Here is a 56,864-nt window from a genome sequence, read left to right as displayed (position 1 = left end):
ACCGCGTTGCCCATACCGGCAGGCTGATGAACGGCCGAGGCGTTGCGGATCGACTGCTGCAGCGACGCGGTGACGAGATTGGCGTTGCCCGTCGCAGCATCGCGATCGGCTGTCGCAGCCTGGGACAGCCAGCCGTTGATGAAGATGGCCGAAACGATCACCAGGAAGACCGCGGCCAGAAGCATGTAGATGATCAGCTCGATGAGCGTGACGCCGCGTTCGTCGTCGTGCGCTGACAGCTGAGTCCTCACTTCTTCACCAGCACTTTCGTCACGGCGGTGACGAGCGCATCCTCGGTCGTCGCGTCGGAGAAGACCTTCACCGTGACCGTGGCCGTGCCGTCTCCACCGCAGACCAGCTGGCGTGAGGCGTACAGAGCGTCAGACTTCTTCTCTCTGGAATGCTCGTACAACGGAAGGTCACCGCAGACCTTCGTGGTGGCCGGGTCGCTCGGGAAGGCCGCACGGACAGGTGCGAGCTCGGCAGTGGCCACGTTGTTGGCCGCGACGAGGTCGCGATTGACGACGCTCGCGGTGGTGGCCTGGATGATCAATGGGAGAACACCGAGCGCCAGCACTGCCAGAAGCAGCATGGCCACGACGATCTCGATCAGACCCACACCGTCGTCATCTCGGGTGACAGACGACATCTGTGGTCCTCAGAACGTGTTGGATCCTTGCGGAATATGTTGAGCGGAGGCCCGAGGGTACGGGCCTCCGCTCAGAGGAAGGTGTGAGCTACGGGGTGGTCTTGCAGTCACTTCCATCTGCCTTGGCACCGGGACCGGCATACCAAACGGGATCCGTGCTGGCAGTCTTGCCCTTCTCGTTTGCCTTGACGCAGATGTTCGTCACCGTTGCGTCAGTAGCATCGCCTTGAAGAGCAGTGACGATGTCCCCCGATCCCCCGGAAGCCGCGGCCTCTTCGACTGTCGGGCTGGTCGGAGCATCCGAGACTGCGGTCGCAGCCGCCGTCGCGCCGTTTGCAGCTGCTGCCTTCAGCGCATTGAGACGAGCAGTGTCCTGGATGTTCGCGAAGATCGGAATCGCGATCGCGACGAGGATACCCAGGATGACGACGACGATGATGAGCTCGATCAGGGAGAAGCCGGACTCGCCGTTCTCCTCGCGCTCGAGCTTCTTGGCCTCGATGAGGCGACGGATGGTACGCATGTCAGAGTCTGACTCTCCGGGATGACGCAGACGGGTAGCCCTGAGAGCAGGCGGGTGTCATCGGACTTGTGCCCGATGACGATCCCATCCCCAGAGTTCAGAGTCGCCGTCACCCCTCAGCTGGTGCGACTCCTGGCCATAATGATGTCGACCTTCGTCCATCCGGCGCAAGCCATATGCGTAACGATCAGATCACGGTCGGGGCGGCCCCCGCGAAGCGCAGGTCGCACCTGGTCGCTCATATCTTCAGTGCGGAATGAAACATGCACCTGCATGCACCATCACTCGCATGTGCACCGATGTGGCAGCCGCAGCCCACCCCACACGGAGGCACTCACCGCAGATCACAGAGCAACCCGCGTGTTGTCGCGCTGCTCTGCACTTTCCCCTCACTTGCCGCACTCCGAATAGTGGTCGCATCTCGTTGCGGCACGGATCCGTGGGGCGAAATTACGCTGGTACCTATCTTCGACAGTCACCGCAACCTTTTTCGTCGATACACGGTTCGCGCATCACGCCCCGGACGCGATTATTGACAGTCAGACAATAGTAACGATCCGATAACCACGACTTCCCAGCATCTAGAGTTCTCCGACACGACCCTGGCACCTACGGGATCGCACCATCCATCAGGGTGAGCAGCAACGCACCGAGCACAGTGGACACGATCTTCGCGATCTGCTGCCACTCGGCGGGAGCAGACTCATCGCCGTAGCGTTGATGCCGGCATGTTGCGTCGACTCATCAAGACAAGCGCTTCAACCATGATCAGTTGAGGCGCTTGTTGCGTCGGAAGGGCCTGCGCCGACGGGTGGTTCTTCGAGAATCCGTGTCGTCGAGGGCTCCCCCCGGCCGAAACACCCCGAGCGACAGCATCCGCCTCCGCCCTCTGTGCGGCGTCCCGGCGCTCCCTCCAGCGCACCACCTCGACATCGACATCACGCGTCCTCGTGACCACCGGCGGGCCGCCCAGAAGCTGCCGGCGCGCGCCGATCACGCGACGGTTGAAGTCCTCCACGACGCCGCGCACGTCCTCCTCGCGGCCGAGCTGGTCGAGGTCGTCGTCGAGCTTCTCGTCCTCCACCCGAAGCATGAGCACGGGCGGGCCGAGCCCCGTGAGGTTCTCGGTCTCGATCTTGCGGCGGATCCACCAGTCGGGATCGTGGTGCGTGCCGAGGCCCTCGATGGGCTTGCCTGCGCCGGGCAGGTTGTCGAACTCGACGCGGCGGATCGCCAGTTGGATGGCCGTCTCGGCGAACTGCGCCTTGTTCTGCGCGTTCAGACTCATGGGCGCTTCGGCGGGCGGCTCGGACTCGGTGCTCTCGCCGGCATCGCGCTTCGCACGGTAGCGGGCGGCATCGCCCATCGCATCGGACATCGGATCACCTCCGGTGGTTCCAGGGTAGACGACAGGCTGTCGGAGGCGGTGGGTAACGTTCGGGGCAGGGTGCGAGCGGTATCAATCCATGTGTATCTTTGTTCGAGTGTCAAACGCTTTTATTCTAGTCAATTTCGAATAAATGCTTGACAGAGTTACCGATCGACCATACGCTGGAGACATGTCAGCTTCCCTGTCGAAACTGCACGAGGCCGTGTCGGCCATCGATGCGGTGTGGGCGGATGCCGACGATGACGCGCGACTGGCACGTCAGGAGCTGATGACGCTGAACACGGCGATCGGGTCGGCAAGGCGCGCGCTGGACGCGCTGCAGGCGCGGGTCGCCGCCGGGATCGCGCACGAGTCGCGACCCGAGCTGGGTGCCGAGTCACTGGCGAAGCAGGCCGGGTTCCGGACTCCGGCTGCGCTGATAGCCGCGACGACCGGCGTCTCCACGGGAGACGCGGCACGGCCGGTGAAGGTCGGAGAGGCCGTCGCACCGCGAACGGATCTTGCCGGGGAGCGGATGCTGCCTCGCTACCCCTCCGTGGAACGCGCGCTTTCTGCCGGTGCTCTGGGGGCCGCCGGAGCCTCGCTGATCGTGGAGTTCCTCGACCGCGCCCGCGTCGGGCGGGACCATGGCGTCGTGGCGGATGTCGAGGCGCGACTGGTGGAACGGGCGATCGGCCTGTCACTGGATGATGTTCGCCGGCTGGTCAAGCGCGCCGAGGTCCTTCTGGAAGTGGATCGGCTGGAGGCGCGCGAAGAGGAGCGGCGGGTAGCGCGGTCACTGTCGATGTTCGAGCGCGACGGGATGCTTCACCTGAACCTTGTGACCGACGTGGAGTCCGGCGCCCCGATCCGCACGGCGATCGACGGGTACGTGACCGCGCAGTTCCAGGCTCGTGAGACCGCCGCAGCCAGAGACATCACGACTGAGCAGCCTGGAGCCGGGCTCGTCGAGACTGCACCCGCCGGAGCCGACGGCGATCCGGACGCGCTGGATGCCGACCGGCGGACAGTGGCGATGATGCGCGCCGACGCGCTCACACTGTTCTGCGGGCACGTGCTCGGCTGCGAGACCAGGGACGTCCCGGTCGCCGGCGCGACGGTCATCGTGCGGGTCGACCTCGCGGACCTCGAGGCCGGCGTGGGACACGGCACGATCGACGGGCTCGACCAGCCTGTGTCGGTCACCTCGATCCGCCGGATGGCCGCCTCCGGCGGCGTCATCCCCTGCGTGCTGGGCGGCGCGGGCGAGATCCTGGACTGGGGGCGGGAGCGTCGCCTGTTCACGACTGCGCAGAAGCTCGCCCTCGTGGAGCGCGACGGCGGGTGCGCGCGATGCGGGCTCCCACCGCACATGACCAAGGCGCATCACTTGAGGTGGTGGAAACGAGACTCTGGGCCGACCGACCTGTCCAACGGCATCCTGCTCTGCGAATCCTGCCACCATCGCATCCACGACAACGGCTGGGAGATCAGAATCGACACGCCGCCCGGCACCTCGACCCGGCCACGGCGGGGAGACCGACGAGCCGCCACGGGCGAGGGAACTGGCGTGAACGTGAGATCCAGAGTCTGGTTCATCCCGCCTGCGGTCGTCGACCCCGCCCGCACGCCCCAGCTCGGCGGACGCGCGAGATACGACATCGCCGCCTGAGTCGGCTCGGCGTGAGGCGGTCTGGTCCCGCGCAGGGAAAGCCGACCGCCCCGACGCCGGAGCTCAGGGCAGCCGATCCGTGAGCGTGACGATCAGGTCGGCGCGACCGGCCGTGGCGGCGATCACCTCGGCGTTGCGCTGGTCGCTGCCCAGTGAGCGCTCCACGGCCTCCTCATGCGACCTGCCGAACCTCTCGTGCCTGGCCACCAGCTGAGCGATCCGCTGCTGCTCGTCGGGTGCGAGGAACCACACCTCGTCGAGGGTCTCGCGGGCGTGCTGCCACGCTGCTCCGTCCACGAGCAGATAATTGCCCTCGGTCACCACCAGCGGCACATCCGGCCGCACGGGGATCGCCGAGCCGACGGGCTCCTCCAGATCGCGGCGGAACTGCGGCGCGTAGACGATGCCCTCCTCCCCCCGCTCGACCCGCTCGGGCTGGTCGCGCAGCCGCCGCAGCAGCGACGCGTACCCCCACCCTTCGACAGGCTCAGGGGACCCATTCCTCTGGGTTGCTGAGCCCGTCGAAGCACCGCCGCAAGGCCGCGTCGGTGCCACCGCATAGGCTCAGGGGGTGGCATCCCCGGCATCCGCTCCTCCGTCGCTGAACCGCGAGATCCTGCATCTCGCGGTGCCCGCGCTGGGTGCGCTGATCGCCGAGCCGCTGTTCCTGATCCTGGATGCCGCAATGGTCGGCCACCTGGGCACGACGCCGCTCGCGGGCCTGGGCATCGCGAGCGCCGTGCTGCAGACCATCGTCGGGCTGATGATCTTCCTCGCGTACTCCACGACCCCCGCCGTCGCGCGCCGCTTCGGTGCGGGACAGCCGGGCGATGCCGTCTCGGTCGGCATCGACGGGATGTGGCTGGCGCTCGTTCTCGGCACCGTGCTGGCCGTGCTGGGCTCGGTGGCCACCCCCTGGGTGGTGAGCATGTTCGGGGCGACCGACGCCGTGGCGGAGCAGGCCCGCACCTACCTCACGATCTCCATGTGGGGGCTGCCGGCCATGCTCATCGTCTACGCGGCCACGGGCCTGCTGCGCGGCATGCAGGACACCGTCACCCCGCTGTGGATCGCGGGGCTGGGCTTCGGCGCCAACGCTCTGCTGAACTGGATCTTCATCTACGGGTTCGGGTGGGGCATCGCCGGTTCCGCGTTCGGCACCGTCGCCGCGCAGTGGGGCATGGTCGCCGCCTACGTGATGGTCATCCGCCATCTGGCCGTGCGCCACGGGGCGTCGATGTGGGCGCAGCGCGAGGGCCTGCGCGGCACGGCGCGCTCCGGAGGTTGGCTGTTCCTGCGCACGGTCAGCCTGCGCATCGCCCTGCTCGCCACGGTCGGCGTGGCCACCGGCATCGGCACGCGGGAGCTGGCGGGCTGGCAGATCGCGTTCACCATCTTCTCCACCGCAGCCTTCGCGCTGGACGCCCTGGCCATCGCTGCGCAGGCGCTGATCGGCAAGAGCCTCGGCTCCGGCGACACCGCCGCCGTGCACCGCGTGCTGCGGCGCACCACCGCGTGGGGGATCTGGTTCGGCATCCTCGTCGGCGGGCTGATCGCCGCCGCCTCGGGCGTGCTCGGGATCGTCTTCACGGGAGATGCCGCAGTGTCGGCCCTCGTGCAGCCGGCGCTGCTGGTGCTGGCCGTCGCACAGCCCGTCGCCGGGGTCGTGTTCGTGCTGGACGGAGTGCTGATGGGCGCGAACGACGCCCGCTACCTCGCCATCGCCGGCGGCCTGAACCTGGTGCCGTTCCTGCCCGCGCTGTGGATCATCTCCGCGACCGGCATCGACGGCGCGCTGGGCCTGCTGTGGCTGGCCGTCGCCTTCTTCGGCGTGTACCTGCTGGCGCGGCTGGGCACCCTCGGCTGGCGGGTGCGGACCGACGCGTGGACGAAGGCCGTCGCATGAGCTGGTGGAGCCACCCGCGGACCTGCCTCGGCCACCGCTAGGCTGACGCTGAGGGGAGGGGACCGAGTGTCAGCCAGGGGGACACGACACAGGGGCCGCAGTTCCCGCGGCGGCCTCATTGTCGGGTTGCTGATCGCCGCGGCGGTCTGTTTCGGCGTTTGGATGTACAACGGTCAGCCCGACCTGGTCGCGTGGTTCACCTCCCGACCGGCCGAACCTGCAACGACGCCGACGAGTCAGGCATCCGCCACTACAAGCGGCGTCGCGGGAGCGTGGTCCTGCGTCTGGGATCCCACCCGTGACAACGATTGGCACAACGACGTCGAGTGCTTCGACGGGACGACCCGATTCCGGCCGAACCTGCTGTCCGACATCGCACAGGTGGACGAGTCGCAGATGCGCGCCGCGGGCGACGAGTACGAGGCCTACCTCAACGCCGGCGGGACGCCGGACATCCCCGCGTCCTGACCCTCAGGCCACCTCGCCGGCGGCCACCGTCTCCGCGAGCATGTGCACGCGCGGCAGGTGGTGGGCGCCGTAGAAGTCGGCGGAGACCAGGCGGGCCTGATCCTCGGCATCCGCTGTCTCGTGCTTCAGCACCGCGACCACGGCCAGGCCGTGCATCCAGCCGCCGGCCAGCGTGCCCAGCAGCATGAGGTAGGGCACGCTCACGCCGTACGCGTCGCGGGTCTGGCCGAAGCCGAGGACGGATGCCGTGGCCGCGCGCGCCGAGGCGACGGCGCGCTCCAGGCGGTCGGCCGTGCGGGTGGCGACCTCGTTCTCGAGGCCGCGGAGTTCGGCGACGGTCGCAGAGATCGACTCGAAAAGCTTCTCGGCGGTGGCGCCGCCGTCGCGGATCACCTTGCGGCCGATGAGGTCGTTGGACTGGATGGCTGTGGTTCCCTCGTAGATGGGCATGATGCGCGCATCGCGGTAGTGCTGTGCGATGCCGGTCTCCTCGATGAAGCCCATGCCGCCGTGCACCTGGATGGCGTCGCTGGTCAGTGCCACGGCATCCTCCGTCGCCCAGCCCTTCAGGATCGGCACGAAGAACTCGGCCATCGTCTGCGTGCCATCCGTCGACGCACGGTCGAACAGGTCGCCCAGGTACACGCCCAGGGCGCGCATCGCGAACAGGCGGCTCTGCATCGACAGCAGCAGGCGGCGCACGTCGGGGTGCTCGGCGATCGGGGTGCCGGCGGGGCGGTCCATCACCGCGCCCTGCAGGCGCTGGTCAGCGTAGGCGACGGCCTGCTGGTAAGCGCGGTCCGAGATGCCGGTGGCCTGGAAGCCCATGCCGGCGCGCGCGGAGTTCATCATCACGAACATGCCCGCGAGTCCGCCGCCGATCTCGCCGACGAGGAACCCGGTGGCGTCCTCGTAGCTCATCACGCAGGTGGGGCTGCCGTGGATGCCGAGCTTGTGCTCGAGAGCCATCGGGCCGACCGCGTTGCGCTCGCCCGGGTTGCCGTCGGCGTCGGGCAGGAACTTCGGCACGACGAACAGCGACAGGCCCTTGGCACCGGCGGGTGCGTCGGGCGTGCGTGCCAGCACCAGGTGCACGATGTTCGGCGCGACGTCGTGGTCGCCCCAGGTGATGAAGATCTTCTGGCCGCTGACGCCCCAGCTGCCGTCGGCGCGGGGCGTGGCCAGGGTGCGGATCGCGCCCAGGTCGGTGCCGGCATCCGGCTCGGTGAGGTTCATCGTGCCGGTCCACTCCCCCGAGACCAGCTTGGTCAGGTAGGTGGCGCGCAGTTCGTCGGACGCCGTGGCGTCCAGCGCGTGGATCTGCCCGGCCGTCAGCAGCCAGCACAGCGCGAAGGCCGCGTTGGAGGCGTTCCAGATCTCGCCCAGACCCGCGCGGATGCTGCCGGGCAGCCCGTCGCCGCCGGCGGACTCGGGGGCCTCGGCGGTGACCCAGCCGGCCTCGACGAACGCCTGGTAGGCCTCGGCGAATCCGGCCGGCAGGTGCACCTGGCCGTCCTCCAGGCGGGCGCCCTCGCGGTCGCCGACGGTCTCGAGCGGGGCGAGGACGGATGCCGCGAATTCGCCCGCACCGGCGATGATCTCGGTGGCGTCGTCGGCGCTGAACGCGCCGGCCGTGCCGCGCGCGACCAGGTCGAGGCCGAACGCCTCGCCGAACAGGAAGCGGTAGTCGCCTGTCGGGGGGATGTAGTCGGATGCCATGGTGCGCTCCTTCTGAGACGACGCTGAGACTGGGACTCAGTGTACGCGAGACTGCGTCTCAGTGGAATGGTTGCCGCCTCACTCTTCCTGCACAATTCTGCACTTTTGCGACTTGTCCACAGATCGTGTGAATAGGGCAATTCCGTGTCTGTGAGGCCTGGCATCGTGGTTCGCGGCCGGTCATGATGGAGAGGTGCTGACGATGAACGAACCCCAGGTATGGACGCTGATCGGCGTCTTCGCCGCCGGCCTGTTCGGCATGCTGACGCTCATGTCCACGATGTTCGTGCGGATCATCAAGACCGCGATCGGGTCGGTGCAGACCGAGATCGGATCCGTGCGCAACGAGATCGGATCATTCCGCACGCAGGTGCAGACCGAGATCGGATCGGTGCGCAACGAGATCGGGTCGCTGCGCACGCAGATGGGTACCGAGATCGGATCGCTGCGCGGCCAGATGGAGACCGAGATCGGATTGTTCCGTCGCGAAGTGGGGGTCGAGATCGGGTCGCTGCGCAAGGAGATCGGATCCGTGCGCAGCGAGGTCGGCGCCGAGACCAGGTCGCTGCGCGCCGAGATGCAAGCCGGCTTCAAGGGCGTGCATCAGCGCATCGACCGCATCGACGCCGACGTCAATGCCCTGATGAAGCACACCTTCGACATCCCGCGCGACTGACGCTCGCGGTCAGGGCGATCAGGCGTATCGCCGGCACCACTCGTACATGACCACGGCAGCTGCCGCGCTGGCGTTGATCGAGCGCGTCGAGCCGTACTGCGTGATCTCCACCTGACCGGATGCCGCGGCCACCGCCTCGGGCGAGAGCCCGGGCCCCTCCTGCCCGAACAGCAGCACGCACCGCTCCGGCAGCTCCGCCTGCTGCACGGGGACCGCTCCGCCGATGTTGTCGACCGCGATGATGGGAAGCCCCTCCGCCCGAGCCCACGCGGCGAAGTCGGCGACATCCGGGTGATGCACGACATGCTGGTACCGGTCGGTCACCATCGCACCGCGTTTGTTCCAGCGACGGCGTCCGATGATGTGCACGGTGTCGGCGAGGAACGCGTTGGCGCTGCGCACGATCGAGCCGATGTTCATGTCGTGCTGCCAGTTCTCGATGGCCACGTGGAACGGATGCCGCACCAGATCCAGGTCGGCGACGATGGCATCCATCCGCCAGTACCGGTACCGGTCGATCACGTTGCGGGTGTCGCCATGCTCCAGAAGCTCGGGGTCGTACCACCCCTCGACCGGCCACTCCCCCTGCCAGGGACCGACCCCGTGCGTCGTGCGCTCCGGGGTCTCGTCATCCACCCCTCCAGACTATCCCCGCCCCCTCCCCCCTCTCCCTCTTTCCAAGCGTCGAGAGCACGGGACCTCGCCGAGCGCACGGATTGTTCGCGCGAAGTTCCCGTGCGCTCGGCGAGATGTCGTGCTCTCGACGGAAGGACGAGGGGTGTGGTGGGTGGGGTGGGTGGGGTGGGTGGGGAGTGTGAGAGGGGTGGGTGGGTGGTAATTTTTAGGTGTGCCGAAAAATTGGTGGGGACGGATGCGGGGGGTCTCGCTGCTGGGGCCCGCGCTGGTCGCCGGTGTGGCGTACCTCGACCCGGGCAACGTCGCCAGCAACATGACCGCGGGCGCCCGCTACGGGTACCTGCTGGTGTGGGTGGTGCTCAGCGGCAACGCGATGGCCTGGCTCATCCAGTACCTCTCCGCCAAACTCGGGCTGGTCACCGGCAACAGCCTGCCCGAGCTGCTGGGCGCACGAATACGGCATCCGTGGGCACGGCGCGCGTACTGGCTGCAGGCCGAGCTGGTGGCGATGGCCACCGACATCGCCGAGGTGCTGGGCGGTGCCGTCGCGCTGCAGCTGCTGTTCGGCATCCCGCTGCTGTGGGGCGGCGTGATCACCGGTGCGGTGTCGATCGGCCTGCTGGCCGTGCACTCGCGGCGCGGCGCGCGGCACTTCGAGTTCGTCATCATCGGGCTGATGCTGCTGATCGTGGTCGGCTTCGTCGCCGGCCTGCTCGTCGCCCCGCCCGACCCGGCCGGCATCGCCGGCGGCATCCTGCCCCGGTTCACCGACAGCGGGTCGGTGCTGCTGGCAGTATCCATCCTGGGCGCGACGATCATGCCGCACGCGATCTACGCGCACAGCGCGCTGGTGCGCGACAGGTTCTGCGACTCCCGACCGCGCCCGCTGCGCACTCTTCTGACCGCCACCCGGTGGGATGTGACCGTCGCGATGCTCATCGCCGGCACCGTGAATCTCGCCATCCTGCTGCTGGCCGCAGCGAACCTCGCCGGCGTCACCGGCACGGACTCGCTGGAGGGCGCGCATGCCGCCATCACCGCGAGCCTGGGCGGAGTGATCGGCACGCTGTTCGCCGTGGGGCTGCTGGCCTCGGGCCTGGCCTCGACCTCGGTGGGCGCCTACGCCGGCGCGGAGATCATGCACGGCCTGCTGTCCGTGCGCATCCCGCTGCTCGCCCGGCGACTGGTCACGCTTCTGCCCGCGCTGGCCATCCTCGGCGCGGGCGTCGACCCGACCCTGGCGCTGGTGCTCAGCCAGGTGGTGCTGTCGTTCGGCATCCCGTTCGCGCTGATCCCGCTGGTCGCCCTCACGGCGCAGCGCCGCACGCTCGGCGAGCACGTCAACCGCCCCGTGACGACCGCGCTCGGCATCCTGTTCTCCGCCCTGATCATCGCCCTGAACGCCGCACTGCTGTGGCTGGTTCTCGCCGCGGGCTGAGACAGGCGAAGGTAGGCTCGTAGGCATGCCCTCCGCCCCCGCCAAGAAACGCCGCGACGACCCCGCAGCCCGCCGGTCGATGACGCTCACCACCTGGTTCGCCGTGGTGGCGGCGATCCTGGGCGTGGTGCTGATCATCTGGCCGAAGCTGCTGCCCGCCGGAGGCCCGTGGGTGCAGCTGGTGCTGGGCGCCCTGACCCTGTTCTTCGCCTTCCGCGCTCGGGCGATCGGCACCCGCAGCGTCGAGGGCTACGACGGTCGGATCTCACTGGCGGCCGCCATGGCGGGCTTCGTGATCATGTTCTTCGCCGGCAACGCCGCGTTCTCGGTGCTCTCCGCTCTGGGAGCCTGATCCGTGGCATCGCCCGCCTTCGACGACTATCTGAAGACGGTCTACGCCCACACCGAGTGGCAGGACTCCCCCATCACCCCGTCGCAGCTGGCGGCGGCTCTGGGGATCGCACCGTCGAGCGTGACCGAGATGGTCAAGAAGCTCAGCGCCGCGGGGCTGGTCTCGCACCAGCCGTACGGCGCGGTGAGGCTGACGGATGCCGGACTCGAGCGCGCTCTGGGGATGGTGCGCCGCCACCGCCTGATCGAGACCTGGCTCGTGCAGGAGTTCGGCTACGCCTGGCACGAGGTGCACGACGAGGCCGAGGTGCTCGAGCACACCATCAGCGACCGGCTTCTGGAGGGCATCAACGCCCGCCTCGGCCACCCGCGCTTCGACCCGCACGGCGACGCGATCCCCGATTCCCGAGGACACGTCGAGCGCGTGCCGTTCGTACTGCTGGCCGACGCGCAGCCCGGCCACACCGGTCGGGTGCTGCGAGTCAGCGACCGGGACCCCGAGCTGCTGCAGGCGCTGGAGGATGCCGGCATCACTGTGGGCGTCGAGCTCACGGCATCCGCCGACGGCATCCTGCTGGGCGATGCCCCGATCCCGCTCCCGCAGGGCGCCGCCGACGCCGTGTGGCTGACCGGCCAAAAGATTTCAGATGTGCAGTAGACGGTTTACTACACGTTTCCTTGACATGTCGCAGTAGATTCACTACTGTGTGATCCATGATCCTCTCCGACGCCTGCCTGATACGATCAGGCTTCAGCGCGCGTAGCCGCCTCGAGCCAGACAACTCGGGTATGCTCGCGCTGCCGCAGAGCTGCGTGACAGCTGTCGGAGAACTCGACCCGACAGCCGTCACCCGCGTCTCCGGCAGCATCGGCTCGCCGCAGCACATTGTGCATCCTGGTGATGTGCTGTTGAGATCCCGCGGTTCGACAGTGTCAGCCTGGGCGATCGACGACTCGCTCGAAGAACCGGCGGTCGCACTCCTGCCGCTGTACATCCTGCGCCCTACCGCAGACATCCTCGATGCCGGCTACCTCGCATGGCTGCTCATGCAGCCGGACGCACAGGCCCACTTCGCTCGCGGACTCGTCGGCAGCAACATCCAGATGATCAAGAAGCCGACCATCGCCGCGCTGCCGCTCAGCATGCTCCCTCCACTGCGCAACCAGCGGCAGATCGCCGCGATCGCGCAGATGACGGCTAGAGAAGCATCCCTGCAGACAAGGCTTATCACCCTCCAGCAGCAACGCATGGCGCTCCGGCTTCGAGCCCACGCATCGCACCACGACAGGAACTCATGATGACCGACACCGTCACCCAGCAGCGCATCAACCAGGCCGCGTGGGCCGCGTGCGACACCTTCCGCGGAGTCGTGGATGCCACGCAGTACAAGGACTACATCCTGGTGATGCTGTTCCTGAAGTACATCTCCGACATCTGGAAGGACCACGCTGAGCAGTACGAAGCACAATTCGCGGGGGATGCGAGTCGCATCGAGCGACGAAAGAAACGCGAACGGTTTCCTCTGCCCGAGGACGCGAGCTTCGACGAGCTGTACGCGCGGCGGAACGCCGATAACATCGGCGAACTCATCAACATGGCGCTCGCAGCGATCGAGGACCAGAACCGAGCCAAGCTCGACGGCGTCTTCCGCAACATCGACTTCAACAGCGAAGCCAACCTCGGCAAGACGAAGGACCGCAACCGCCGCCTGAAGAATCTGCTGGAGGACTTCCATAAGCCCGACCTCGACCTGCGTCCGTCACGGGTCAGCGACGACATCATCGGCGAGACGTACATCTATCTGATCTCCCGGTTCGCATCGGATGCCGGGAAGAAGGCCGGCGAGTTCTACACACCCCACACCGTGTCGCGCCTGCTCGCGGCGCTCGCAGCGCCGAAACCCGGCAACACGATCTTCGACCCCGCATGTGGTTCGGGTTCGCTGCTGATCGAGGCCGCTGCGCAGGTCGGCTCGAACGACTACGCGCTTTATGGCCAGGAAGTCAACGGTGGCACCTGGGCGATGGCCCGCATGAACATGTTCATGCACGCCAACGATGCCGCCCGCATCGAATGGGGCGACACGCTCAACAACCCCACCATCGTCGAGAGCAGCAAGCTCGTGCAGTTCGATGTGGTGCTCGGCAATCCGCCCTTCTCCCTCGACAAGTGGGGGGCCGAGGACGCCCCGCGCGACAAGTACAAGCGCTTCTGGCGAGGGGTTCCCCCGAAGAGCAAGGGTGACTACGCGTTCATCACCCACATGATCGAGGTAGCCAAGCGTCAGACGGGTCGCGTCGCGGTGATCGTGCCGCATGGTGTGCTGTTCCGCGGTGGCGCCGAGGGGCGCATCCGCAAGGCGCTGATCGAGGAGAATCTGCTCGATGCAGTGATCGGGCTGCCTGCCAACCTGTTCACGACCACGGGTATTCCCGTGGCGGTCCTCATCTTCGACCGTTCCCGCGAGGCGGGCGGGGAGAATGAGGATCGCAAAGACGTGCTGTTCATCGACGCCAGCCGGGAGTTCACACCAGCCAAGTCGCAGAACGTGCTCGAGTCTCAGCACGCCGAGAAGATCGAGGCGACGTATCGCGATCGTGCAGAGCTTGAGCGCTATTCGCACCGCGCGCACTTCGACGAGATCTCAGAGAACGACTTCAACCTCAACATTCCGCGCTACGTCGACACGTTCGAACCAGAGGAACAGGTCGACGTCGCCGCCGTGCAGCGTGAGATCGAACAGGTCGAGGCCGAGCTTGTCGAGGTACGCGCGCGCATGGCCGGTTATCTGAAGGAGCTGGGTCTGGGTGTCTGACCCCGCTGCTATCGGATCGCCGGACGCCGGCGGAGAGATCGTTCTCTACACGACCGACGACGGGCTGGTGCACCTGCAGCTTCGGGCGCTCGACGGCACCGCATGGCTGCCGCAGCGTGCCATCGCCGAACTCTTCGGCAAGGACGTGCGCACGATCAATGAGCACATCCAGAACATCGTAGACGAGGGTGAGGTGTCGATGGCAACTATCCGGAAGTTCCGGATAGTTCAGATCGAGGGATCCCGCGAAGTCACTCGCGACGTGGAGCATTACAGTCTCGACATGATCCTGGCGATCGGCTACCGCGTGCGCTCTCCCCGTGGAACGCAGTTCCGCCGCTGGGCCACGACAGTGCTTGCGGAGTACCTGGTCAAGGGCTTTGCAATGGATGACGAGAAGCTCAAGGGATCCGAGCAGTGGGACTACTTCGACGAGTGGCTCTCGCGCATCCGCGACATCCGCGCGAGCGAGAAGCGGTTCTACCAGAAGGTGCGCGATCTGTACATGACAGCTGTCGACTACGACGCTCAAGCCCAGACGACGCGCACGTTCTTCAAGGTCGTGCAGAACAAGATGCTCTGGGCGGTGACCGGTATGACAGCCGGCGAGCTGATCAAGGCGCGCGCTGACGCCGGTGCACCCAACATGGGTCTGACCACGTGGGCCGGCTCGATCGTGCGCAAGGGCGATGTCGTCACTGGAAAGAACTATCTGAGCGCCGAAGAGGTGGAAGAGCTCAACCGCATCGTCACCATGTACCTCGACTACGCCGAGGATCAAGCCAGGCGCCGCCAGACGATGACGATGGCAGATTGGGCCGAGAAGCTCGATGCGTTTCTGCAGTTCAATGGACGCGACCTGCTCACCCACGCGGGCAAGGTCAGCGCGGCGGTCGCGCGCAAGCTCGCCGAGACCCGGTACGCCGAGTTCGATACGCGGCGCAAGCAGGCGGATGCTGCCGCCGCGGATGCTGCGGATTTCGCCGAACTTGAGCGGATCGCGGAGGGCAAGAAGTGAACGTGCCGGAAGGGTGGACGCGATCGACGCTCGACTCAGCGATATCTCGAATCCAAGCAGGATTCAGCGCCCCCGGCGAGACTCGTCCGATTCAGAAAGGCGAAGCTGGAGTGCTTCGCACGGGAGCGGTGCTGGGCGGGCGATTCGACGCCAGTGCGCACAAGGTCGTCACTCAGCGGGTCACCGACCTCAAGGTCCCGGTGAGGCACAATACGGTACTCCTCGGCCGAAAGAACTCCGCCGAGATGGTCGGAGCAGCCGTCTTCATCGACCAGGACCATCCCCGGTTGTACCTGTCAGACCTGATCTGGGAGTTGACTCCCAGCACGCGTGCTGATGCCGAATGGCTCGCGTACGCGCTTCAGAACGCATCGATGAGCTCGCGCATCCGGCTCGCGGCGACTGGCACGCAGAGCACGATGAAGAATCTCTCGCGGTCCGACTTCGTGCGCCTCCCAGTCGACCTCCCCCCGCTCCCCGAACAGCGCAAGATCGCCGAGATCCTCCGCACCTGGGACGACGCGATCGAGCGGTTCGAGTCGTTGATCTTGGCCCGGAACACCGCCATGTTGATGAGGCGCAACCACCTGATCGACCAGCAGCCGAGTCACGAACTGGTGCCTCTTGGTGAAGTCTTCGTTGAACGAGTCGATCGCGCGCGAAGCGATGCCCGGCTATTGAGCGTCACTCGGCGGCAGGGCGTGGTTAGACACAGTGAGACGGGGAGGAAGGACTCGTCGAGCTCTGACCGTTCCAAGTACAAGTCAGTGTTGCCGGGGGACATCGCCTATAACACCATGCGCATGTGGCAAGGGGCATCAGGCTTGGTTGGCGAGGAAGGCATGGTGAGCCCGGCCTATACGGTGATCACCCCCGTCCGGACGCGGATCCTGCCGCAGTTCGCCGCACATCTCATTAAGTCCGAACGCATGATCTTCGAGTTTCAGCGGAACTCCCAGGGCATCACCAGCGACACGTGGAACCTGAAGTTTCCCGCGTTCGCCCGCATACGCGGCGCTGTACCTTCGCTACCGGCGCAGTCCCGCATCGCCAACATGCTCGATGCATGCTCAGCTGAGATCTCACTGCTCGACCGCCAGCTCGAACTCCTTCGCACGCAGAAGCGCGGCCTCATGCAGAAGCTCCTGACGGGTGAGGTACGCGTAAACGTGGACGGTGGCGAATGATGCCGACCACGCAAGAAGCGCGGTACTCCGACTATGTCGTCTACGTCGATGAGAGCAGAGACCACAGTCTGACATCCATCGACCCTGAGTTCCCGATGTTCGCGCTCAGCTTCTGCGTGTTCGAGAAGGTGGCCTACTTCAACGAGGTCGTCCCCGCCATCGAATCACTGAAGTTCGACGTATGGGGGCATGACTCGGTCATCCTGCATGAGAATGACATCCGTAAGAGCCGTGGGCCGTTCTCCTTCCTACTGGGCAGTGAGCCGATCCGATCGGCATTCTTCGACCGCTTGAACGCCACCGTGGTAGACGCACCTTTCACCGTCATCGCTTCGGTGATCAACAAGCAACGACATTGCCGCAGATACTCCCAGCCGATCAGTTCCTATGAGATCGCGCTGCTGTTCTGCATGGAACGACTGCGTTCAATGATGATCGAGCGCGGACAACGCGGCCGAACCGCGCATGTCATATTCGAAAGCCGCGGCGGCAACGAAGATCGCGATCTTGAGCGCGAGTTCCACCGGATCTGCGCGAACGAAGTTCGCTGGGGATGGCGCAGTGACGACTTCAGCGCCATCGACTTCCGCCCCGTCTTCACGAAGAAGGCGGCGAACTCCAGCGGACTGCAGCTCGCCGACCTCACCGCACGCCCGATCGCTCTCCACGCGCTCCGGCCTGAGCAGAACAACCGAGCGTACGAACTGATCCGCCCCAAGATCCAGGCCTACAAGGTGTTCCCGTGATCTGTGCACGCAGGCAAAACAAAAGGACCCGAGGTCTCTCGAGTCCTGTTGCCGACCGGGCATTCCCAATCCAACTTCATCCTACGCGCCGTTCCGACACTCGACAAGCCAACTGCGAGGAGCCGTCATGACTGAGCAGACCTTCGATCCACGCGAGAAGTTCCAGTCGCAGGTACCTGCACTGCAGATGCTCGTGGGGCTCGGATTCACGCCTCTCTCCCCTGCAGAGGCGCTGCGCATGCGCGGCGGACGGCGTCGCAACGTGATCCTCGACGAGGTTCTGGTCGAGCGCACGCTCGCGCTCAACAGCTTGGACTTTCGCGGCCAGACATACAGCTTCGACATCGCCGACGCCCACGAGGCGATGCGCAACCTCGCTCCGGCGCTCGAACACCAGAAGGGCATGCAGACCACCAACCAGGAGGTCTATGACACCCTGCTGCTCGGCACCACCATCACCAAGAGCATCGACGGCGACACCAAGAGCCATTCGTTCCGCTACATCGACTGGTCCACGCCTGCGAACAACGCGTTCCACGTGACCGCCGAGTACAGCGTCGAACGCACCGGCAGCACCACGACGAAGCGCTGCGACATCGTCGCCTTCGTCAACGGCATCCCCTTCATCGTCATCGAGAACAAGCAGCCGGCCATCTCCGTCCAGAAGGCCGGCAGCCAGCTGATCGGTTACCAGAACGCCGACAACATCCCCCAGCTCTTCCACTACGCCCAGCTTCTGCTGTCCATGAACAGACAGGAAGCCCGGTACGCCACCATCGGCACGCCCCGCAAGTTCTGGCAGACCTGGCGCGATGAGGAAGACACCGACGACGCCGTCGCAGCAGCCGCGAACACCCCCCTGACCGAGACTCAGAAGAACGCGCTCTTCGGAGACGGCCACAGCGCAGCCCGCGTCTACTTCGACGAGCTCGCGGACTCAGGACAGCGCGCTGTCAGCGAGCAGGACCGCCTGCTCTACGCCCTGTGCCGCCCGGAGCGACTGCTCGACCTCGTACGCCGCTTCACGGTCTTCGACGCAGGCGTGCGCAAGGTCGCACGCCACCAGCAGTACTTCGCCGTCACCAGCACCATGCGCAGGCTGACGGCCTCGGCGCCCGATGCCGTGCGACCCAGCGGGGTTATCTGGCACACGCAGGGCTCCGGCAAGAGCCTCACCATGGTGATGCTCGGGAAAGCGCTGGCGCTCGAATCCCGCATCCGCAATCCCCGCATCGTCATCGTGACCGATCGGATCGATCTCGACAAGCAGATCCGCGACACCTTCCGCTCCTGCCAGCTCGAACCCATCCGCGCGACAACAGGAAGGCGCCTGGCTCAGCTCATCCACGAGCAAGCCCCACTCATCACGACGGTCGTCAACAAGTTCGACTCAGCGGTCCAGGCGCCGATCACCGAGGACGGCGAACCGTTGATCGATGACGATCAGAACATCTTCGTGCTCGTCGACGAGGGCCATCGCACCCAGACCGGGAAATACGGCGGCAGCAGTCAGTTCAACAAGTCCATGCGTCGCATGCTGCCGCGCGCCAGCTACCTCGCCTTCACCGGCACCCCCCTGCTCAAGCGCGAGAAGAACACCTTCGGCACCTTCGGCGAACTGTTCCACAAGTACACCATCGCCGATGCCGTGGCCGACGGAGCCGTGGTACCACTGCTCTACGAGGGGCGCATGGTCGAACAGCTCATCAGCGAGAACGTCATCGACCGATGGTTCGACAAGATCAGCGAGGGGCTCACACCCGAACAGAAGCGCGACCTGAAACGCAAGTTCTCTCGTACGGACGCCCTCGCAGGCGCTGGCCAGGTGATCCGAGCGAAAGCGTTCGACATCTCCGAGCATTACCGCAAGCACTGGCAGGGCACCGGCTTCAAGGCGCAGCTCGTCGCCCCCAACAAGGCCGCAGCCATTCGCTTCAAGCAGGTGCTCGACGAGATCGGACACGTCTCCAGCGAGATCGTCATCTCGGCACCGGGCGAGGATGAAGACCACGAAGCCGTCGATATTAAGTCACGTGACCTCGTGCAGCAGTTCTGGGACGAGACAATCCACCGCTTCGGCAGCGAGAGCGCCTACAACGACCAGATCGTCGAGGGGTTCAAGTCCAGCGGTGATCCGGAGATCCTGATCGTCGTCTCGAAGCTGCTGACGGGATTCGACGCACCCCGCAACACCGTTCTGTACCTGTGCCGCAGGCTGAGCGAGCACACGCTGCTGCAGGCGATTGCTCGCGTGAACCGCCTCTTCGAAGAGGACGCCGACGCCGACAGCAATGGCGTCCAGAAGGAATTCGGCTACATCATCGACTACGAAGGCTTGCTCGGTGAGCTCGACAAGGCGCTGACGACCTATGCCGCCTTCAGCGGTTTCGACGACGGGGAGCTGACCGACGCCGTCACCAGCATCCGCGACCAGGTTCGACTGCTGCCCGCCCGATGGTCGTACGTGTGGGAGCTCTTCAACACCGTGCCGAACAAGACCGACATGGAAGCGCTGGAGCAGTTCCTCGCCGACGACGCAGAGCGCGAGGAGTTCTACGAGCGACTCAGCGTGTTCACACGGTGTCTGCACATGGCGCTGGCCAGCACCGCCCTCGAAGAGCAGATCTCTGCGCAGCGCGTCGCACAGTATCGTCGGGACTGGAAGCACTTCGTTCAGCTGCGGCGGGCAGTGCAGCTGCGTTATCAGGAGATCATCGACCTGCAGGACTTCGAACCCAAGATCCAGAAGCTGCTCGACGATCACGTTTCGGCCCTGCCTGCCGAGACCATCATCCGCCTCGTCGATATCAACGATCCCGCCGCGCTCGAGGCGGTCGTCGCCGATACGGGTGTCAGCGCGGCATCACGCGCGGATCGCATCGCCAGTGCCACCCGGCGGACGATTCACGACCGCATGGAAGAGGATCCAGCACTCTACACCCGCTTCTCGCAGATGCTGCAGGACACCATCGATGACTACCGGGCCCGACGACTCTCAGAGATCGACTACCTCGCATCGATGAAGGCACTCGCGCAGCGTGTCGCCGCCCGTGACCGCGGACGGAAGCTGCCCGCGTCTCTCATCGATAACGAGCACGCGGCCTCGCTCTTCGAAACGCTGCTCGCGGCGCATCTCGATAAGGTCACGACAGCCTCCGGCGAGAAGCTGGGCGAGGACGACATCGCGGAGGTTGCGCTGGGGATGCTGGACATCATCACCAACCACCTGATCGTAGGCATCTGGAAGAACGAAGATGCCCAGGCAGAGCTGCTCAACTCCCTCGACGACTACATTCTCGACGAGCTCGAGCGTACCCGAGGCCTGTCCATCCCCTCCGACGTGGCCGACGAGATCCAGACCGCGGTCGTGTCACGTGCGCGGGCCCGGTTCCCATGACCTGCGCGGTCGCATACGGAACCCACACGATCGAGTACTCCGTGGAGCGGCGTGAGCGCTCTACGCTCGCGATCACCGTGTTGCCGAGCACCCAGGTGCAGGTCATCGCCCCCCTCAACGCTACCGACGAGGAGATCAGCAAACGCGTGCGCAAGCGCGGCAGGTGGGTCCTCTCGCAGCAGGAGTACTTCGCGCAGTTCCTCCCCCATACCCCGCCGCGGCGCTGGCTACCCGGCGAGACGCACCGCTACCTTGGCCGCCAGTATCGTCTGCGAATCGAGGCGGACTCCTCACACCTGCCACCGAGCGTGAAGCTACGCGGGCGCTTCTTCATGATCAGCGGTGTTAGGTTCAGCGACTCGGTCACGATCGAGATGGTTCTCACCGACTGGTACCGCGATCACGCGAGTATCCAGCTGCCCCGACGTCTCGATGCCTGTATTGCGCGCTTCCCATCGCGTGATTCATACATGCCCACGGCCGTTCAACTGCGCACGATGCGCACACGCTGGGCATCCATGTCTCCGTCCGGACGACTGACGCTGAATCCCGCCCTTGTACAGGCCCCGATCGATTGCATCGACTACGTCGTAACCCATGAGCTGTGTCACCGAGCCGTGCCTGATCATTCTTCGGAATTCCACGCGCTCCTGGCAGAGGTGATGCCCGATTGGGAGGATCGCAAGGCGCGACTGGAGCTCGCCATGGCCTGATCCTCACCCACCATCTCCGGCAGCGGATGCGCGGCCACCCAGGTGCCTGCCGGGTCATAGACCGCCCGCACCCGACGCAGCCGCTCGGCTGTCTCGACCGACGCGGCGCCGGTGTCGGCGACGTGATCGAGGAAGTTCAGGTACGGCGCGCCGCGCGCCCACCCGCGCACGGTCTCGGCGACCCCGCCCACGCGCGCGGATGCCGGTGCTTTCAGCTCCGGCGCCGGCACCAGGTCCACGACGAACAGCGCATAGTCGCCGTCCAGGCTCGGCACGGCGGCATCCTGCGGCTCGGCGACTGCACCACCCAGGTGCCGCAGCTCGACAGACAGCGGCGCGTCACCGGCATCCGGCCCGGCGACCGAGATCAGCGCTGCCAGCGCGGCATCGTCGAGATCGCCGAGCATGACGTGGTCGCCCACCGCCGGAGAGGGCACCGGCGGGTCCATGTGCACGTGCGCGAGGCCCGCCGCCGGCATCCGCCCGAAGGTGTCCATCTCGGGGGCGAGCGCGCGAAGCGGCGCCAGCAGTTCGGCCGCCCGCTGGTCGTCGGCGAGGATCGCGCCGTCGGTCACGACCACGGCGCGGCCGCTGAGGAACGGCGGCAGGTCGGGCATGGCCGGGAAGCGCATCAGCCGCAGGCTGGTGGTCGCGCAGCGGTCCAGCTCGCGGGTCCAGTCGCGCCACGCGGCGAGCACAGCGGATGCCGCGGATATGTCCCACAGCAGGAATCCGGCGTGCACATCCGCGATGGGCAGCAACTCGATCTCCATGGCGACCACCGCCCCGAAGCTGCCACCGCCACCGCGCAGCGCCCAGAACAGATCGGGATGCTCGTCGGCGGTGACGCGCACGACCTCACCGGTCGCCGTGATCAGCTCGAGCGCCCGCACGTGGTGCGCGGCCAGGCCGTGCTCGCGGGCATAGAACGACAGTCCGCCGCCCAGTGCGTACCCCGACACCGACACGTCGGGCGAACTGCCGTGCAGCGCCGCCAGCCCGTGCTCTGCGGCGGCGTCGATCACGTCGCGCCAGAGCGTGCCGCCCAGCACGCGGGCGATGCGGTGCTCCACGTCGATCTGCACACCGGTCAGCCGGTGCAGACGCAGCAGCACGGCATCCTCCAGCCCTCGCTCGGCGAGCGGCATGGCGCCGTGACCGCTGGCCTGCGGGGCGATGCGATGCCCGGCCGCGGTCACGGCGGCGACGATGCGGGCGGCTTCCGCGATCGTGGTGGGTTCGGCGACGGCCAGCGGATGCTGCACCGCAGCGAGATTCCACGGCGTGCAGGCCTCGTCGTAACCGGGATCATCGGGCAGCAGCAGACCATCGATGGCGCGCAGAAGCGCTGGCTCGACGGCAGGAGGAAGAAGGGTCATGGCTCGAGCGTGCTCCGGCATCCGCCCGCGCACACCCCGGAGAACACTGAGGTTTCCGGCATCCGCCACAGCCTAGGCTGGAACCCCGAGAAAGGATCCCGATGACGCAACAGGACATGCTCTTCCTCGTGATGATCGTCATCGGCCTGGCGGCGCTCACGCTCCTCACGCTGCAGCTGCTCAAGCCGCGCAAGCGCGACGGCGGGGGCGAATGGTTCGAGGGCCCCTGGGAGGACGACGATCGTCCCAGAGGCCCTCGGCGCTGACCGGTCGCCGGCTTCCTGAACGAGCACAGGGCGGCGGATGCCGAAGCATCCGCCGCCCTGTGCTGTCAGGACCCGCTGGTCAGGACTTGACCGAACCGCTCATCAGTCCGCCGACGAAGTACTTCCCCAGCAGGATGTACACGATCAGCGTCGGGATCGACGCGATCAGCGCACCCGCCATCGAGGCGCCGTAGTTGGACAGCTGCGCGCCCTGCGACAGGTTCACCAGCGACAGGGACACGGGCCCCTGGTTGGCGTCCGAGAGGAACAGCGCGAACAGGTAGTCGTTCCAGGCCGAGGTGAACTGCCAGATGATCGTCACCACGAAACCGGGCAGCGACAGCGGCAGGATGATGCGCCAGTACGAGCCCAGCATGCCGGCGCCGTCCACGCGCGAGGCCTCCATGAGCTCCTCGGGCACTCCCTCGTAGTAGTTGCGGAAGATCAGCGTGCAGATCGGCAGACCGTAGATGATGTGCACGAACAGCAGCGTGACGATGTTGCTGGGCAGGCCCAGATCGGTCTTCAACTGCACCAGCGGCACCATGATGGCCTGGTACGGGATGAACATGCCGAACAGGATCAGCGTGAACACCACGTTGGCGTACGGGAACTTCCACCGCGAGAGCACGAAGCCGTTCATCGAGCCGAGCATGGCCGAGACCAGCGCTGCGGGGATGGCCAGCAGGAACGTGCGGCCGATCGGCGCGGCCAGCGTCTCCCACGCGGTGGCCCAGTTGCCGAAGCCGGTCTGGCCGTCGGCATCCGCCTGCCACGGCCAGCGCGACGGCCACGCCCATGACGTGACCGCGCTGACGTCGGACGGCGGCTTGAGGCTGGTGACGACCAGCACGTAGACGGGCATCAGCACGACCACCACGAACAGCAGCAGGAGCACGTACTTGGTCGTACGTCCCATGCGCGTGCGGGTGCGGCTGGCGGTGGGGATGCGGCCGGCGGTGGTGGCCTGGCGCTCCATTCCGGTTGCGACGCTCACTTGCGCGCCCTCCTCTCAGCGCGGGCCGTGGAGATCAGGTACGGCACGATGAAGATGCACACCAGCAGCAGCAGGACGGTCGCTATGGCGGATGCCTTGCCGTACTCGCCGCCCGTCAGGGCGGTCCACATGTAGGTGGCGGGAACCTCGGTGATGTACACCGGGCCGGTCACGGCCATGATCAGGTCGAAGACCTTCAGCGACATGTGCGCGACGATCACCAGCGCCGACAGCGCCACAGGATGCAGCTGCGGGAAGACGACGTACCGATAGAGCTTCCACTCGCTGGCCCCGTCCATGCGGGCGGCCTCGCGAAGCTCCTCGGGGATGCCGCGGAACCCGGCCAGGAACAGCGCCATCACGTAGCCGGCGAGCTGCCAGATGGCGGGCATCGCCATGGCGGCCATGCCCCACAGCGGCTGGTTGTACCAGTCGTTCTGCAGGCTGCCGAGGCCGATGGACTCCAGCAGGCGGTTCAGACCCGAGGCCCGGTCGCCCTGCGCGGAGCTGAGCAGCCAGCGCCAGACGACACCGGATGCCACGAACGAGACGGCCATCGGGAAGAGGTAGATGGAGCGGAACACGCCCTCGGCGGTGACGCCCTTGTCCAGCATCCAGGCCCAGAGGAACCCGAACAGCATGGTGCCGACCATGAAGAACACGGTGAAGACGCCGAGGTTGGCCAGCGAGTGCAGGAATCGCGGCTCGGTCAGCAGGTCGGTGAACTGCTGCAGGCCGACGAACTCGGATGCCGACAGCGCGGAGTCCTTGGTCATGGCCGTGTAGAAGTTCTGGATGATCATCACGTAGACGAAAATGCCCAGCAGCACGATCGTCGGCGAGATCAGCAGCAGCGGCGGTCCCCAGTTGCGGATGCCCTTGCGCATCGGCGCCCTCCTTCAGACGTGGATGCGAGCGGGGCGGCGCTGACGCACCGCCCCGCTCGGAGGATGGATGTTACTTGCCCAGACCCTTGGTCTGCGCGGCGACCAGAGCGTCCTGCAGCGTCTTCGCGTCCTTGGTGGACACGAACTGGCCGATGGCGGACGTGATGTCGTTCAGCCACGAGACCTTGACGGCCGCGCCGTGCGCCAGCGAGCTGACGACGGTGTCCTTGGCGAACGAGGCCATCGCGCCCTGCTGGTACTCGGGGTAGTCCGAGGCGTTGGCGTCGGTGCGCGCGGGGATCGAGCCCTTGGCGAGGTTGAACGCCTTCTGGCCGTCGGCGGAGCTGATCGTCTTCAGCCAGTTCTTCGCGCCCTCGGCGTGCGGAGCGCCCACCGGGAGGGTGAAGGAGTCGGCGAGGAAGTCGAACGTGCCGTCGGTGCCCGGCGTCGGCCAGGTGGTGTAGTCCGTGCCGTAGGTCTTGCTCTTGGCGTCGAACTCGGCCAGTGCCCAGTCGCCCATCACGTTGTAGGCGGCGGTGCCGTCGATGACCATGTCGGTCGCGACCGGCCAGTCCTGACCGGTGCCGTCGGTGTTGGCGTAGGAGAGCAGGGCGGTGTAGTCCTTGATGGCCTTAGTCACCTTGGAGTCGTCGAACTTCGTCGAGCCGTCCCACAGCCCGGTGTAGCCGTCAGCGCCGAGGTCGGCCAGCAGCACGTTCTCGAACAGCTGCACCTGAGTCCAGTCGGTGGCGACGGACAGCGGGGTCTGCACGCCGGCATCCTTCAGCTTCTTCATGTCGGCCAGCCACGCGTCGATGTCGGCGGGCGCGGTCTTCGGGTCGATGCCGGCCTTCTCGAGCACCGAGGTGTTCACCCACACGACGTTGGCGCGGTGGATGTTGCTGGGCACCGAGTAGATCTTGCCGTCGACGGTCAGGCGGTCCAGCAGCGTCTTCGGGAAGACGTCGTTGAGGCCGTTGTCCTTGTAGAACGAGCTGAGGTCCTCGATCTTGTTGGCCTCGATGTAGTCGGTGAGCTCGGCACCGGCGTGCGCCTGGAACGAGTCCGGCGGGTTGTTGGCCTTCAGACGGGATGCCAGGGCGTTCTTGGCGTTCGAGCCGGCGCCGCCGGCGACGGCCGCGTTGACGAACTTGGTCTTCGGGTACTGCTCGTTGAACACCTTGACGAGCGCGTCGAGGCCCGTCTTCTCGGAGCCGGACGCCCACCAGGTGAACACCTCGACCTGGCTGGCGCTGTCGCCGCCCTTGTTCCCGTTGCTGCCGCTGTCGCTCGGGCTGCTCGAGCAGCCTGCGAGCGCGAGCGCCGCAACACTGAGACCCGCTACTGCTGCGAGTGCTTTGCGCATGTGATCCTCCATTGGATGAAGACGGCCTGCAGGGAGCCGGCCCATCCCCCATGGAATCTGAAAACGTTGCCAAACGCAACCGGAGGGCGGTCACAACAAGATAACGCCACCGTTCAGGGCGCCTGCGCGCCTCGCTCTCAGGCCGGCGGCGGGACCTCGCCGGAGCCGCGCTCGACCATCCTCGTGCCGAGCACGATGCGGCGCTCGGGCCCCGTCATCCCCGCGATGCGGTCGAAGAGCAGGCCCGCGGCCGCCTCGCCGATCGCCCACGGATCCTGGGCGACGGTCGTCACCGGCGGCACCATCAGCTCGGCCAGGTCGAAGTCGTCGAAGCCCACCAGCGCCGGATGCGCGTCCAGCAGGCGCAGCGCCTTCAGCACCGACTTGGTCGTGCGGCTGTTGGTCGTGAACAGCGCGGTGGGCGGATCGGGCAGTGAGAAGAGTTCGCGCAGCGCCTCGACGCAGGCATCCACGTCATCGCCGACGGCGACCACGAACTCGGGGCGGACGGGGAGACCGGCATCGCGCATCCCCTGCCGGTACCCCGCCTGCCTGCGCTCGGACGTGTACAGACCCGAGATGTGCGCGAAGCAGGCGATGCTGCGGTGACCCGCCTGCACCAGGTGGGCGACGGCGTCGGCGGCGCCGCGCTCGTTGTCCACGACGACCAGGTCGGCGGGCAGCCCTTGCGGCGGTCTGTCGACGAAGACGATCTCGGTGCCGGCCGCGCGCTCCGCGGCCAGGAACGACACGTCGACCTCCTCGTGCGCGACGACGATGAGGCCGTCCAGGCGCCTGCTGATCATGCGCCGCAGCACCCGCTCGCCCTCCGCCGGGTCGTCGCCGCCCGAGGCGACCAGCACCAGCAGGTCCCGCTCCTGCGCCTTCTGCTCGATGGCCGCGACGAGCTCCGCGTAGAACGGGTCGGAGATGCGGGTGACGACGACGGCGATCGTGGCCGTCGATCCGGTGCGCAGTGTGCGGGCGAAGTCGTTGCGGCTGTAGCCCAGCTCGGCGATGGCGCGCTCGACCGCCTTGCACTTGGCGCGGCTGACACCCGGGTTCCCCGCCACCACGCGGGAGACCGTCGACAGACCGACGCCGGCGCGGGCGGCGACGTCCTTCATGGTCGGGCGGCCCGCGGCGTCGGATCCCCCGCCTGTCATCTTCGCCACACAGAGAACAATCGCATGAAAACGTTGCCACGTCCATGTTTACGTAACCCCGGTGGCCGGTCCCGGCGCCCGGCATCCGGCATCCGGCGTTACGCTTCGGGGCCGACACGCCAGCTGTCGGACGAATCCCGCGAAGACGTCCGACATGTGGCGTGTCGGCCCCCATTCTGTAACGCGATGGGTCGCCCCTATGCTGAACCGCACGGTGCGAGACGACGCACGGAGCGAGACGACGCAGGACGGGGTGGCGATGGGCGTGCTGGATGACGGTGAGCGGGTCACCGCCGCGGATGCCGCTGCCTGGCGCGCGTGGCTGGAGGACAACCATCAGTCGGCGCCGGGAGTGTGGCTGCTGAACGTGCGCGGCTCGGTCGCCGACGGCGTCGACTATGAGGATGCCGTGCGCCACGCGCTGTGCTTCGGCTGGATCGACGGCCCGGTGCGCACCTTCGCACCCGGATCCGTCGGCCAGTGGTTCTCCCCGCGCCGCAGGGGCAGCGGCTGGGCGGCGACCAACAAGGCGCGCCTGGCAGAGCTCGAAGCAGCAGGGCTGCTGGCTCCCGCGGGCATCCGGGTGATCGAGGCGGCCAAGGCCGACGGGTCGTGGACGGTGCTCGACGGCCCCGAGGCCGGCATCGAGCCCGACGACTTCGCCGCGGCACTGGATGCCGTGCCCGCCGCCCGCGAGAACTGGGACGCGTTCCCGCCGTCGGCGCGCAAGCTGGGCCTCACGCTCATCGCGACGGCGAAGCGCCCGGAGACACGGGCGGGGCGGATCGGGAAGATCGTCGCGGACGCCGCGGCGGGCAAGCGCCCATAAGGCCGGCATCGGGCATCCGCGCCATTTGAGACTCGGCGCCAACCTAAGACAAGGATAAGGATGTAACCTTAAGTTAAACTGAGGCATGGCATCGAATGACGACTGGCCGGAGACCGCATACGAATCCCGGCCCTGGAGGCGCTCCGGCGACGAGGTCGGCTCCCGACGACAGCTGCGCCGCATCACCGGAGACTACGCGGCCGCCGTTCCGCCGCTGATCGCGAAGCTCTCCGTCCACCTCGAGCCGGACGTGCTGACTGCCGCCGACGAGGCCAGTCAGGAGCTGACTCGATTCGACGCCGGGTCCAGGACGTTCATCGCACCGTTCGCGGCCATCCTGCTGCGCACCGAATCGGCATCGAGCTCGGAGGTCGAGAACCTCAAGGCCGGCGCGAAGCAGGTCGCGCTGGCCGATATCGGCGCATCCCGCTCCGAGAACGCTCGCCTGGTCGTCGCCAACACTCGCGCGATGGAGGCCGCGCTGCGGCTGAGCGACCGGCTCGATGAAGAAGCCATCATCGCCATGCACGCAGCCCTGCTGCAGGAATCGGCGCCGGATGCCGTGGGGCACTGGCGCCGGGAGCAGGTGTGGATCGGCGGCGGAGCACTGTCGCCGCACGCCGCAGATTTCGTCCCTCCTCATCATGAGCGCGTGCCCGAGCTGATGCGCGATCTGCTGGAGTTCGCAGCCCGAGACGACGTCCCCGTCCTCACACAGGCGGCGATCGCCCACGCACAGTTCGAGACCGTCCATCCGTTCCCCGATGGAAACGGGCGCACAGGCCGTGCGCTGATCCACGCCCTGCTCCGGCGCAATCGGTTGACGCGCAACCTCACCGTTCCCGTGTCAGCCGGTCTGCTGCATGACCCGCAGAGCTACTTCGACGCACTGTCCGCCTACCGCGCGGGCGATGTCGACGCGATCGTGCACGCGATCACGAACGCGGCATTCGCCGCGATCGGCAACGGCAGGCATCTCGCACGGGAGATCGGCGAGGCCCGCTCCAGATGGGATGATCTCGTGCGCGCCCGCTCCGATGCCGCCGTGCATCGTCTGATGGATGCCCTGCTTGCGCAGCCCGTGATCACAGCGAAGATCGCCGCTCGGACACTCGGCGTCAGCGATGTCGCCGCACAGTCCGCGATCGCGCGGCTGGTCGACGTCGGCGTGCTGACGCAGAGCGGCGTCGGATCTCGCTACCGGGTGTGGCAGGCACCCGACATCCTCGATGCTCTCGATGCCTTCGCCGACCGCGCGCGCCGCGGGCGGATCTGAGGACCGACCTGCCGGCTACTGCGGGTCCAGGCCCAGGTCGTCCAGGTCGAAGGCTGCCAACCACTGCAGGCCCTCGGCCTCGATGGCGGCCTGCGCACCGGTCTTGCGATCCACGATCACGGCGACGGCCACGACTTCGGCTCCCTCGCGGCGCAGCACCTCGACGGCCTTCAGCGCCGACTGTCCCGTGGTGGAGGTGTCCTCCACCACGATCACCCGCTTGCCCTCGATGCTCGCGCCCTCCACCTGACGCCCGCGACCGTGGTCCTTGGGCTCCTTGCGCACGACGAACGCGTCCAGCGGGCGGTCGGTTCCGACCGAGGCGTGCATGACGGAGTTGGCGATGGGGTCGGCGCCCAGGGTGAGACCGCCGACGGCCGAGACGTCGTGGTCCTTGATCAGGTCCAGCATGATGCGCCCGATGGCGGGGGCCGCCCGATGGTCGAGGGTGAGCTTGCGCATGTCGACGTAGTACGTCGCCTTCTTGCCGCTGGAGAGCGTGAAGTCGCCGTGGAACACCGCCTCGGCCTTGATGAGGTCGAGCAGGGCCTGGCGGTCGGCTGCGAGATCGGTCACGGCATCCAGTGTATTCGGGACTGGTTCCCGCACGCCCGCGCGATTAACGTGAGGGCAGGAGGCCACTCATGTTCTCGTACGATCCCTATGCCGCCCTCGCCGAGCTGCGCCCGGTGCCGCCGCTCGAACTGACCAGCCCCGACTTCACCGCCGGCGGCGCGCTGCCGAGCTTCGCCTGGTCGTCCAGCAGGGGCGGTGAGGACCGGCATCCGACTCTGGAATGGTCGCAGCCGCCGGCCGGCACGCTCAGCTTCGCCATCTCGTGCTTCGATCCCGACGCCCCGACCGGATCCGGCTTCTGGCACTGGGCCGCCTACAATCTGCCGGCGGACACCCGGAGGCTGGATGCCGGTGACGGCACCGCCAAGAGCCTGCCCGGCGGCAGCGTGCTGCCCAATGAGGCCCGGCTCGAGCGCTACATCGGCGCCGCCCCACCCGCCGGCACCGGCGTGCACCGCTACTTCTTCGTGGTCGACGCGCTGGATGTGGACTCGCTCGACCTGGAGGTCGGCGCGACGCCGGGCGTGCTGGGCTTCAACCGGCACTTCCACACGCTGGCGCGCGGCATTCTGATCGGAACCGGAGACCCCGCCGAGAGGTGAGCGCTGTCGGCGCCCCCGAATAGGCTGGACGCATGCGTCTGGCCACATGGAACATCAACTCGATCCGCACGCGCGTGGGGCGCGCCGTCGACTTCGCCGTGCGCGAGGACATCGATGTGCTGGCGCTCCAGGAGATCAAGTGCAAGCCCGAGCAGTTCCCCTACGCGGCGTTCGAAGAGGCCGGGTACCACGTCGAGGTGCACGGTCTGAACCAGTGGAACGGCGTCGCCATCGCGAGCCGTGAGCCCATCACCGAGGTGTCCACGGCGTTCGCCGGCATGCCCGGCTTCGCGAAGGGCAGGACCCCGGAGGAGACGACCTTCGGGCCCGACGCGCCGCTGGAGGCCCGCGCGCTCGGCGTGACGGTCGGCGGCGTGCGGGTGTGGAGCCTGTACGTGCCCAACGGCCGCGCGCTGGGCGACCCGCATCTGGAGTACAAGCTGCAGTGGCTCGATGCGCTGCGCTCCGCGACCGCCGCTGAGATCGCCGCGCACCCGCAGCGCCCGCTGGCACTGGTCGGCGACTTCAACATCATCCCGTTCGATCAGGACAACGGCGACCCCGACATCGTGATCGGCCGCTCCACGCATGTCTCCCCCGAGGAGCGCGCGGCGTTCTTCGCACTGGAGTCCGCCGGCCTGCACGACGTGGTGCGCCCGCTGGTCCCGGAGGGGTTCACCTACTGGGACTATCAGCGGCTCAAGTTCCCCCGCAACGAGGGCGTGCGGATCGACTTCATCCTGGGTTCGCCGGCATTCGCGGATGCTGTGACGGCGGCCTCCATCCACCGCGAGGAGCGCAAGGGCGAGCAGCCCAGCGATCACGTGCCGGTGGTCGTGAACCTCAGCCTCGGCGGCGCGGAGGAGGACGACGATCTGCCGATGATCTTCGCATGACCGGATCGCGCGGACCGACCGGATCGCGCGGCCCGACCGGCATCCGTCTGATCGCGACCGACCTCGACGGCACGCTGCTGGGCGCTGACGGGACGGTCTCGGCCCGCACGCGTGCAGCGCTGGATGCTGCTCGGGATGCCGGGATCGCCACCATCCCGGTGACGGCCCGCCAGCCGATCGGACTGCAGCCCATCGCCGAGCAGGCGGGGTTCACGGACTGGGCGCTGTGCGGCAACGGCGCCTACGGCGTGCACCTGACCACCGGCGAGCAGCTGTTCGCCCAGGAGCTGCCGTCCGACGTGCAGCACGAGCTGGCCGAGGCTCTCGAGGAGGTGCTGCCGGACCTGGTGTATGCCAGCGTGCGCAACGGCGGCGAGCTGTTCGTCGCGCAGACCGGCTACGCCGAGCTGTCCGACATCAGCGACCACAAGCGGGCACCCGAGACCATGGGCGGCGTGCCTCGGGCCGACGTGCTGGCCGCGCCCAGCCTCAAGCTCACCATCCGGCATGCGTCGGTGCCGATCCCCGAGATCTACGCGACGCTGATGTCGCTGGGGCTGACGGGCTTCGAGGCGACCCTGTCGGGCGCGCCGTTCGTCGAGGTGATGGCAGCCGGCGTCACCAAGGCCACCGGTGTCGCCCAGGTGTGTACGCGGCTGGGCGTCGACAGCAGCCAGGTGCTCGCCTTCGGTGACGCCCTCAACGACGTGGAGATGCTGCGCTGGGCGGGTCACGGCGTGGCCGTCGCCAACGCGCTCGCGCCCGTGCGCGAGGTCGCCGACGAGGTGGCCGCGTCGAACGCCGAGGACGGCGTCGCGCAGGTCATCGAGCGGATGCTCGCGAGCTAGCCTCCCATCGTGCCAGTGCGCACCTCGCCGGGAACCGGCGCGTAGCGCAGCAGCAGCGTGCCGCCGTCGCCGGACTCCGCGCTCAGCAGCCGCATGTTCGAGGCCGCCGCACCGTCGGGGAACACCTTCCTGCCGCGGCCGAGTACGACCGGATAGACCCATAGCCGCAGCTCGTCGTACAGGTGCCCGGCGAGCAGGGTCTGCACGAGGTCGATGCTTCCGATCACGTGCACGTCCTGGTGCTTCTCGCGCAGCGCCGCGATCTCGGACGCCAGATCGGCGCCGATCCGCGTCGAGCCCTGCCAGTCCAGTTGGATGTCGGCGTCCCGTGAGGCGACGTACTTCGGCACGCGATTGAACAGCTGTCCGATGAACCCCTCCGGACCGGTGGTGTGCTGCGGCCAGTACCCGGCGAAGATGTCATAAGTGCGCCGCCCGAGCAGGAGCGCGTCGAGCGTCTCCATGCCCTTGGTCACGCTCGCCCCGACGGCCTCGCTCGGGTACCCGGCCTGCCACCCTCCATACGGGAAGCCGTCTCTCGTGTCCTCCTCGGCACCGCCGGGAGCCTGCGCGACGCCGTCGAGGGTGGTGAACAGATCGATGATGATGCGTCCGGTCATGTGCGCTCCTTCGATCGCAGGATGCTACGTCACGCGGCTCCCGCGGATCAACCCCCTCGGCAGGATCACCGGGGGGCCGTTGACTGTGCTGCACGCCCTCCCGGACGGAAGGGCCCCGATCGGAGGAGGATCATCATGAACGACAAGATGAAGCACGCCGCGCAGCACGCCAAGGGATCGGCGGAGGAGGCCTGGGGCAAGGTCACCGACGACAAGGGCATGCAGGCCCGCGGCAAGATCGACAAGGCCGCGGCCGAGACGAAGGACGCGTTCTCCGACGCGAAGGACCGCGCCGAGGACGCGCTCGACGACGACTGACTCAGCGCCGCCGCATTCCGACGGCCGCCAGCGCTCCCGCGCCGGCGGTCAGCACGGCGATCACGATGAGTCCCAGACCGGGGACGGATGCCGTGCCCACAGCGCCCGCGATGAGCGGTCCGCCCGCGTCGCCGAGCTCCCGGCCGAGTTCCGCGGAGCCCATCGTGCGCCCCATCCGCTCCTCGGGGGTGGACGCCGCCAGGTGGGAGAACGCCACCGGCGTGGCGGCTCCGACGCCGGCACCCACGAGCAGCGCGGTGGCGACGAGGGCGCTCAGCAGCAGCATCCCGTGCCCGCCCTCGGCGAGCGCGACGGCCCCGGCCAGCCCGATGCCGACGGCGATGAGGGCGAGGCCGCCCAGTGCGCCGAGCCGCACCGAGACCCGGCCGCGGTCGTGCCACCGGCCGATCAGCGGCTGCACGATGCTGGAGACGACGGCCAGCACCGTGACGAGCGCCATGCTGCCGATCGTGCCGATGCCCGCCTGCTCGGCCAGCAGCGGCAGGAAGCCGACCGCCACGGCCAGGGAACCAGTGGTGGCCGCCAGCACGAGGGTCGGGATCAGGAAGCCGGGCGCGGTGAGCTCGCGGCCGAGATCGGCCAGGGTCACGCGCTTGCGGGGCAGCACCGGCACGGCTGGCACCGCGAAGCGCACCCAGGCTGCGGCGACCAGCCCCAGCACGGCCAAGGCCCAGAACAGGGCGGGCAGGCCCGCCCAGACCACCAGCACGGCGCCGATGAGCGGGCCGAGCGCGTAGCCGAGGCTCTTCCACGAGCCGTACCTGCCGAAGTACGCGCCGCGCGAGGCTCCGTCGGTCAGGCGGGCGACGGCCGCGGAGGACGCCGGTGAGAAGGCGGAGGCTGCCGCGCCCTGCCCGAACCTGGCGATGATCAGCCCCACCGTGCCGGGCACGAGCGCCCCGACCAGCGAGAACGCGGTGAACGCCAGCAGCCCGCCGACGATCACGGGTCGCACGCCGATGCGGTCGCTGAGCGCGCCGAACACGGGCTTGAGCAGTACCTCGGCCAGGTCATACAGCGCGAGCGTGAAGCCGAAGGCCAGCAGGGTCCAGCCGATATTGTCCGTCTCGGCGCCGAGGGCCGCGGCGATGCCGTGCGCGCCGAACGCCGTCGTGAAACCTGCGAGATACAGGGGCGCGAGGCGCGGGTGCGTGGTGGTGGTCACGGTCGATTGTCGCATCCGGTGCCACGAGACAGCCCCGGCATCGAGCCTCGCCGGCCATAACTCCGGAGATCCAGGCGCTCCGGGGTCTGGAATGCCGGATCGGAGCCGGATCCACCACGGATCTCCGGAGTTGTGAACACGAGGTGCCGAGCACCCGCATCCGCCGCGCGGGGGATGTGCGGCATCGGGCGTCCCCCTACGGTGGGAGCATGTCCGAGCACGCCTTCACCCGCACGCCGACCGAGCGCGACCTGCGCCAGGATCTGCTGCTGGCGGGCGTGCTGCTGGTCAGCGGCATCATCAGCGCCGGGCTGTCGACGGTCGCCGGCATCTACGGCAAACAGCAGGCGCCGATGTGGTGGGCACTGGTGACCGTCCTCGCCGTGTCGGCTCCGCTCGCCGTGCGACGCCGCAGGCCCGCGGTCGCCGCCGTCTTCATCGCCCTGGTGATGTTCACCAGCATTACCCTGCACGTGCCGGAGATCTACGTCACCAACGTGGCCCTGTTCATCGCGCTGTACACGGTGGGCGCCTGGATGAACGACCGTCGCACGGCCCTGCTGGTGCGTGTCGGCATCATCGCGGGCATGTTCGTCTGGCTGATCATCGTGATGTACGGCGACGCGATCAAGGAGGCCGGCAAGGCCGACATGGCGGCGGGGCTGTTCTCGCCGTACGTGGCGATGATGATGATCCAGCTGCTGCTGAACGCGCTGTACTTCGGCGGCGCCTACTACTTCGGCGAGCGCTCGTGGCAGGCCGCCGCGCAGCGCGACGCTCTCGAGCAGCGCACCCGCGAGCTGGAGGCGGAGCGCGAGGTCACCGCCGCGCAGGCCGTGGCACTGGACCGGGTGCGCATCGCCCGCGAGCTGCACGACGTGGTCGCGCACCACGTGTCGGTGATGGGCGTGCAGGCCGGAGCCGCACGGCTGGTCGTCGAGCAGGATCCCGCGGAGGCAGGACGGATGCTGGCCGGGGTCGAGGATGCCTCGCGCGAGGCCATCCGCGACTTCCGGCAGCTGCTGGAGACGCTGCGCTCCCCCGGCGACGATCTGGATGACGCTCCTTCGACGTTCGAGCTGACTGATATCGCCCAGCTCGCGCAGGCGTCGCGGGACGCCGGTCTGCCGACCGAGTACGCCGTGATCGGTGAGCCGGTTCCGGTGCCGGGCACGGTCGGCGTGAACCTGTACCGCATCGCCCAGGAGGCTCTCACCAACGCCCGTCGGCATGCCGGCATCGGCGCGACGGCCGACGTGCGAGTGCGTTACGCTCCGGATGCCGTGGAGCTGGAGGTCGTGAACACCGGCCGCGCGGTGGGCGTGCTGCGCCCTGGTCTCGGCCAGCTGGGCATGCGCGAGCGTGCGTTGGCATCCGGCGGCACGATCGAACTGGGACCCCGCACGCAGGGCGGATTCCGGGTGCGCGCCAGCGTGCCGCTGAAGACCGCAGAGGAGGTCTCCCGTTGATCCGGGTGCTCATCGTCGACGACCACGCCATGCTGCGGGCGGGGTTCCGCACCATCCTCGGAACGCAACCCGACATCGAGGTGGTCGGGGAGGCCGCCACGGGAGCGGAGGCCGTGGCTGCTGCCGTCCGACTGCAGCCCGACGTCATCACGATGGACGTGCAGATGCCCGACATGGACGGCATCGAGGCCACCCGCCGCATCGTCGCGGATCCTGAGGTCACGGCATCCATCGCCATCGTCACGACCTTCGACCGCGACGACTACCTGTTCCAGGCACTGGATGCCGGCGCCGGCGGCTTCCTGCTGAAGAACGCCGGCCCCGAGGAGCTGATCACCGCCGTACGGGCCCTCGCCGCCGGCGACGGCATCCTTGCCCCCGAGGTCACGCGCCGCGTGCTGGCACGGTTCGCAGCATCCGCTCCCCCCTCTGCTCCCGTCGCGCTTTCTATCGCGTCGGGGACCGGGAAAGCGACGGGAACGGGCAGCGGAGTGCCGACGGAGCAACTGACGGATCGGGAGGGCGAAGTGCTGGCTCTCATGGCCGATGCCCGCAGCAACGCCGAGATCGCCGCCGCGCTGTTCATCGGCGAGGCCACCGTGAAGACCCACGTCTCGCGGGTGCTGCAGAAGCTCGGCGCCCGCGACCGGGTGCAGGCCATCGTGCTCGCGCACCGGCACGGGCTGACTTGAATCCTCGCTCTCAGCCGCCCGGCGGATGCCGCAGAATCCGCCGCAGGGGGGATGCCACAGCCCGCGCGCCTTCGTAGCGTGGAGGCATGCAGGCAACAGGCATCCAGACCACCGTGCGGACAGGCACGCTGCACCTCGAGGGCGTCACCAAGCGCTACGGCACTCGGACCGTGCTCGACCGAGTCGGCTTCGACGTCGCACCCGGGCGGCTGACGGGCTTCGTCGGCGGCAACGGCGCGGGCAAGACCACCACCATGCGCATCATCCTGGGCGTGCTGGCGGCCGACGGCGGAACGGTGACCCTCGACGGCGCCCCGCTGTCCACGTCCGACCGCCGCCGGTTCGGGTACATGCCGGAGGAGCGCGGCCTGTACCCGAAGATGAGGGTGCTCGAGCAGGTCGTCTACCTCGCCCGACTGCACGGCTTCGACAAGGCGGATGCTGCGCACCGCGGCACCGCACTGCTGACCGAGCTCGGCCTCGGCGAGCGCCTGAACGACAACATCGAGTCCCTGTCGCTGGGCAACCAGCAGCGCGCGCAGATCGCCGCCGCGCTCGTGCACGACCCCGAGGTGCTGATCCTCGACGAGCCGTTCTCGGGCCTGGATCCGCTGGCGGTCGACGTGGTCGCCGAGGTGCTGCAGTCGCGTGCCGCACGGGGCACGTCGATCCTGTTCTCCTCGCACCAGCTCGACGTGGTCGAACGGCTCTGCGACGACCTGATCATCATCGCGGGTGGCACGATCCGGGCATCCGGAACCCGCGAGCAGCTGCGTGCGCAGCACTCCACGCTGCGCTACCAGCTGGACTCCCCGGGCGACGCCGGCTGGCTGCGCTCGGAGCCCGGCGTGACGGTCGTCGACTTCGAGGGCGGGTCGGCGCTGTTCGACGTCGACACTCCAGACACGGCGCAGCGCGTGCTGCGCGAGGCCGTCGGCCGCGGTGAGGTCTCGAACTTCGCCCCCCAGCATCCGTCTCTCGCCCAGATCTTCAAGGAGGTCATCCAGTGAAGAACTCATCCCTGACGTGGCTGGTCGCGGAGCGCGAGATCAGCTCCAAGCTGCGCAGCAAGGCGTTCCTGATCTCCACCGGCATCCTGCTGCTGATCGCCCTGGCCGGCGTGCTCATCGGCGGGTTCAGCAGCAAGTCCCCCACTCCGGACGCCGTGGCCGCGACCTCGCAGACCGCGCAGATCGTGAACGCGCTGCCGAACGTGAAGGTCACCGAGGTGGCCGACCGCGCCGAGGCGGAGAAGGTCGTGAAGAGCGGCGACGTCGTCGCCGCCGTGCTGCCTGCTGACGATCCGACCGGCGTGGTGATCCTTGCCAAGGACCAGGCGCCGCAGAGCCTGGTGATGGGCCTGTCCAAGGCGCCGCACGTGGAGATCCTGGAGCCGGCATCCACCAACCCGCTGGTGCGCTACCTGGTGGCCATCGGCTTCGGCGTGGTGTTCCTGATGGCCGCGTCCACCTTCGGCTCGACCATCGCGCAGAGCGTCGTGGAGGAGAAGCAGACCCGCGTGGTCGAGCTGCTGATCTCGGCGATCCCCACCCGAGTGCTGCTGGCGGGCAAGGTGCTCGGCAACACGATCCTCGCGATGGCGCAGATCATCCTGCTGGCGGCGATAGCCGTGGTGGGCCTGATCGTCACCGGCCAGAACGAGGTGCTCGCCGGTATCGGGGCTCCCGTGCTGTGGTTCGCCGTCTTCTTCCTGTTCGGCTTCATCCTGCTGGCCTCGCTGTACTCCGGCGCCGCCGCGATGGTCTCGCGCCAGGAGGACATCGGATCCACCACCATGCCGCTGATGATGCTGGTGATGGCGCCGTACATCCTGGTGATCGTCTTCAACGACAACCCGCTGGTGATGACGATCCTGTCGTACATCCCGTTCTCCGCCCCCGTGGCGATGCCGGTGCGGCTGTTCGTCGGCGAGGCGCAATGGTGGGAGCCGCTGCTGTCGCTGGTGATCCTGCTGGTCAGCTGCGTCGGGGCGATCCTGGTGGGCGCGAAGATCTACGAGAACTCGCTGCTGCGGATGGGCAGCCGGGTCAAGCTCCGGGAGGCGCTGCGCGGCTGATCCTCTTCGGGTTCAGCGCGGCCGGTGCTCGGTGCGCGTCAGCGCATCGGCGGCGCGCACGAGGGCGAGGTGCGAAAAGGCCTGCGGGGTGTTGCCGACCTGGCGCCGGCCTTCCGGGTCGTATTCCTCCGACAGCATCCCCAGATCGTTGGCGAGCGCGCACAGCCGGTCCATCAGCTCTCGCGCCTCGTCTTCCCGGCCCGTCACCGCGTACTGCTCCACGAGCCAGAACGAGCAGGCCAGGAACGGGCTCTCCCCGCCGGCGAGTCCGTCCACGCCGGTGCCCGTGCGGTAGCGATGCAGCAGACCGTCGCGCATGAGCGTCTGCTCGATGCGCTCGACCGTCGCCAGCATCCGCGGGTCGTCAGGTGCGCAGTACCCCACCTGCGGCAGCAGCAGCAGCGACGCGTCCACCTCGCCGCTTCCGTAGTACTGCGTGAAGTACCCGTCTGCCACTCCCCCGCGGTCGATCTCGGTCCGCAGCCGATCGCGCAGTTCGCGCCACCGCTGCACCGGACCCTCCAGGCCGAAGTCCTCCACGGCGCGCACGCCGCGGTCGAAGGCCGCCCACATCATCACCCGGGAGTGCGTGAACATGTGCGGCTCCCCGCGGATCTCCCACAGCCCCTGATCCGGCCGCTCGATCTGCTCGCCCGCGAACCGCAGCAGCTGGCGCTCGAGCGACCAGGAGAACTTCGACTCCTCCAGGCCCGCCGACCGCGCGGCGGACAGCGTCACCAGCACCTCGCCGACCACGTCGGCCTGGTACTGCGAGGCCGCACCATTGCCGATCCGCACCGGCGCGGATGCGGCGAAGCCGGGCAGCGAGTTCAGCTCCCGCTCCGTCAGATCCCGCTCCCCTGCGAGCCCGTACATGATCTGCAGGTCGGCCGGGTCGCCTGCGACCGCCCGCAACAGCCATTCCCGCCAGCGATCCGCGAGCATGAGGAACCCGTGATCGAGCAGCGCTTCCAGCGTCAGCGCGGCATCGCGCAGCCACACGTAGCGGTAATCCCAGTTTCGCTCTCCGCCGAGGTCCTCCGGCAGGGACATGGTCGCCGCGGCCGCGATGCCGCCGGTCTCGTGGTTGGTGAGGGCGCGCAGGATCAGCAGCGACCGCACCACGGACCCGTGATACGGTCCGTTGTGCTCGATCCGGTCTGCCCAGTCCTGCCACCACGTCTTCGTGCGCTCCAGCTCGGCGTTCACCTCCAGCGGCTCAGGCACGTCGAGGTGCGAGGGGAACCAGGTCAGCTGGAGGTCGCGCACCTCCGCTGCCGCGACGGTCACCTGCCCGTGATGCTCGTGGTCGGCCGCCTTCAGCGCTGCGCCGCGCAGGACGACGGCATCCGGTCCCGCCATCGCCACCAGCCGCGGATGGTGCGATGTGCCGGTCTGGCGCACCCAGGGCATCGCCCTGGCGTAGTCGAAGCGGATGCTGACCCGCTGCTCGAACGTCATCTGGCCCCGCACGCCCACGACGCGCCGCACCAGGTCGGTGCGGCGGATGTCCCCGCCGGGGTCCGGATCGATGGGCATGAAGTCGTGCACCTCGGCCACGGCATCCGCGCTCTCCCATCGGGTGATGAGCACGAACGTGTCGTGGTCGTAGCGCCTCGTGACCCGGGTAGTCGCATCGACCGGTCTCAGCGACCAGCGTCCGTGCGCGTCGTCGCCGAGCAGTCCGCCGAAGGTGCTCGCCGAGTCGAGCCGTGGCAGGCAGAGCCAGTCCACACTCCCCTCCCGGGACACCAGGGCCGCCGTACGACAATTGCTGAGCAGGGCATATTCCTCGATTCGCATGGCCACGTCGGTCAGTCTCGCACTTGCGGCATGCCGAATCCAGCCCCTTGCTTTCATCAGCGGTGCGACTAGCGTCGATGCCATGTCGACGACCACGCTCCTCATCCTCGGCGCGTCCGGTGACCTCACGTCCCGGCTGCTGCTGCCCGCGATCGGCCAGCTGCTGCGGCGCGAGCCGGACCGGAAGCTGGCGCTGCACGGCGCCGGATCCGATGACTGGAGCCAGGAGAAGTGGCAGCAGACCGTGCAGACATCGTTCGGGTCCTCGGATGCCGCTGACCAGGTCTCACGCGTCGACGGCACCACCTACACGAAGGCCGATGTGACGGACAAGGCCGCACTGTCGGCGCTCGTCAAGGGCGTGCAGGGCCGCCTGGTGATCTACTTCGCGCTGCCGCCGGCGGTGGCCGTGGCCGCCTGCGAGGTGCTGCGCGAAGTGGATCTACCGGAGAACACCGTGCTGGCACTGGAGAAGCCGTTCGGCTCCGATGAGAGCAGCGCACGCGATCTGAATACGCTGCTGCTGCAGCTGGTGCCCGAGGAGCGCATCTTCCGCGTAGACCACTTCCTGGGCCGGTCCACGCTGCTGAACGTGCTGGGCGTGCGCTTCGCCAACCGGCTGGTCGAGCCGGTCTGGTCGGCCGACCACGTGCAGTCCGTGCTGGTGCGCTACGACGAGGCCCTGGCGCTGGAGAATCGCGCGCGGTACTACGACAAGGCGGGTGCCATGATCGACATGATCCAGAGCCACCTGCTGCAGGTGCTGGCGGTCCTGGCCATGGAGCAGCCGCACGACCTGGACGAGCTCGACCTGCGCGACGCCATGGCCGCGGCGCTGCGCGCCACCCGGATCTGGGACGACAACCCCGTGCGGTCCTCCCGCCGTGCGCGCTACACGACAGGGCGCATCGGCACGAAGAGCGACGGGCGCGATGTGCCCTCGTACGTCGACGAGGACGGCGTGGATCCCTCGCACGACACGGAGACGCTGGCGGAGATCACCTGCGAGGTGCACACCGCACGCTGGGCGGGAGTGCCGTTCACGCTGCGCAGCGGCAAGGCCATGAAAGGGCGCCGCGCGGAGATCGTCGTGACTTTCAAGCCCGTGCGGCACATCCCCGAGGGCCTCACCGGCAGGCCGGCCGACGGTGGCATCCTGCGGTTCGTGCTGGGCCCCGACCAGATCGACCTGGAGCTGAACGTCAACGGTGCGGACGACCCGTTCGCGCTGCGCCGCGACGTGCTCTCCAGCAAGCTGGGCAAGGGCACGCTGCTGGCCTACACCGAGGTGCTCAGCGAGATCCTCGACGGCGACGTCGCGCTGTCGGTGCGGGCGGATGCCGCGGAGCAGTGCTGGCGGATCATCCAGCCCGTGCGCGATGCATGGGCCCGGGGCGACGTGCCCATGGACGAATACCCCGCGGGTTCGCGGGGTCCCTCCGACTGGCCGAGCTCGACTCGCTCCTGACTCCCGGATGACCGGATCCGACTGATTTCGCACCGGTCACCGGCTGCACTATCGACGCCGCGGTCAACAAATAGTATGCTTAGCTAGATGTTTGCCTAGCAAACAACTTTGTGGGTGGCGCGAGCGTGGACGCATCAGCGGAATCCGGAACTCTCCGGAGCGAGATCTGATGGTCCTGCGTCGCATCCGGTGATGGCGAGCGGGTCCGAGTGAGGTGGGAGGTTCTGGGATGACGGAAGCGGTGCACCCGAGATCGGTGATTCCCGCGGACCGGATCCGCCAGGTGGTCGTGCTCGTCTCGTTGGTGCTGGCGTTGGCAGGCGCCGCGGTCGGGTCGGGGGCGTTCGGCGGGACGCCGATCCAGAACGCATCCGATGGCGCGCTCAGTGCGGATGCCACGCCGATCGCGCCGGCGGTCCCCGCGTTCTCGATCTGGAGCGTCATCTACCTGGGGCTGGCGGCCTGCGCTGTGTGGCAGGCACTGCCCGGCCGCGCCGCGGATCCTCGGCAACGGGTGCTCGGGTATCCGGTGGCCGCTTCGCTGCTGTTGAATGCGGCGTGGATCCTCAGCGTGCAGGCGGGGCTGTTGGCTCTCAGCGTCGTCGTCATCGCGGCTCTGCTGGCCGTGCTCGCGTTCGCGTTCGCCGTGTGCGTGCGCACTCGGGGCAAGGGCTGGGTCGAGGCGGTGCTGGTCGACGGCGTGATCGGCCTCTATCTCGGCTGGGTGTGCGTGGCGACGGCTGCGAACATCTCGGCGGTGCTGGTGGCGGCAGGGTTCACCGGGTGGGGCGTTCCGGCCGACCTGTGGGCGGTGGTCGTGGTCGGGGTGGCCGGCGCGGTCGGGGTCGCGCTCGCGATGGCCGGGCGGGGTCGGATCGCCCCGAGCCTGTCGCTGTGCTGGGGGCTGGCGTGGCTCGGCGTTGCTCGGCTGAATGGCGAACCGCACTCGGTGCCGGCCGCGACGAGCGCGTTCATCACCGTCGCCATCGTCATCCTGGCGACCATCCTGTGCCGTGCCGCCGCCGTGACCCGGAGCCGACGCTCATGAGCCGTGCGGCGAAGAGGTGGACCAGTCTCGTCTTCATCAGTTTCGCAGTCGCCCTGATCATCGTCGACTCGACGATCGTGAACGTCGCGATCCCGTCGATCGTGCGCGACCTGAAGATCAGTTCGACCCAGGTGCAGTGGGTGCAGGAGAGCTACACGCTGGTGTTTGCCGCGCTCCTTCTCGTTTTCGGCACGCTGGCCGACCGCTTCGGTCGCCGGCTCATGCTGCTCGTCGGCGTCGGCGTGTTCGTCGGGGCGTCCGTACTGGCCGCGCTCGCACCCACCGGGGACCTGCTGATCGGCGCACGGGTGGTGCAGGGCATCGGCGGCGCCATGGTGCTGCCCACCACGCTGTCGCTCATCAACGCGGGATTCCGCGGTCGTGACCGGGGCATCGCGTTCGCGGTCTGGGGCTCGACGATCGGCGGCATGGTGGCGGTGGGACCGTTGCTGGGCGGCTGGCTCACGACCTACTACTCGTGGCGCTGGGCCTTCGGCATCAACGTGCCGCTGGGCATCGCGGTGCTGGTCGGGGTGCTCGCGACCGTCACGGAGTCCAAGGACACAGAGGGCACGCGGCGCCTCGACATCGTCGGGGCCGTGCTCTCGGTGATCGCCAGCGCCACCCTGGTGTTCGGGCTGATCGAAGGACGCACCTACGGCTGGTGGCTTGCCGACGATGACCACCGGCTCGAGCTGGGCGGCTGGAAGTGGCCGTTCGAGCTCTCGCCGGTGCCGCTCGCGTTCGCGGTGTCGGCGCTCTCGGTCGTGGCGTTCATCTGGTGGGGCGTGCGGCGCATGCGGCGCGGAGAGCCGACTCTGCTCGCCCTGTCGCTGTTCAGCATCCCGTCGTTCCGAAACGGCAACATCGCCGCCCTGATCGTCTCGCTCGGTGAGTTCGGGATCGTGCTGTCGTTGCCGCTGTGGCTGCAGAACGTGATCGGCTATGACGCGTTGCAGACCGGTTTCGTGCTGCTCGCCTTGGCCGTCGGGTCGTTCGTCGCCAGTGGGCTCTCCGCCGCGTTCAGCCGAAAGCTGACGCCGATCGTCCTGGTGCGTGTGGGCATCGCGGCCGAGATCATCGGGGTCGCCGGCCTGGGATTCGTGATCAGTGCATCGGCCGGCTGGCTCGACGTCACTCCCTTCCTGTTCGTCTACGGCATCGGGCTGGGCATGGCGACGGCGCAATTGACCGGCGTGGTTCTGAACGATGTTCCGATCAACCTCAGCGGGCAGGGCTCGGGCACGCAGAGCACAGCACGGCAGATCGGCTCGGCGCTGGGCATCGCGATCCTCGGCACCATCCTGTTCACATCCACGGGCTCGGCACTGGATGCCCGCCTCGCCGATCAGCACGCGCTGCCCCCGCAAGCGCGCTCGAGCATCGTCGACACGGTGGTGGTCAGCGCGGGAGGTGCGATTCCTGGCATCGCGGAGAAGGACGCCGCTGTCGGCACCGCGGCGAAGGATGCCTTCAGCGACGGCACCCGCTATTCCGCGTTCGCGGCCGCCGGATTCCTCGCGTTGGGGTTGATCGCGACGCTGCGGCTCGGCTCGGGCCGTGCCGGCGCCGATCGTGAGACGGGGGACGAGGCGGGGGACGAGAGCGACAGCGACCCGGCAGCCGGCGGCGGGCGGTGGTGATCGTGGAGTCCACTCCGGCCGGGCGGCGCGGCATCCTGGCGTGGGCGTCGATCGTCGTCGCCACCGCCGCGATCGCTATCGTCGTCTGGGTTGTGACGACACTCGGCGCGACACTGGTGCACCTGCATCCGGCCTATCCGGTCGTGCTGGGGGCTGTCCTCCTCATCGCCCCGCTGGCACTGTGGCGCAACATCGTGCGTCGGGCGCGCAGACGGGGCTGGCGTGCGGTGGCGCGGGCGGTGACTCTCGTGCTCGCGGCCGCCGGTGTCGCCGCCATCGCGTGGCTGAAGCCCTTCGCGGCGGCGCAGCCCGCCCTGACGGCCATGCGATCGGATGCCTACGTTCGCGTCATCGAGACCGCCACCCAGATCACGATGGCGCCGCGGGGGGAGACCGCGCCGGCGGCGCAGCGCGAAGTCGGCGTGTTCTTCCAGCCGGGGGCGCTCGTGGATGCCAGGGCCTACGCGGCCGTGCTGAGACCGTTGGCGCGGGCGGGGCACCCCATCGTGATCGCCAAACAGCCGTTGAACATCGCGTTCCTGGCCACCGGGGCGTTCGATGCGGCCCGCGACGCGCATCCCGCGGTCACCTCCTGGGTGCTGGGTGGTCATTCGCTGGGTGGCACGGTGGCCGCGCTGCAGGCCGACAGCGGCCAGACCACGTCGCGGGCGCCGGCGGTCGGCCTGCTGTTGTATGCGTCGTACCCGGCGGGCGACCTCAGTTCGTCGCTGCGCATCCCGGTGGAGTCGATCTCCGGCAGCAGGGACGGGCTGGCAACGCCGGCGAAGATCTCGGCGTCCCGGTCGGACCTGCCGGCCGATACGCGGTTCACCGTCATCCGGGGTGCGTCCCACGCGCAGTTCGGCAGCTACGGGCCGCAGCCCGGCGACCGTGAGCCGACCATCCCCGACCAGGATGCGCGCACGCAGATCGCCGCGGCCAGCCTGAGCTTCCTCGCGGTGATTTCAGCAGAGGGCGGATCAGGACGATGAAGGTGCCGCCCCACGGACGGGAAGAGACGAGATGACGACGCTGGTGTGGTTCCGTGACGACCTGCGATTGGCGGACAACCCGGCCCTGTCGGTCGGCAGAGACGACGCCGACGGGGTGGTCTGCCTGTACGTCCACGACGAGGAGAGCCCCGGCATCCGCTCTCTGGGCGCGGCTGCACGGTGGTGGCTGCACCATTCCCTGCGATCGCTTGCGGCATCGCTTGCTGAGTGGGGCGTCCCCTTGGTACTGCGCACGGGCGCCGCCGACGCAGTGGTGCGTGAGGTGGTCGCCGAAGTCGGCGCCGACGCCGTGGTGTGGAACCGGAGGTACGGCGGTGCCGAACGCTTGCTGGATGCCGCGCTGAAGAAGGGCCTGCGCGACGACGGCATCGACACCCGGTCATTTCCCGCGGGCATGCTGCACGAGCCGTGGACGATCCAGACGAGTGGGGGCACGCCGTTCCAGGTGTATTCCGCGTTCTGGCGTGCGTGCCTGCGGATGCCGGAACCGCGGCATCCGCTGCCGGCGCCGGACACGCTCACGGCCGCGAAGAGGCAGCTGCGGTCGGACGACCTGGACTCCTGGGGACTCCTGCCACACGACCCGGACTGGGCCAGTGAGTTCGGACAGCGCTGGACGCCGGGCGAGAAGAGCGCCACCGCAGCACTGACGTCGTTCCTGGCCGAGCGAGTGGACGACTATGCCGACGGCCGGGACATGCTGGCGCTGCCCGCCACGTCCGGACTCTCCCCGCATCTGCGCTGGGGCGAGATCAGCCCGCATACGATCTGGCACCGAGCGCGGGCCGCCGAGGGAGACGTCCAGGGATTCCTCGGCGAGCTGGGATGGCGCGAGTTCGCCTGGTACACCCTCTTCCATCGGCCGGGGCTTGCCGAGGAGAACATCGACCGGCGCTTCGATCGGTTCGAGTGGGCGGAGCCTGAGCAGGAGCTGCTCGACGCCTGGCGGAAGGGCAGGACGGGCTTTCCCGTCGTCGATGCGGGCATGCGCGAACTGTGGCGGACGGGCACGATGCACAACCGTGCCCGCATGATCACCGCCTCGTTCCTCACCAAGAACCTGCTGCTGGACTGGCGGATCGGCGAGAGCTGGTTCTGGGACACCCTGGTGGATGCCGACGCCGCGAACAACCCATTCAACTGGCAATGGGTCGCCGGTTGCGGAGCAGACGCGGCACCCTATTTCAGAGTCTTCAACCCGCTGCTGCAGCAGAAGAAGTTCGACCCGCACGGCACATACGTTCAGCGCTGGGCACCGGAGTCCGAAGGACTCGATCCGATCGTCGACCTGAAGGAGACGCGCCGGCGGGCCCTCGCCGCGTTCGACGCCACCAAGAACGGCCGTCCGTGAGCCGAGCTCAGTTGAACTCGGAGCCCGGGTGGTAGCGCTTCACGCGGTGCAGCGTGTTGGTGTCGGTGTGGTCCATCTCCACGCCGCCGAGGGCGCCGAGCTTCAGCACCAGGGTCTGCGTGTAGGTGAACGTCTCGTCCTCGTTGAACGTGAAGGTGCCCTCGAAGCCGCGCAGCTCGGCGCGGCCCGACAGGTACTTGTTCTGCAGGATGCCGTAGTTCGGGTCACCCGGGGTGGCCTTGAACGAGAACGAGTTGTCGTAGGCGTCCGCCTCGCCGCCGGCCATCAGCGCGATGCCGCGGCCGAAGACCACGTTGCGGATGACCTGCCGAGTGGAGGGCTCCCAGAGCAGGTAGCCGACCTCGTCGTGGAATGGGTCCATCGCCTCTTCGCCGTGCCGCCACGCCTTCATGCCGTAGGTCAGGCCCTCGATGCGCTGCTGGCCGTTCTCCTGCAGCGGGATCGGACGGAACCAGGCCTTCTCGAAGTAGCCGGTGGGGGTCGTCTCGTCGTCGCGGTTGTGGTACGACACGTCGGTTCCCGTGTCGCCCTCCCACTCGCCGACCAGCCAGGTCAGCGGTCCCAGCCGCCGGGGTCCGTGCACGTTCGCCATTTTCCTGTCCTCCTTCGGGCAGATGCTGCCCGCATCCAGTCTATGAATGCCTTATGAGGACGTCCAATCAATTGATTCTCAATCGATGATAGGCATTGCCTATTCTGCGACGGCGCGTGGTGGATCCAGCAGCCCCGCCGGAAGGTCGCGGATGACGTCCGCGATGCCACTGAGCAGTTCGCCTCCCACCGCCGAGGTGCGCCACAGCATGGCCATCGTGCGGGCAGGCGCGGGACCTGCGAACGGCGTCACGGTCAGCGACACGGTCCGGGCGATCGGGGGCTGCACGGCCAGCACCGGCAGCAGGGTGATGCCGACGTCGACAGCCACCATCTCGCGCAGCGTCTCCAGGCTCGTCGCCCGGAAGTCGCCCTTCTCCGACGCTCCGGCCAGCGTGCAGACATCCAGCGCCTGGTCGCGCAGGCAGTGCCCCTGCTCCAGCAGCAGCAGCTGCTCGCCGGCCAGGTCATCGACGGCCAGATCGGGCTTGCCCGCCAGGTGATGCCCGGTCGGCGTGGCCAGCACGAACGGCTCCTGGAACAGCACCTCGGTGCGCAGCCCGGCATCCTCCACGGGCAGCGCGCAGATCACGGCATCCAGGGCGCCGGCATTCAGCCGGGCCAGCAGTGCGTCGGTCTTGTCCTCCACGAGCCGCAGCTGCACGCGCGGGTACCGGTCCCGCACGCGGCGCAGCACGTGCGGCATGAGATAGGGGCCGGAGGTGGGCAGCACGCCCAGCTGCAGGATGCCGGACTCGGGGTCCTGCGCGGCGCGGGCCAGCGCCTCCATGTCGGCCACCGCGCTCAGCGCCGCCTGCGCGCGCTCGACGACCTGCGCACCCACGGGCGTGAGCAGCACGCCGCCGCGGGCGCGCTCGACGAGCGTCACTCCCAGCTCGCGCTCGAGCTTGCGGATCTGCGTCGACAGCGTGGGCTGGCTGACGTAGCAGGCCGCCGCCGCCCGCCCGAAGTGGCCCTCCTCGGCGACGGCGACCAGGTACGACAGATCGCGCAGATTCACACCGCAGCCCCGGATGCTGTGCCGGAGTCGTCGCTGGTGAGCACCAGTCCCGAGCCGTCGGCCGCGACGTCCACGCGCACGGTGTCGCCGTCGTGCACGGCGCCGGACAGCAGCGCGGTGGCGAGCCGGTTCTGCACCTCGGTCTGGATGAGCCGGCGCAGCGGACGGGCGCCGAACACCGGGTCGTAGCCGCGCTCGGCCAGCCACGACCGGGCATCCGGGGTGACGGCCAGCGTGAGCCGGCGATCGCCGAGGCGCCGCTGCAGGGCATCCACCGACAGCTCCACGATCTGCGCCAGGTCGTCCTGCGTGAGCGCGGCGAACATCACGATGTCGTCGAGCCGGTTCAGGAACTCGGGGCGGAACGACTGCCGCACCAGCGCCATCACCTGCTCGCGCTTCTGATCCGTGCTCAGCAGCGGGTCGATGAGGATCGGCGAGCCGATGTTGCTGGTGAGGATGAGGATCACGTTGGAGAAGTCCACCGTGCGGCCCTGGCCGTCGGTGAGCCGGCCGTCGTCGAGCACCTGCAGCAGCACGTCGAACACCTCGGGGTGCGCCTTCTCGACCTCGTCCAGCAGCACGACGCTGTAGGGGCGCCGGCGCACGGCCTCGGTCAGCTGACCGCCCTGCTCGTAGCCGATGTACCCCGGAGGGGCGCCGACCAGCCGCGATACGGAGTGCTTCTCGCCGTACTCGCTCATGTCGATGCGCACCATGGCGTGCTCATCGTCGAAGAGGAACTCCGCCAGCGCCTTGGCCAGCTCTGTCTTGCCGACACCGGTGGGTCCCAGGAACAGGAACGATCCGGTGGGGCGGCCGGGGTCGCTGATGCCGGCGCGCGAACGCCGAACCGCGTCGGAGACGGCGCGAACGGCATCCTTCTGCCCGATCAGCCGCCTGCCCAGCTCGCTCTCCAGGTGCAGCAGCTTCTCGCTCTCGCCCTGCAGCAGCCGCCCGACGGGGATGCCGGTCCAGGCGGCGATCACGGCGGCGATGTCCTCGTCGGTGACCTGCTCGTTGACCATCCGCCCCTCGCTGGAGACGGCGGCCTCCGAGGCCTCGGCCTCGGCGATCTCGGCCTGCAGGCGCTTGATGGTCTCGTACTCCAGCTTGGACGCGCGGGTGTAGTCGGCATTGCGCATGGCCAGATCGCGCTGGGTGATGGCGTCGTCGAGCTTCTTCTTCAGCTCGCCCACGCGGTTCAGTCCCTGACGCTCGCGGGCCCAGCGCTCCTCGAGTGCGGACAGCTCGCTCTCCAGGCCTGCGAGGTGCTCGCGCAGCGTGGTCAGGCGCTCCTTCGACGCGGCATCCTTCTCGCGCTTGAGGGCAAGCTCCTCGAGCTTCATGCGGTCGACCTGGCGCTTGAGCTCGTCGATCTCCACCGGCGAGGAGTCGATCTCCATCTTCAGGCGCGACATGGCCTCGTCGATCAGGTCGATGGCCTTGTCGGGCAGCTGCCGGCTGGGCAGATAGCGGTGGGAGAGCGCGGCGGCGGCCACCAGCGCGCTGTCGGAGATGGTGACCCCGTGGTGCGCCTCGTAGCGGCCCTTCAGTCCGCGCAGGATGGCGATGGTGTCCTCGACGCTCGGCTCGCCCACGTAGACCTGCTGGAAGCGGCGCTCGAGCGCCGCATCCTTCTCGATGAACTCGCGGTACTCGTTGAGGGTGGTGGCGCCGATCATGCGCAGCTCGCCGCGGGCGAGCATGGGCTTGAGCATGTTGGATGCCGCGACCGACCCCTCGCCGCCGCCCGCGCCCATCAGCACGTGCAGCTCGTCGATGAACGTGATCACCCGGCCCTCGGAGTCGGCGATCTCCTTCAGGACGCTCTTCAGTCGCTCCTCGAACTGGCCGCGGTACATGGCACCGGCGACCAGGGCGGAGATGTCGAGCGAGATGAGCTGCTTGTCCTTGAGCGACTCGGCCACGTCCCCCGCGACGATGCGCTGCGCGAGACCCTCGACCACGGCGGTCTTGCCGACGCCGGGCTCCCCGATCAGGACGGGGTTGTTCTTGGTGCGCCGAGTGAGCACCTGGCTCACCCGGCGGATCTCGCTGTCACGGCCGATCACCGGATCGAGCTTGCCCTGGCGGGCTCGATCGGTGAGGTTGATGCCGAACTGCTCGAGGGCGCTCTGCTGCTCTTCGTTCTGCTGTGCGGGGTTGGTCATTCGTTCCTCCTGAGGAGACTCCTTCAAAGTTGAGTGGTGATGACTCAACTTTAGCAGAATGACGGCTTCCGGTCACCCGAGATTCGCTGAGATCACGTCCCAGATGTCGTCGGCGACGGCGCGCTTGGAACCGGATGCCCGTGACAGCACGGCTCCGTTCTCGCCGATCACCTGCACGGCGTTGGTGGCGGACTCGAAACCGCGGTCCCAGCCGACCTCGTTGACCACCAGCAGGTCGACGCCCTTGCGCTCGCGCTTGCGACGGGCGCGCGCGATCATCTCGTCGGCGTCCTGCGGGGTCTCGGCCGCGAACGCGACGACGATCTGTCCCGGATGCCGGCGGGCGGCCAGCCCCGCGACGATGTCCTCGTTCTGCACGAGGTCGATGCTCTCCAGCGGGCCGGACTCCTTGGTGAGCTTGGCGTCGGCGACCTCGGCAGGCCGGTAATCGGCGACGGCCGCGGCCATCACGATCACGGCCGCGTCCTCGGCGGCACGGCGCATGGCGTCGCCGAGTTCGGCTGCGGTCCCTGCGTGCTCGACGCGGATGAGCGGATGCTGAACAGCATCCGCCAGCACTCCTCCGTCGATGTTCGCGGCGACCAGCACCACCTCGGCGCCGCGGTCGGCCGCGGCCAGCGCGAGAGCTGTGCCCTGCCTGCCGCTGGAGCGGTTGCCCAGGAACCGCACCGGGTCGAGGGGCTCGCGGGTGCCGCCCGCGGAGACGACGACGCGCAGACCGTCCAGATCGCGTTCGGCGATCAGCGCGAGCGCCCGCTCGGCGATCTGCTCGGGCTCCAGCATCCGCCCCGGCCCGGAGTCGCCTCCGGTGAGCTCGCCCTCGGCGGGGCCGAGGATGGCGACGCCGCGCTCGCGCAGGGTGTCGATGTTCGCCTGGGTGGCCGGGTGGAGCCACATCTCGGTGTGCATGGCGGGGGCGATGGCGACCGGCGCGGTGGTGGCCAGCAGCGTGGTGCCCAGCAGGTCGTCGGCCAAGCCCGCGGCCATCTTCGCGATGGTATTGGCGGTGGCGGGCGCGACGATCACGAGCTCGGCCGCCTGCCCGAGGGCGACATGGCGCACCTTCGCGACGTCGTCGTGCACGCTGGTGGTGACCGGATGCCGGCTGATGGCCTCCCACGTCGGCAGGCCCACGAAGCGCAGCGCATCCTCGGTGGGGATGACCGTCACCTCGTGCCCGTCCTTGATGAGCAGGCGCACCAGGTGCACCGCCTTGTACGCGGCGATGCCGCCGGTGACTCCCACGACGATGTTCACGTCTTGATTCTGCCCCAGGGGTGCGACGCGCGCCCATAGACTCGTGCACGTGTGCACCGTGGTGATCGATGTCGCAGACGCCGGAGCGCGGCTGCTGGCCGTGCGCGACGAGGATCCGCAGCGCGCCTGGGACGATCTGGGCGAGTGGTGGCCGGAAGAGTATCCGGGCGTGATCGGCATCCATGACCGTCGTGCCGGAGGCGCGTGGCTGGCTGTCAGTCCGCGTGAGCGCCGCCTGGCCGTGCTGCTGAACCGCGCCGACACGCTCGATCCCTCCCTCGAGGCGCTCTCCCGCGGTTCGCTGGCACTGGAGTCCGTCGCGGGGCGCTCCCCCGAGGCTCCGCTGCGGATGCACGGCTTCAACCTGCTGGAGGTCACGCCGTCGGGATCCCGCGTGCTGCACTGGGATGGCGCCGAGCTGCGCGAGACGCCCGTGCCGCACGGCGTGCACATGATCGCGCACGACGACCTCGACGATCCGCGCACGGCCCGCATCGAGGCGTGGCTGCCGGAGTTCGCCGCCGCCCGCCCCGAAGACGACGGCTGGGCGGATCGGTGGGTCGCCCTGCTGGCGCGCAGCGCACAGCTGAGTCCCGACGACGATCGAGCCATCATCCGCGACAACAACGCGCACGGCTACCCGACCGAGTCGCTGCTGTACTGCACGGCCGAGGTCCAGGCGGATGCCGCGAGCGTGCGCTCGCACGTGCTGGCCGAACCCGGCCGCTGGGACTGATCCGTCAGGCCGGCAGCGGCTCGTCGCGGTACAGCGCCTCGAAGGTGTCCAGCGTGCGGTTGATGTCGTGCACGGCAACGCCGTCGAGCGACGCCCGCTGCATCCGCTCGTACTCCGCAGGCTCGGCGGTCAGCACCTTCGTGAGCTTCTCGGCGAGGTCGTCGACGTCCCCCGGCTCGAACAGGTAGCCGTTCTCGCCGTCGTGCACGAGATGCGGCAGGGCGACGGCGTTCGCGCCGACGACCGGCAGGGCGGATGCCATGGCCTCCATCGTCACGATCGACTGCAGCTCGGCGATCGAGGCGATCACGAACAGAGATGCCTGCGAGTACAGCTCGCGCAGCTGCTCGTCGGTGACGCGACCGTGGAAGGTGACGCGATCCTCGAGCCCGAGGTGGTGGGTGAGGGCCTCCAGGGCCTTGCGCTGGTCGCCGCCGCCGGCGATGTCGAAGTGCACGTCCAGTGCGGGATCGAGCTTCGCCAGGGCGTGCAGCACGACATCCACCTTCTTCTCGCCGGTCAGGCGGCCGACGAACAGGATGCGGTTCTGCTTCCGCGGGCCGATGATCGGCGTGTAATTGCGCCGATCGATACCGCACGAGATGGGGATCACACCGGTGATGTCGATGGTGTGCTCGAGGAAGTCGGCGGCCTTGCGCGTGGGCGTGGTGACGGCACGGGTCAGGTCGAAGGTGCGCTTGGCGTCGTCCCAGGCGAACTTGAGCACGATCCTGTTGATGAAGTCCGGCATGGTGGTGTGGTCGAGGATGTTCTCGGCCATCACGTGGTTGGTGGCGATGATCGGGATGCCGCGCTGGTGCGCGATGCGGGACAGGCCCCGGCCGATGACGATGTGCGATTGGATGTGCACCACGTCGGGCTGCACCTCGTCGAGCACGGTGCGGGCATAGTGCTTGGAGCGCCACGGCCAGATGAACCGCAGCCAGTCGTGCGGCAGCCAGCGCACCGCCGGCAGCCGGTGCATGATGACCGGCTCGCCCTCGATGATCTCGGTGTGCGTGGCCGAGCGGCGGTACGCCGAGTTGGGGGCGACGACGTGCACCTCGTGACCGCGCTGCACCAGCCCGGCGGCCAGGCGCTCGGCGAAGCGGGCAGCGCCGTTGATATCGGGCGCGAAGGTGTCGCAGCCGATGAGGATCTTCAGGGGACGCGGTTCCGGGGTCGCCGAAGCATCGTGCGGATCGTCGGAAGATGTCACAGGGGTAGCTGCTCCTCATGCGGCCGGATGATGCCCGGTCGGGCGCACGCAACTCTACCCGAGGGGTCTGTCATCGGGACGGAGCCGGAGCCGGCCGGAATGCCGCCCGATGCCACGGCTACAGTGAAGGTGTTCACTATATTTGAACTCCAGCCGCAACGGGAGAAGCCATGAGCACCACCACATCCTCCGGGCCGGCGGTCGCGGACCTGCTCGAGGGGATCGGTGAGACCGTCCGCTCGCTGCGGAAGAAGAAGAAGCTCACACTCGCGGATCTCGCCACTGCCACCGGTTTGAGCCCCGCGATCATCAGCCAGCTCGAGCGCGGACTGGCCAACCCGTCGTTCACGACACTCGCCCAGCTCGCCCACGGGCTGGACATCCCCGTCGGCAAGCTGCTTCCCGCCTTCCAGGAGTCCAAGTCGCCCGTGGTGCGCCGTCACGAGCGCCGAGACCTGCGCCGCGCGACACCCGAGGGCGCGGGCCAAGCCGTCTACGAGCTGCTGGTGCCCGATCTCAATGGGGCGCTCGAAGCGCTCTGGGTCGTCACGGACCCCGGCCACGACACGAGCACGACACCCTTCACTCACGGCGGAGAGGAGTTCGGGCTCATCATCTCCGGCCGGATGGAGGTCTGCATCGGCGAAGAGGAGTTCGCACTCGAGACAGGCGACTCCATCCGCTTCGACTCCACGAAGCCGCACTGGTTCCGCAACTCGTCCTCCGAGCAATGCGTCGCCGTGTGGGTCAACACCCCTCCCACCTGGTGACCATGCCCGATCCCACCCGCCCCCTCGACGGCATCCGCGTGATCGATTTCACGCAGGTGATGCTCGGCCCGTCGTGCACGCAGATGCTCGGCGACTTCGGTGCCGACGTGGTCAAGATCGAGCGACCAGGCGGCGGAGATCTGTCGCGCACCGGGGTGCTGGCCGACACCGGCGGCGACAATCCCGTGTTCCTCGCACTGAACCGCAACAAGCGCGGGATCGTCGTGGATCTGACCACACCGGATGGTCATGAGGCGGTGGCGGACCTGATCCGCGGCGCCGACGTCGTCGTCAGCAACTTCCGGCCCGGTGTGATGGAACGGCTGGGATTCGGTGCGGATGCCGTGGCCGCGCTCAACCCGCGGACGATCTGGGCCTGTGGCTCGGGGTTCGGCTCATCCGGCCCCTACGCGCACAAGGGCGGACAGGACATCCTCGGCCAGTCGTACTCCGGCGTAATGAAGCGTCTGGCCGACCCCGCCTATCCCGTCACGATCTACGCCACCCCGATTGCCGACTACACCACCGGTCTCCATCTCGTGCAGGGAATACTCCTCGCCCTGCTGCAGCGCGAGCGCACCGGCGTCGGACAGCGCGTCGAGGTGAACCTGTACAACTCGATGCTCGCGCTGCAGATGCAGGAGGCGACCACCCGCCTGATGTACGACCAGGAGCTGAACTGGGCGCTCATGCCGCTGAGCGGATGCTTCCCCACCCGCGACTCCGAGATCGTGATCATCGGCGCGTTCAAGGAGAATCCGCTCGCCGACATCTGTCGGGCGCTGGGGCTCCCGGACCTTTCGGCCGATGAGCGCTTCAGCACGCTCGAGAGTCTCAAGAGCCACCGCGACGAGATCCGCCGCATCATCGGCGACCGGCTGCGCGAAGGCACCTCGGCGCACTGGCTCGCCGCGCTGGAGCGGGAGGACGTGCTGTGCGGCCCCGTGCGCACGCTCGCCGAGGCTCTGCAGGATCCGCAGACCGCGCACAACGGGATGATCCTCGAGTTCGAGGATCAGGACGGTCGCGTGATCCGCACCATCGCCCCGCCGATCTCCCTGTCCGACGCCCCTCCCCTTGTCCGTCATTCGCCTCCGCGGTTCGGAGAGCACACCGCCGAGGTGCTCTCCGAACTCGGCTACTCGAGCGCCAGGATCCAGTCGATGAGGACGCGCGGGGCGATTCTCTGAAGTTCTTGTTTGATATTCTAAAAATCTTCAGTACACTGAAACCACCGCACCGAGGCATCCGGATGCCTCACCTCAAGACCGCAGCGAGATGACAGCACCGCCGCCTCGCGCCGCAAGAACACAGGACCCTCCCCACCCCAGGGCTCCATCGGCGTGCCCGAGAAGCCTGCAAGCAGAGTCGCTTGATTAGGAGCATCATGACCGACACCACCATCGACGCCCCGTCCACCCGGGCCAGCCGTCGCCTCAGCCCCGAGGCCAGGAAGGGCCTGCTCGGCCTCGGCCTGGGCAACACCCTCGAGTGGTACGACTGGATGATCTTCGGACTGCTGTCCGCCTACCTCGGCCCCCACTTCTTCCCCGCCCATGACCCCGTGACCTCCACCATGAGCGCGTTGGCCGTGTTCGCCGTCGGCTTCTTCTTCCGACCGCTCGGCGGGATCATCCTCGGCACGGCCGCCGACCGCATCGGCCGCCGCAAAGTCATGCTGCTCTCGATCATCCTGATGGCGATCAGCACTCTCGTGATCGCGTTCGTCCCGACCTACGAGGCCATCGGCGCCTGGGCCGGCACCATCCTGCTGCTCTGCCGCATCGTCCAGGGCATCTCCACGGGTGTGGAGGCGCCGCTGTCGACCGCGCATGCCGTAGAGCTCGTCCCGGACGGGCGCGAGGGCTACGTCGCGGGAATCATCTCCTCCTTCGTCAACATCGGCATCGTCGGCGCCCCGCTGGTCACCTGGCTGGTCACCCTCGTCGTCAAGGAGCCGCAGATGTCCGAGTGGGGCTGGCGCATCCCGTTCA

54 protein-coding genes and 1 pseudogene (2 of these 55 only partly in view) are annotated in these 56,864 nt (G+C 68.1%); 34 read left to right on the top strand and 21 right to left on the bottom strand.

Annotated elements, in window-relative coordinates; genetic code table 11:
- From Q0568_RS02310 to Q0568_RS02295, 4 genes and pseudogenes are all read right to left on the bottom strand, one after another.
- On the bottom strand, positions 1 to 251 hold the beginning of the coding sequence (locus Q0568_RS02310) for a prepilin-type N-terminal cleavage/methylation domain-containing protein (protein WP_298861581.1). It extends 358 nt beyond the left edge of the window; only the first 251 of its 609 coding nucleotides appear in the window; it begins with the start codon at positions 249 to 251; its stop codon lies off the left edge, out of view.
- Positions 248 to 649, bottom strand: a complete 402-nt coding sequence (locus tag Q0568_RS02305) for a prepilin-type N-terminal cleavage/methylation domain-containing protein (protein ID WP_298861578.1) — start codon at positions 647 to 649, stop codon at positions 248 to 250. Before Q0568_RS02305 ends, Q0568_RS02310 begins: the two co-directional genes overlap by 4 nt.
- Positions 650 to 737: 88 nt before the next feature.
- Positions 738 to 1,172 (bottom strand): type II secretion system protein, encoded by a 435-nt coding sequence (locus Q0568_RS02300; protein WP_298861575.1) that lies wholly within the window; start codon positions 1,170 to 1,172, stop codon positions 738 to 740.
- An 877-nt stretch (positions 1,173 to 2,049) separates the two neighbouring features.
- Positions 2,050 to 2,550: pseudogene (locus tag Q0568_RS02295) on the bottom strand (DUF1992 domain-containing protein); the annotation flags it as partial.
- Positions 2,551 to 2,731: 181 nt separating this feature from the next.
- Here Q0568_RS02295 and Q0568_RS02290 point away from each other — a divergent pair.
- Positions 2,732 to 4,213 carry an HNH endonuclease gene (locus Q0568_RS02290; protein ID WP_298861572.1) on the top strand — a complete coding sequence of 494 codons (1,482 nt, stop codon included), beginning with the start codon at positions 2,732 to 2,734 and terminating at the stop codon, positions 4,211 to 4,213.
- A gap of 63 nt (positions 4,214 to 4,276) precedes the next feature.
- Here Q0568_RS02290 and Q0568_RS02285 read toward each other — a convergent pair whose 3' ends face one another.
- Complete coding sequence (locus Q0568_RS02285) at positions 4,277 to 4,768, bottom strand: nucleoside/nucleotide kinase family protein (RefSeq protein ID WP_298861569.1); 492 nt, start codon at positions 4,766 to 4,768, stop codon at positions 4,277 to 4,279.
- A gap of 16 nt (positions 4,769 to 4,784) precedes the next feature.
- On the opposite strand from Q0568_RS02285, the gene Q0568_RS02280 reads away from it, so the two are divergent.
- Positions 4,785 to 6,119, top strand: a complete 1,335-nt coding sequence (locus Q0568_RS02280) for an MATE family efflux transporter (protein ID WP_298861566.1) — start codon at positions 4,785 to 4,787, stop codon at positions 6,117 to 6,119.
- A 162-nt stretch (positions 6,120 to 6,281) separates the two neighbouring features.
- Positions 6,282 to 6,587: a hypothetical protein gene (locus Q0568_RS02275; RefSeq protein WP_298861563.1), complete on the top strand. Its 306-nt coding sequence runs from the start codon at positions 6,282 to 6,284 to the stop codon at positions 6,585 to 6,587.
- A gap of 3 nt (positions 6,588 to 6,590) precedes the next feature.
- On the opposite strand, the gene Q0568_RS02270 is transcribed toward Q0568_RS02275, so the two are convergent.
- Entirely contained in the window at positions 6,591 to 8,306 is a 1,716-nt protein-coding gene (locus Q0568_RS02270) for an acyl-CoA dehydrogenase (protein ID WP_298861561.1), read from the bottom strand.
- A 202-nt stretch (positions 8,307 to 8,508) separates the two neighbouring features.
- On the opposite strand from Q0568_RS02270, the gene Q0568_RS02265 reads away from it, so the two are divergent.
- Positions 8,509 to 8,982, top strand: a complete 474-nt coding sequence (locus tag Q0568_RS02265) for a hypothetical protein (protein ID WP_298861558.1) — start codon at positions 8,509 to 8,511, stop codon at positions 8,980 to 8,982.
- An 18-nt stretch (positions 8,983 to 9,000) separates the two neighbouring features.
- Here the strand turns inward: Q0568_RS02265 and Q0568_RS02260 are convergent, their stop codons facing one another.
- Positions 9,001 to 9,618, bottom strand: a complete 618-nt coding sequence (locus Q0568_RS02260; protein WP_298861555.1) for a TrmH family RNA methyltransferase — start codon at positions 9,616 to 9,618, stop codon at positions 9,001 to 9,003.
- Between the two features lie 235 nt (positions 9,619 to 9,853).
- Between Q0568_RS02260 and Q0568_RS02255 the strand changes: the two genes are divergently transcribed.
- The 10 genes from Q0568_RS02255 (at position 9,854) to Q0568_RS02210 (ending at position 21,284) form a co-directional block, all read left to right on the top strand.
- The gene (locus Q0568_RS02255; RefSeq protein ID WP_298861552.1) at positions 9,854 to 11,056 is read left to right on the top strand and encodes an Nramp family divalent metal transporter; all 1,203 of its coding nucleotides are present in this window, start codon (positions 9,854 to 9,856) and stop codon (positions 11,054 to 11,056) included.
- Between the two features lie 25 nt (positions 11,057 to 11,081).
- Positions 11,082 to 11,408, top strand: a complete 327-nt coding sequence (locus tag Q0568_RS02250; RefSeq protein ID WP_298861549.1) for a hypothetical protein — start codon at positions 11,082 to 11,084, stop codon at positions 11,406 to 11,408.
- A gap of 3 nt (positions 11,409 to 11,411) precedes the next feature.
- Entirely contained in the window at positions 11,412 to 12,065 is a 654-nt protein-coding gene (locus Q0568_RS02245; RefSeq protein WP_298861546.1) for a metal-dependent transcriptional regulator, read from the top strand.
- Between the two features lie 56 nt (positions 12,066 to 12,121).
- The gene (locus Q0568_RS02240) at positions 12,122 to 12,706 is read left to right on the top strand and encodes a hypothetical protein (protein ID WP_298861543.1); all 585 of its coding nucleotides are present in this window, start codon (positions 12,122 to 12,124) and stop codon (positions 12,704 to 12,706) included.
- Positions 12,706 to 14,223, top strand: coding sequence for a type I restriction-modification system subunit M (locus tag Q0568_RS02235; protein WP_298861540.1), 1,518 nt, complete (start codon positions 12,706 to 12,708; stop codon positions 14,221 to 14,223). The genes Q0568_RS02240 and Q0568_RS02235 overlap by 1 nt, the downstream gene beginning before the upstream one ends.
- Complete coding sequence (locus Q0568_RS02230) at positions 14,216 to 15,241, top strand: virulence RhuM family protein (protein WP_298861537.1); 1,026 nt, start codon at positions 14,216 to 14,218, stop codon at positions 15,239 to 15,241. Before Q0568_RS02235 ends, Q0568_RS02230 begins: the two co-directional genes overlap by 8 nt.
- Positions 15,238 to 16,428, top strand: coding sequence for a restriction endonuclease subunit S (locus tag Q0568_RS02225; protein WP_366941315.1), 1,191 nt, complete (start codon positions 15,238 to 15,240; stop codon positions 16,426 to 16,428). The genes Q0568_RS02230 and Q0568_RS02225 overlap by 4 nt, the downstream gene beginning before the upstream one ends.
- Complete coding sequence (locus Q0568_RS02220) at positions 16,425 to 17,174, top strand: DUF3800 domain-containing protein (RefSeq protein WP_298861534.1); 750 nt, start codon at positions 16,425 to 16,427, stop codon at positions 17,172 to 17,174. The genes Q0568_RS02225 and Q0568_RS02220 overlap by 4 nt, the downstream gene beginning before the upstream one ends.
- A 127-nt stretch (positions 17,175 to 17,301) precedes the next feature.
- A complete protein-coding gene (locus Q0568_RS02215) occupies positions 17,302 to 20,571 on the top strand; it encodes an HsdR family type I site-specific deoxyribonuclease (protein WP_298861531.1) in 3,270 nt (1,089 codons plus the stop codon).
- A gap of 41 nt (positions 20,572 to 20,612) precedes the next feature.
- Positions 20,613 to 21,284 carry a SprT family zinc-dependent metalloprotease gene (locus tag Q0568_RS02210; protein ID WP_298861528.1) on the top strand — a complete coding sequence of 224 codons (672 nt, stop codon included), beginning with the start codon at positions 20,613 to 20,615 and terminating at the stop codon, positions 21,282 to 21,284.
- Here Q0568_RS02210 and Q0568_RS02205 read toward each other — a convergent pair.
- The gene (locus tag Q0568_RS02205) at positions 21,197 to 22,663 is read right to left on the bottom strand and encodes an FAD-binding oxidoreductase (protein ID WP_298861525.1); all 1,467 of its coding nucleotides are present in this window, start codon (positions 22,661 to 22,663) and stop codon (positions 21,197 to 21,199) included. The two genes, Q0568_RS02210 and Q0568_RS02205, sit on opposite strands and share 88 nt — an antisense overlap.
- Positions 22,664 to 22,764: 101 nt before the next feature.
- On the opposite strand from Q0568_RS02205, the gene Q0568_RS02200 reads away from it, so the two are divergent.
- Positions 22,765 to 22,929, top strand: a complete 165-nt coding sequence (locus Q0568_RS02200) for a hypothetical protein (RefSeq protein WP_298861522.1) — start codon at positions 22,765 to 22,767, stop codon at positions 22,927 to 22,929.
- A 79-nt stretch (positions 22,930 to 23,008) separates the two neighbouring features.
- On the opposite strand, the gene Q0568_RS02195 is transcribed toward Q0568_RS02200, so the two are convergent.
- The 4 genes from Q0568_RS02195 to Q0568_RS02180 form a co-directional block, all read right to left on the bottom strand.
- Complete coding sequence (locus Q0568_RS02195) at positions 23,009 to 23,848, bottom strand: carbohydrate ABC transporter permease (protein WP_298861646.1); 840 nt, start codon at positions 23,846 to 23,848, stop codon at positions 23,009 to 23,011.
- Between the two features lie 74 nt (positions 23,849 to 23,922).
- A complete protein-coding gene (locus Q0568_RS02190) occupies positions 23,923 to 24,813 on the bottom strand; it encodes a carbohydrate ABC transporter permease (protein WP_298861520.1) in 891 nt (296 codons plus the stop codon).
- Positions 24,814 to 24,883: 70 nt separating this feature from the next.
- Positions 24,884 to 26,179, bottom strand: a complete 1,296-nt coding sequence (locus tag Q0568_RS02185) for an extracellular solute-binding protein (protein WP_298861518.1) — start codon at positions 26,177 to 26,179, stop codon at positions 24,884 to 24,886.
- A gap of 137 nt (positions 26,180 to 26,316) precedes the next feature.
- Entirely contained in the window at positions 26,317 to 27,345 is a 1,029-nt protein-coding gene (locus Q0568_RS02180) for a LacI family DNA-binding transcriptional regulator (RefSeq protein WP_298861642.1), read from the bottom strand.
- Between the two features lie 199 nt (positions 27,346 to 27,544).
- Between Q0568_RS02180 and Q0568_RS02175 the strand changes: the two genes are divergently transcribed.
- Positions 27,545 to 28,174, top strand: coding sequence for a YdeI family protein (locus Q0568_RS02175; protein WP_298861515.1), 630 nt, complete (start codon positions 27,545 to 27,547; stop codon positions 28,172 to 28,174).
- A gap of 85 nt (positions 28,175 to 28,259) precedes the next feature.
- Positions 28,260 to 29,450 (top strand): Fic family protein, encoded by a 1,191-nt coding sequence (locus tag Q0568_RS02170; RefSeq protein WP_298861512.1) that lies wholly within the window; start codon positions 28,260 to 28,262, stop codon positions 29,448 to 29,450.
- Between the two features lie 15 nt (positions 29,451 to 29,465).
- Here Q0568_RS02170 and pyrE read toward each other — a convergent pair whose 3' ends face one another.
- Positions 29,466 to 30,026 carry an orotate phosphoribosyltransferase gene (gene pyrE, locus Q0568_RS02165; protein ID WP_298861509.1) on the bottom strand — a complete coding sequence of 187 codons (561 nt, stop codon included), beginning with the start codon at positions 30,024 to 30,026 and terminating at the stop codon, positions 29,466 to 29,468.
- A 68-nt stretch (positions 30,027 to 30,094) separates the two neighbouring features.
- On the opposite strand from pyrE, the gene Q0568_RS02160 reads away from it, so the two are divergent.
- Genes Q0568_RS02160 through Q0568_RS02150 form a run of 3 tightly spaced genes read left to right on the top strand, consistent with a single transcriptional unit; the run spans position 30,095 to position 32,372 of the window.
- Entirely contained in the window at positions 30,095 to 30,628 is a 534-nt protein-coding gene (locus Q0568_RS02160; RefSeq protein ID WP_298861506.1) for a YbhB/YbcL family Raf kinase inhibitor-like protein, read from the top strand.
- A 32-nt stretch (positions 30,629 to 30,660) separates the two neighbouring features.
- The gene (locus Q0568_RS02155; protein ID WP_298861503.1) at positions 30,661 to 31,524 is read left to right on the top strand and encodes an exodeoxyribonuclease III; all 864 of its coding nucleotides are present in this window, start codon (positions 30,661 to 30,663) and stop codon (positions 31,522 to 31,524) included.
- Positions 31,521 to 32,372 (top strand): HAD family hydrolase, encoded by an 852-nt coding sequence (locus Q0568_RS02150; RefSeq protein WP_298861500.1) that lies wholly within the window; start codon positions 31,521 to 31,523, stop codon positions 32,370 to 32,372. Before Q0568_RS02155 ends, Q0568_RS02150 begins: the two co-directional genes overlap by 4 nt.
- Here the strand turns inward: Q0568_RS02150 and Q0568_RS02145 are convergent.
- Positions 32,369 to 32,992, bottom strand: a complete 624-nt coding sequence (locus tag Q0568_RS02145; RefSeq protein ID WP_298861496.1) for a dihydrofolate reductase family protein — start codon at positions 32,990 to 32,992, stop codon at positions 32,369 to 32,371. The genes Q0568_RS02150 and Q0568_RS02145 overlap by 4 nt on opposite strands.
- 135 nt (positions 32,993 to 33,127) lie before the next feature.
- Here Q0568_RS02145 and Q0568_RS02140 point away from each other — a divergent pair, with 135 nt between their 5' ends.
- The gene (locus Q0568_RS02140; protein WP_298861493.1) at positions 33,128 to 33,310 is read left to right on the top strand and encodes a CsbD family protein; all 183 of its coding nucleotides are present in this window, start codon (positions 33,128 to 33,130) and stop codon (positions 33,308 to 33,310) included.
- 1 nt (position 33,311) lies between these two features.
- Here the strand turns inward: Q0568_RS02140 and Q0568_RS02135 are convergent, their stop codons facing one another.
- Positions 33,312 to 34,496: an MFS transporter gene (locus Q0568_RS02135; RefSeq protein ID WP_298861490.1), complete on the bottom strand. Its 1,185-nt coding sequence runs from the start codon at positions 34,494 to 34,496 to the stop codon at positions 33,312 to 33,314.
- 209 nt (positions 34,497 to 34,705) lie between these two features.
- On the opposite strand from Q0568_RS02135, the gene Q0568_RS02130 reads away from it, so the two are divergent.
- The 4 genes from Q0568_RS02130 (at position 34,706) to Q0568_RS02115 (ending at position 38,734) form a co-directional block, all read left to right on the top strand.
- A complete protein-coding gene (locus Q0568_RS02130) occupies positions 34,706 to 35,965 on the top strand; it encodes a histidine kinase (protein WP_298861486.1) in 1,260 nt (419 codons plus the stop codon).
- Entirely contained in the window at positions 35,962 to 36,657 is a 696-nt protein-coding gene (locus tag Q0568_RS02125) for a response regulator transcription factor (RefSeq protein WP_298861483.1), read from the top strand. The genes Q0568_RS02130 and Q0568_RS02125 overlap by 4 nt, the downstream gene beginning before the upstream one ends.
- An 86-nt stretch (positions 36,658 to 36,743) precedes the next feature.
- Positions 36,744 to 37,667: an ATP-binding cassette domain-containing protein gene (locus Q0568_RS02120; RefSeq protein ID WP_298861480.1), complete on the top strand. Its 924-nt coding sequence runs from the start codon at positions 36,744 to 36,746 to the stop codon at positions 37,665 to 37,667.
- Positions 37,664 to 38,734: an ABC transporter permease gene (locus Q0568_RS02115; RefSeq protein ID WP_298861477.1), complete on the top strand. Its 1,071-nt coding sequence runs from the start codon at positions 37,664 to 37,666 to the stop codon at positions 38,732 to 38,734. Before Q0568_RS02120 ends, Q0568_RS02115 begins: the two co-directional genes overlap by 4 nt.
- Positions 38,735 to 38,746: 12 nt before the next feature.
- On the opposite strand, the gene Q0568_RS02110 is transcribed toward Q0568_RS02115, so the two are convergent.
- Positions 38,747 to 40,537, bottom strand: coding sequence for a glycoside hydrolase family 15 protein (locus tag Q0568_RS02110; RefSeq protein ID WP_298861639.1), 1,791 nt, complete (start codon positions 40,535 to 40,537; stop codon positions 38,747 to 38,749).
- An 82-nt stretch (positions 40,538 to 40,619) separates the two neighbouring features.
- Here Q0568_RS02110 and Q0568_RS02105 point away from each other — a divergent pair, with 82 nt between their 5' ends.
- The 5 genes from Q0568_RS02105 (at position 40,620) to Q0568_RS02085 (ending at position 47,060) form a co-directional block, all read left to right on the top strand.
- The gene (locus Q0568_RS02105) at positions 40,620 to 42,005 is read left to right on the top strand and encodes a glucose-6-phosphate dehydrogenase (RefSeq protein ID WP_298861474.1); all 1,386 of its coding nucleotides are present in this window, start codon (positions 40,620 to 40,622) and stop codon (positions 42,003 to 42,005) included.
- Between the two features lie 229 nt (positions 42,006 to 42,234).
- On the top strand, positions 42,235 to 43,053 hold the full coding sequence (locus Q0568_RS02100; RefSeq protein ID WP_298861471.1) for a tryptophan-rich sensory protein: 819 nt from the start codon (positions 42,235 to 42,237) through the stop codon (positions 43,051 to 43,053).
- Positions 43,050 to 44,696, top strand: a complete 1,647-nt coding sequence (locus tag Q0568_RS02095) for an MFS transporter (protein ID WP_298861468.1) — start codon at positions 43,050 to 43,052, stop codon at positions 44,694 to 44,696. The genes Q0568_RS02100 and Q0568_RS02095 overlap by 4 nt, the downstream gene beginning before the upstream one ends.
- A 2-nt stretch (positions 44,697 to 44,698) precedes the next feature.
- Entirely contained in the window at positions 44,699 to 45,688 is a 990-nt protein-coding gene (locus tag Q0568_RS02090) for an alpha/beta hydrolase (protein WP_298861465.1), read from the top strand.
- Between the two features lie 31 nt (positions 45,689 to 45,719).
- Positions 45,720 to 47,060 (top strand): deoxyribodipyrimidine photo-lyase, encoded by a 1,341-nt coding sequence (locus Q0568_RS02085; RefSeq protein WP_298861463.1) that lies wholly within the window; start codon positions 45,720 to 45,722, stop codon positions 47,058 to 47,060.
- Between the two features lie 7 nt (positions 47,061 to 47,067).
- Here Q0568_RS02085 and Q0568_RS02080 read toward each other — a convergent pair whose 3' ends face one another.
- From Q0568_RS02080 to coaBC, 4 genes are all read right to left on the bottom strand, one after another.
- Positions 47,068 to 47,673, bottom strand: coding sequence for an FABP family protein (locus Q0568_RS02080; protein WP_298861460.1), 606 nt, complete (start codon positions 47,671 to 47,673; stop codon positions 47,068 to 47,070).
- Between the two features lie 99 nt (positions 47,674 to 47,772).
- Positions 47,773 to 48,693 (bottom strand): LysR substrate-binding domain-containing protein, encoded by a 921-nt coding sequence (locus tag Q0568_RS02075; protein ID WP_298861457.1) that lies wholly within the window; start codon positions 48,691 to 48,693, stop codon positions 47,773 to 47,775.
- A complete protein-coding gene (locus Q0568_RS02070) occupies positions 48,690 to 50,867 on the bottom strand; it encodes an AAA family ATPase (RefSeq protein ID WP_298861454.1) in 2,178 nt (725 codons plus the stop codon). Before Q0568_RS02070 ends, Q0568_RS02075 begins: the two co-directional genes overlap by 4 nt.
- Positions 50,868 to 50,939: 72 nt before the next feature.
- Complete coding sequence (coaBC, locus tag Q0568_RS02065; RefSeq protein ID WP_298861451.1) at positions 50,940 to 52,145, bottom strand: bifunctional phosphopantothenoylcysteine decarboxylase/phosphopantothenate--cysteine ligase CoaBC; 1,206 nt, start codon at positions 52,143 to 52,145, stop codon at positions 50,940 to 50,942.
- A gap of 49 nt (positions 52,146 to 52,194) precedes the next feature.
- On the opposite strand from coaBC, the gene Q0568_RS02060 reads away from it, so the two are divergent.
- Positions 52,195 to 52,881, top strand: coding sequence for an NRDE family protein (locus tag Q0568_RS02060; protein WP_298861448.1), 687 nt, complete (start codon positions 52,195 to 52,197; stop codon positions 52,879 to 52,881).
- A 4-nt stretch (positions 52,882 to 52,885) separates the two neighbouring features.
- Here Q0568_RS02060 and Q0568_RS02055 read toward each other — a convergent pair whose 3' ends face one another.
- Complete coding sequence (locus Q0568_RS02055; RefSeq protein ID WP_298861445.1) at positions 52,886 to 54,100, bottom strand: glycosyltransferase; 1,215 nt, start codon at positions 54,098 to 54,100, stop codon at positions 52,886 to 52,888.
- A gap of 170 nt (positions 54,101 to 54,270) precedes the next feature.
- On the opposite strand from Q0568_RS02055, the gene Q0568_RS02050 reads away from it, so the two are divergent.
- The 3 genes from Q0568_RS02050 to Q0568_RS02040 form a co-directional block, all read left to right on the top strand.
- Positions 54,271 to 54,870 (top strand): XRE family transcriptional regulator, encoded by a 600-nt coding sequence (locus Q0568_RS02050; protein WP_298861442.1) that lies wholly within the window; start codon positions 54,271 to 54,273, stop codon positions 54,868 to 54,870.
- A 2-nt stretch (positions 54,871 to 54,872) separates the two neighbouring features.
- Positions 54,873 to 56,060, top strand: coding sequence for a CaiB/BaiF CoA-transferase family protein (locus tag Q0568_RS02045; protein WP_298861439.1), 1,188 nt, complete (start codon positions 54,873 to 54,875; stop codon positions 56,058 to 56,060).
- Positions 56,061 to 56,257: 197 nt separating this feature from the next.
- Positions 56,258 to 56,864 carry the start of an MFS transporter gene (locus Q0568_RS02040; RefSeq protein WP_298861430.1) on the top strand. 695 nt of this gene lie beyond the right edge of the window, so the window shows 607 of its 1,302 coding nt (coding positions 1-607); the start codon lies at positions 56,258 to 56,260; its stop codon lies beyond the right edge, outside the window.

The sequence above is a fragment of the uncultured Microbacterium sp. genome, from assembly GCF_937927635.1.
Taxonomy (GTDB): Bacteria; Actinomycetota; Actinomycetes; order Actinomycetales; family Microbacteriaceae; genus Microbacterium.
This window is presented reverse-complemented; position numbering and strand designations above follow the sequence as displayed.

Coding starts and splice junctions, on each gene's coding strand:
- Q0568_RS02305 (WP_298861578.1), bottom strand. CDS start 649: ATGTCGTCTGTCACCCGAGATGACGACGGTGTGGGTCTGATCGAGATC.
- Q0568_RS02300 (WP_298861575.1), bottom strand. CDS start 1,172: ATGCGTACCATCCGTCGCCTCATCGAGGCCAAGAAGCTCGAGCGCGAG.
- Q0568_RS02290 (WP_298861572.1), top strand. CDS start 2,732: ATGTCAGCTTCCCTGTCGAAACTGCACGAGGCCGTGTCGGCCATCGAT.
- Q0568_RS02275 (WP_298861563.1), top strand. CDS start 6,282: ATGTACAACGGTCAGCCCGACCTGGTCGCGTGGTTCACCTCCCGACCG.
- Q0568_RS02270 (WP_298861561.1), bottom strand. CDS start 8,306: ATGGCATCCGACTACATCCCCCCGACAGGCGACTACCGCTTCCTGTTC.
- Q0568_RS02265 (WP_298861558.1), top strand. CDS start 8,509: ATGAACGAACCCCAGGTATGGACGCTGATCGGCGTCTTCGCCGCCGGC.
- Q0568_RS02255 (WP_298861552.1), top strand. CDS start 9,854: ATGCGGGGGGTCTCGCTGCTGGGGCCCGCGCTGGTCGCCGGTGTGGCG.
- Q0568_RS02250 (WP_298861549.1), top strand. CDS start 11,082: ATGCCCTCCGCCCCCGCCAAGAAACGCCGCGACGACCCCGCAGCCCGC.
- Q0568_RS02240 (WP_298861543.1), top strand. CDS start 12,122: ATGATCCTCTCCGACGCCTGCCTGATACGATCAGGCTTCAGCGCGCGT.
- Q0568_RS02235 (WP_298861540.1), top strand. CDS start 12,706: ATGACCGACACCGTCACCCAGCAGCGCATCAACCAGGCCGCGTGGGCC.
- Q0568_RS02220 (WP_298861534.1), top strand. CDS start 16,425: ATGATGCCGACCACGCAAGAAGCGCGGTACTCCGACTATGTCGTCTAC.
- Q0568_RS02215 (WP_298861531.1), top strand. CDS start 17,302: ATGACTGAGCAGACCTTCGATCCACGCGAGAAGTTCCAGTCGCAGGTA.
- Q0568_RS02205 (WP_298861525.1), bottom strand. CDS start 22,663: ATGACCCTTCTTCCTCCTGCCGTCGAGCCAGCGCTTCTGCGCGCCATC.
- Q0568_RS02200 (WP_298861522.1), top strand. CDS start 22,765: ATGACGCAACAGGACATGCTCTTCCTCGTGATGATCGTCATCGGCCTG.
- Q0568_RS02195 (WP_298861646.1), bottom strand. CDS start 23,848: ATGGGACGTACGACCAAGTACGTGCTCCTGCTGCTGTTCGTGGTGGTC.
- Q0568_RS02190 (WP_298861520.1), bottom strand. CDS start 24,813: ATGCGCAAGGGCATCCGCAACTGGGGACCGCCGCTGCTGCTGATCTCG.
- Q0568_RS02185 (WP_298861518.1), bottom strand. CDS start 26,179: ATGCGCAAAGCACTCGCAGCAGTAGCGGGTCTCAGTGTTGCGGCGCTC.
- Q0568_RS02180 (WP_298861642.1), bottom strand. CDS start 27,345: ATGACAGGCGGGGGATCCGACGCCGCGGGCCGCCCGACCATGAAGGAC.
- Q0568_RS02175 (WP_298861515.1), top strand. CDS start 27,545: ATGCTGAACCGCACGGTGCGAGACGACGCACGGAGCGAGACGACGCAG.
- Q0568_RS02170 (WP_298861512.1), top strand. CDS start 28,260: ATGGCATCGAATGACGACTGGCCGGAGACCGCATACGAATCCCGGCCC.
- Q0568_RS02160 (WP_298861506.1), top strand. CDS start 30,095: ATGTTCTCGTACGATCCCTATGCCGCCCTCGCCGAGCTGCGCCCGGTG.
- Q0568_RS02155 (WP_298861503.1), top strand. CDS start 30,661: ATGCGTCTGGCCACATGGAACATCAACTCGATCCGCACGCGCGTGGGG.
- Q0568_RS02150 (WP_298861500.1), top strand. CDS start 31,521: ATGACCGGATCGCGCGGACCGACCGGATCGCGCGGCCCGACCGGCATC.
- Q0568_RS02145 (WP_298861496.1), bottom strand. CDS start 32,992: ATGACCGGACGCATCATCATCGATCTGTTCACCACCCTCGACGGCGTC.
- Q0568_RS02140 (WP_298861493.1), top strand. CDS start 33,128: ATGAACGACAAGATGAAGCACGCCGCGCAGCACGCCAAGGGATCGGCG.
- Q0568_RS02130 (WP_298861486.1), top strand. CDS start 34,706: ATGTCCGAGCACGCCTTCACCCGCACGCCGACCGAGCGCGACCTGCGC.
- Q0568_RS02120 (WP_298861480.1), top strand. CDS start 36,744: ATGCAGGCAACAGGCATCCAGACCACCGTGCGGACAGGCACGCTGCAC.
- Q0568_RS02110 (WP_298861639.1), bottom strand. CDS start 40,537: ATGCGAATCGAGGAATATGCCCTGCTCAGCAATTGTCGTACGGCGGCC.
- Q0568_RS02105 (WP_298861474.1), top strand. CDS start 40,620: ATGTCGACGACCACGCTCCTCATCCTCGGCGCGTCCGGTGACCTCACG.
- Q0568_RS02100 (WP_298861471.1), top strand. CDS start 42,235: ATGACGGAAGCGGTGCACCCGAGATCGGTGATTCCCGCGGACCGGATC.
- Q0568_RS02095 (WP_298861468.1), top strand. CDS start 43,050: ATGAGCCGTGCGGCGAAGAGGTGGACCAGTCTCGTCTTCATCAGTTTC.
- Q0568_RS02085 (WP_298861463.1), top strand. CDS start 45,720: ATGACGACGCTGGTGTGGTTCCGTGACGACCTGCGATTGGCGGACAAC.
- Q0568_RS02080 (WP_298861460.1), bottom strand. CDS start 47,673: ATGGCGAACGTGCACGGACCCCGGCGGCTGGGACCGCTGACCTGGCTG.
- Q0568_RS02070 (WP_298861454.1), bottom strand. CDS start 50,867: ATGACCAACCCCGCACAGCAGAACGAAGAGCAGCAGAGCGCCCTCGAG.
- Q0568_RS02050 (WP_298861442.1), top strand. CDS start 54,271: ATGAGCACCACCACATCCTCCGGGCCGGCGGTCGCGGACCTGCTCGAG.
- Q0568_RS02045 (WP_298861439.1), top strand. CDS start 54,873: ATGCCCGATCCCACCCGCCCCCTCGACGGCATCCGCGTGATCGATTTC.